The organism is Ignavibacteriota bacterium, from assembly GCA_016707525.1.
In the GTDB taxonomy this organism is placed as follows: domain Bacteria; phylum Bacteroidota; class Ignavibacteria; order UBA10030; family UBA6906; genus JAGDMK01.
Genome location: JADJHP010000009.1, coordinates 1 through 57,671 on the forward strand (window position 1 = coordinate 1; position 57,671 = coordinate 57,671).

Genomic DNA, 57,671 nt, shown 5'->3' on the forward strand with positions numbered 1-57,671 from the left:
TCCACCGTCATCCTGCCTGTTCAGGACGACCGGTCCGGCGACTCCTGGTTCACACGTCTGCATCAGCCGGTGGGCTATCCACCGGGCACTTCACCTCCGCTCACCATCCTGAACAGCTGTTTCCTGATCTGAGAGACTGTTGTACGTCCCCCACCGCACGGTCATGCCGTGACGGCACCGGTACGTTCACAGCTCACTATTACTTTGATCAGGAGGTTCATCATGCACCGTCTGCTGCTTTCATTCCTGCTTATCATTGCTTCATGCGTCGTCGTGTCCGCCCAGGATATCACCGAAACAGAGTTCCGCGTTGCGGGTAACTGCGGACAATGCAAGACCCGCATCGAGAAGGCGGTCACCATCAAGGGCGTGAAGTTCGCCCGGTGGAACAAGTCCACGAAGATGCTCAAGGTCGCATTCGTAACGACCGCGGTCACCCAGGATTCCCTCCAGCGGCGCATTGCCGCTGTCGGGCACGACACCGACACCTACAAGGCTTCCAACGCGGTCTATGAAACGCTTCCGGAATGCTGCCTGTACCGGGACAACACGCATACTCACTGACCAGACCACCGAGGAGGGATCCATGAGAGCAAGGATGCTTGTCTTCTTGCTGCTCCTCACTGTCTGTACGACAGCGGCACAGGAGCATGTGCGGGGGGTGGTACGTTCACGCGAAACGAACGGGGTACCCGGTCCGATCGCCGGTGCCAATGTCTTCTGGCTCGGGACGGCTCGCGGGACATCCACGGACGCCGACGGTGCATTCACGCTGCCCGTCGTGGCTTCCACACGCCTGCTGGTCGTCCGCCATGCAGCGTATGCTGCCGATACGATCACCGTGGGGAATGAGACCGATCTGCAGATCACGCTGCAACCGCTCGTACGCGAAGTGGAGGGAGTACAGACAACCGGAGAGCGGTCGGGGATCGCCATCGACTACCTGAGCGCTGCTCCGGTACAGCGGATCACGAGCAAGGAACTTGCGAAGGCCGCCTGCTGCAATCTGTCGGAGAGCTTTGAGACCAACCCGTCCGTCGATGTCTCGTTCACGGATGCGATCACCGGAACGAAACAGATCGAGATGCTCGGGCTGTCGGGTATCTACACGCAGACCTCGCTGGAAAATATGCCGTATATCCGCGGACTCACATCCAATGTCGGACTGAGTTTCATCCCCGGCCCGTGGATCCGCGGGATCAATGTGTCGAAGGGGGTGGGTGCGGTGGCGAACGGGTACGAGTCCATCACGGGACAGATCGATGTGGACCTCCGCAGGCCGGACGACGAGGAGGAGAAGCGCTTCTTCCTGAACATGTACGGGAACAATGATCAGCGTTTCGAAGGGAATCTGAATTTCCGTCAGGCGCTCGGCGAACACTGGTCGATGATGACCCTGCTGCATGCAAGCACACAGAAGATGGAGATAGACCGGAACAGCGACCGGTTCGTGGACATGCCGTTGTTCTCGACATTCAACGCTATCCAACGGTGGGGATTCCACACGGACACAGGATGGGAAGGCCAGTTCGTGCTCCAGTACGTCAGGGATGAGAAAGAAGGAGGGACGGGGAGAGCTGGCGCGAGTGCCGTCGATCGCAGCTTCCACTACGACACCCGCACACAGTACCTTCGTGTCAGTGGTAAGACCGGACATGTATTCGAAGGCAGACCCTACCAGAGCGTCGGGGTCCAGTGGTCACTCGGGCGTTATACCGCATCGTCCGTCTATGGCCCACGCTCCTACGATGGCACCGAAGAGACCGGTTATCTCAATATCATCTATCAATCGATGATCGGCTCCACGGACCACACCTTCCGTACCGGAGCAAGCTTCCTCTTCGACAGGTTCAACGAACAGTTCGCGCGGACGCCGTATGAACGCACGGAACGGGTCCCCGGGGTCTTCTTTGAATACACCTACAAGCCACTGGACGAACTCACGGTCGTTGCCGGCCTCCGGGCCGATCAGCACAACGCCTACGGGACGATGATCACTCCCCGGTTTCACGTGCGATATGCTCCGGATGAGGACTGGGTCTTTCGCGTGAGTGGCGGGCGCGGATACCGTACGGCGAGCATCTTCGCGGAGAATGCAACGGTCTTCGCCAGCTCACGCACGGTTTCGATCGACGCGACCCGCAGCTTCGGGTACGGATTGGACCAGGAGGTCGCCTGGAATACCGGCGGAAACATCACCCACTACTTCCTGGTGGACTACCGGCAGGCAACGGTGAGCCTGGATGTCTACCATACGTTCTTCGAACGACAGGTCGTCGCGGACCTGGACTCCCGTCCGCGGGAGGTCCGGTTCACGAGCATTGCCAATGGATCATACGCCAACAGTGTACAGTTGGAACTGAACCTTCAACCCGTCGAACGCCTGGAGACCCGGCTGGCGTACAGATTTCTGGATGTCCGGCAGAACCTCGGAGGTGTCTGGCTCCAACGTCCCCTGAATGCGCAACACCGTGCACTCGTGAACATCGCGTACAGCACGGAGCAGGAAGCCGCGGATGACCCGCGCACGGCATATGATCTCACCGTGCAATGGTTCGGTCCGAAACGGATCCCATCCACGACAGCGAACCCCGCAGGCATGCAGGCGCGACCGGAATCTCCGGCCTTTGCAATGGTGAACGCCCAGGTCGCACGCACATTGATCGCCGGACTCGAATTGTACATCGGCGTGGAGAACATGTTCGATTTCCGGCAGGATGATCCCATCCTGGATGCACGAACGCCTTCGTCGCCATACTTTGATGCGTCGCTGATCTGGGGTCCCCTTGGCGGGAGGATGGCATATGCGGGACTTCGGTGGGGCCTGTAGGCGTATGCAGGGTTATGGTGGAGCTTGTGAGCGTATACGGGACTGCGGTGGAGCTGTGAGTGTATGCAGGACTGCAGTGGAGCTGCGAGTGTATGCAGGACTGCGGTGGGGCCTGTGAGTGGAACAGCAGTGTGAGGGAATGGCTCCACGCACAAGGGGCAGACCGTACGGTCTGCCCCTTGCCATTTACTACCGATAGAGTCAGGTGCTCATTTCTTCCGTATGACGATCTCTCCCATCCGGGTCTCCAACTGGATCTTGTGCAACCCGGAGCCGATCTTCACTTCGACATTCTCGCCCTTCTTGCGGACGACCGGAAAATCAGACCGGACACCCCCTTCTTCGTCGCTCCCCGGGAGGCCGGGGGTCCTGGCTTCGATGGTGGCATTCGCATTCGACGGGATGGAGAACACGATGTTGCCCGCGCCCGTCATGATCGAACTCGACTCGCCAACGGACGGGTCGAGGACAACATCGATATCCCCTGCCGACGACCGGGCCCTGACGGAACCCTGAACGCTGTGCAGGTTCACGGTCCCCCCTGCGGTCGCAACGGACAACGTCCCTTTGCCGGAGCGGAGGTCGATATCACCTCCGGCAGATTGGAGGGAGGTCCTTCCGCTGCACGAACCAACAATGATGCTGCCCCCCGCCGTTGCAACTTCGCAGTCGCTTCCTACCGATTCCAGACGCACATCTCCCCCTGCTGTGGATGCGCGCAAGGTCTTGCCTATCGCGCCAATGATCATATCACCACCGGCGGTCCTGATGTCAGCCTCGCCGGTCACACCTCTGACGCTCACGCCGCCCCCCGCTGTGATGAGCCGGATGTCCCCCGTCACTTCTTCCGAGGCGATATCCCCGCCCGAGGTCTGCAAATCCACGGTTCCCGTGGTTTTCCCCACCGACACATCGCCACCCCCCGTGGCGGCGTGGATCTCCCCGACGAGCGTTCCTTTGACGCCGATATCGCCGGCACCTGTCCGCAGATTGAGACTGAACGTTACGGGCACGCGGGCGACCACGGACAGGTCTCCGCTTCCATTGTCTTCCACCAAGACCTTGCCCCCGCCCTGTACTGCGGAGACCTCATTCACCTGGTCGGTATCGGTCGAGTGGATCCGGAGGGAGACCTCATCCTTGTCCCAGGTCTGGACCGAGACGGACCCCTGCATGATCCGCACGTCCAGTATGTCCCCCTTCTTCACCTTGAACGTGAACTGTTTTTCCCCGGCGTCCCCCTGCGAAGCCCATGCGATCGCCAGAAGAGCCATCACCGCGTATGATCTGAGAGGGTTCATTGTATCCTTCCTTCAAGAAGTGACCGTGCTTTTACCTGCACATACATATTGTCTTCACCCGCAACAAGTTTGCGCAGCGAGGAGCGTGTGGTTTCATCCGTCAGTGCAACATTGGTTTGCAGCGAATCCAGGGCATTGATCGCGGCGATCCGGAGTCCGGGATTGTTGTCGTGCAGAAGGACCTGAAGAAGGACGTCCCGGACCCCGGTATCCTGCGGCATGCGCCTGAGTGCATCCAGGGCCTGCCGGCGCACGCCAACGTTCGGGTCAGAAGTGAGGGCAAGCATCAGGGCCGCACGTATTTCCCGCTGCGGTGATGGTTGATCGGTCGCAGCAACAGCTTCCAGTGCGCGCAAACGCACCCCGGCATTCTCGCCACTGATGAGGGCCCGGGCAAGCACATGCGATATTTGTGGATCGTCCAGCGCTCCGTGCAGCCGCACCGTGCGCACCTGCTCGTACGTGATCATGACCGAATCCCCGTCCTGCGACGGAGCGACGACCTGTATGACGCGGATCTCGGGATCACCCGCCGCCAGCTGGTCCGCTGCGTTCATCCGCTGCCCGGCCAGCTTCCCGCCGAAGAACCCTGTCACCAGCAACGCAAGTCCAATACCCGCATAGGCGACGCCTGACGGCACGAGGCCCGTCCGCGGGAAGCGGTCGCGCGTCCGGCGGCCATGGGCGTACCCGCCGTCACGGAACGCGTTGGCAGCATGTGTACGCGTCGCGGCAAGTGCCGGATCCGCGGAACGATCGTCCGCAACAGCCGCCATGATCGCCTGCAAATGCCGGATCTCGTCAAGTTCCTTCCTGCACTGTGCGCAGGATCCCAGGTGCCTGTCGAGTTTCGCGGCATCACCTGCCGACAGCCGGCCGGCAGCACGCAGGGGGAGCAATTCCCGGTAGTGTCTGTGGAACATCATCATAGGCTTCTTCTCCTCAGAGCAGATCGCTCAGTTCCTGCCGCATCGCGCGGGTGGCATCATACAGATACCTCTTGACCGTACCCTCTCCGCACTGCAGGCTCGCAGCGATCTCCTTCAATGTAAACTCCTGGTCATGGTACAACGTGAACACCATTCGCTGGCGGGGCGACAACACCTGCAACGCCCGCGTGATCCGTTCCCTGATCTCGATGTCCATCGTCCGGCGGTCCGGTGCGATCGCATCCGAGACCAGTTCCTCCAGCGCCGTCTGTTCCCCCTCCGGATCATCCTGCGCTCGATCCCTCTCGGAAGGGCCGATGCGCTTCTTTTGACGCACAAAGGAAAGACAGACGTTCACCGTGATCCGGTGCAACCACGTCGCGAACTGGCTGTCGCCGCGGAATGACGGCAGTCCGCGGTACACCCGGATGAGGACCTCCTGATAGACGTCCTTTGCATCGTCCGCGTTGTGCACGAACCGGGCCGCCAGCGAAAGGACGGCCGCGTCGTGGCGGCGGATCAGTTCGCCAAAGGCGGACCAATCCCCTCCCTGAGCCTTTTCTATGAGTTCGGAGTCGTGCATGCAGATCTGTCGTATCTCTTGGACGCCGGCGGTCGTAAAAAGGTTGTGGCAGGATCCCGCGAAACGTGCCGTGATACCCTTCCGGCATGGGCGAAACATCACGACCCCGGCACGGTGATCTCCGGCCGGGGTCGTTGCGTTACGTTGCTACCACGCACATCCGACTCAGAACGGATGCTCGGTCGGATACATCATGCCCTTCGGCTGGTTGAAGCCGATGTCATGCACCCCGATGAGCCGCATCGCGTCGTACAGCGCACGGCCCGCGTGGTTGAACGCCACCGCCGTATGATGCGGGAACCTCTTCTCCAGAAGGACGTGGCGATAGAAGCGTGCCATCTCCCGCACGGCGAAGACCGCGATCGATCCGAAGGACTTCGGGTCGATGTCCAGGATCTCGCCTTCCGCCACGTACGCGCGGAGCAGCGTATCGGAAGTGGACTGCAGCCGGAAGATCGTCGCGGATCCCGGCTTGATCCGTCCTTCCAGCGTCCCGCGCGTGATGTTCGGCTCCTTGTCCGGTTCCATCATCCGGTGCATGAGCAACTGGTATTTCATCATCGACGATGCCATGCACGAGGTGGATGTGTTGCCGCAGTGGAAACCCATCCAGAGGTCATGCGGCGCATAGTCCCTGATCTGGCTCTTCGCCTCTTCGATCATGTCATAGGGCACCGTGTTGTTGATGTCCAGGATGGCCGGCGGCAGCATGGTGGCACAGGTGACGATGTATTCGCTCAGCGCGCCGTAGATGTCCGATTCGCACGAGATCGGGATACCCTGCTGCGCGAGGTGGCCATTGATGTAGCACGGCGTGAAGCCGAAGTACTTCTCGAACGCCGGCCAGCATTTGTTCGAGAACACGGCATAGGATGAAGCGCCGAGGTTCTTCTCCATGTAGTCCAGCAACGCCAGCTCGAACTGCGCGAGAGGCTCGAGCAGCTCGGGATAGGTATTCCCCCGCCCGAGATCCTTCGCCATATCCGCCGCCAGCGCTTTGATGCGCGGATCGCCCTTCTTCTGCTGGAACAGATCGTACATATCCAGCTCACTGTTCTCCATCACCTCCACGCCGAGGTCGAACAACGGCTGGATCGGCGCATGGCACGTCAGGAAGTCGTGCGGACGGGGACCGAACGAGAAGATCTTCAGGTTCTTGAGGCCAAGGGAGACCCGCGCGACGGGAATGAAATCGCGGATCATGCCGGCAACCTCGGCCGGGGTCCCTACGGGATACGACGGCAGATGCACCTTGAGACGGCGGAGGCCGACGTTGTACGATGCGCTCAACATGCCGCAGTAGGCGTCACCACGCCCCGCGAAAAGGTCCTTGCCCGAATCCTCGGCCGCTGCTGCCAGCATCACCGGCCCGCCGAACTTCTGCGCGAGCAGCGTCGTCGGCCCTTCCGGACCGAAGTTGCCGAGATACAGGCAGAGCGCGTTGATCTTCTTTTCCGCGATCTCCTTCAATGCTTTCACAACATCATGCTCATTTTCAACGATCGTTTCGAGTTCCACGACCGGCATGCCGGCCTTTGCGCATTCGGCCGCCACCATCAGGCGGCGCTTGCGCGACAACTCTGCGGGGAAGCAATCACGGCTCACGGCGATCAGGCCGGCCTTGACTTCGGGGAGGTTCTTCATCGGGAGGTGTCCTTGCTCGTGGGAGAGGCCTGCCCGTAGTATGCGCCAGGCCCGTGTTTGCGTTCAAAGTGCTTCTTCAACAACGATTCCTTCAGGCGCGGCGTGGCCGGAGCGATCTGGATCGTGTGCAACGCCATCTGCGCGATCAATTCCAGTGCGATGCTGTTGTCCACGGCCTTCTCCGGGGTCTTCCCCCAGGTGAAGGGGCCATGGCACGCCACCAGGATCATGGTCACATCCGCATGCGATACCCCCGCGAGCGTATCCAGGATCTGACGCCCCGTCTCCACTTCATAGTCGCCCGCGATCCGCTCATCGGCCATCGGTGCCGTGCACGGGATATCACCGTCACAGTGGTCCGCGTGCGTGGTCCCGAAGACGGGAATGGGCCGCATCGCCTGCGCCCATGCAACGGCGTACGGTGAATGTGTGTGCACTACACCGCCGATATCCGGCCATGCCTCATACAAGAGCGCATGGGTCGGCATGTCCGAGGACGGCCGCAACGATCCATACACCACCTTGCCGGCCACGTCCAGCACGGGCAGATCGTCCGCCTTCAGGTCGGTGAACGGCACACCGCTCGGCTTGATCGCGAACACGCCGCGCTGGCGGTCGAATGCACTGGCGTTGCCGAAGGTACCGGTGACCAACCCTGACGCGGGAAGGCGGAGGTTGCAGGCGAGCGCCCGCGCTTGAAGCTCGGCGTACGGGTTCATGGTGTGCCCTGTTCCTTCATGATCTCGGTTTCGATGAATGCACCCAGGCGCTGGTAGCGCTCATAGAGCGTTGCATAGAGGGCGGTGCGCGCCGGGTCCGGACGATATTCGCGTTCGACACCGCTTCCCATGGCATTCTTGGCTGCATCCAGCGTGGGATGGATGCCGGCCGCGGCCGCAGCACACATGGCTGCGCCCAGCGCACACGTCTGGTCAGACTTCGGGACCGCGATGGGCATCCCCATCACATCGGCAACGGTCTGCATGATGAACGGTGATTTCTTGGCGACACCCCCGAGCGCGATGACGCCGTCGATGCGGACACCCTCGGAGCGGAACCGGTCCACGATCTGCCGTGCGCCGAATGCGGTCGCTTCGACGAGTGCACGGAAGATGCGCGGCGCATCGCTGCCCAGATTCAATCCCGCGATCGCCCCCTTCAGCAACTGATTCGCATCGGGCGTGCGCCGGCCGTTCATCCAGTCGAGCGCAAGGACCCCGGATGTCTCCGGAGCAATGGTGGACGCCGCATCCGACAGCGCACGAATGGTCTTCTCTTCCGCTTCTTCAATGAGCTTCGCCCGCGTCGCGGCATCCACAAGGCCGGAGGTCCCGATCACATGATGGACGGGCCAGAGCAGCACGTCGATGAACCATGCGTAGACGTCGCCAAAGGCCGACTGTCCCGCTTCGAGGCCGACCATGCCTGGAAGGATCGAACCGTCCACCTGACCGCAGATCCCACGCACCGGCTTGTTGCCGAGGTCGCCGGTCGGGGCCACCAGCATATCGCAGGTGGACGTACCCATGATCTTCGTCAGCACATAGGGACGGATCTCACCGCCTACCGCTCCCATATGGGCATCGAACGCGCCCACCCCGACGGTGACCGCCGCCGGCAGCCCGAGCTTCGCAGCCCACCCCGGTGCGAGTTGCCCCGCCGCCACGTCATTGGTAGAGGTATCACGGAACAAGCGGGCACGCAATCCGGCGAGCAATGGATCGAGGCGCACCAGGAATTCCTCCGACGGCAGGCCGTCATACGACGCATGCCACATCGCTTTGTGGCCCGCGGCACAGCGCGAACGCTTCAGCGTCAGGGGATCGGTATTCCCCGTGAGAACCGCAGGGATCCAGTCGCAATGCTCCACCCAGGAATACGCGGCCTCGCGGATACGGGGGTTCACGCGGAGGACGTGCAGGAGTTTCGCCCAGAACCATTCCGAGGAGTAGATGCCGCCTTCAAACTCCGTGTAATCGATGCCGCCCCAGGTCTTCGCTACGGTGTTGATCTCCGCCGCTTCACGGACCGCCGTATGGTCCTTCCAGAGGATGAACATGGCATCGGGTTCTTCTTCAAATCCCGCCGTCAACGCGAGTGGTGTCCCATTCCTGTCCACCGCCACGGGCGTGGAGCCGGTCGTATCGATCGAGATCCCCTTCACACGGGAGGCGGTCCCCGCCGGGGCGGCCGCAAGCGCGGCCTTCACGGTGTACTCCAGCCCCTCCAGATAGTCCCGTGGATGCTGGCGGAAACGATTGGTGGGTGGATCGCAGTACTTCCCTTTCTCCCAGCGAGGATAATAGAAGACCGCCGAGGCCATCTCGCGGCCGTTGGCCGCATCAACGATCACGGTGCGCACGGAATCCGTGCCGTAGTCTACGCCAATGACAACTGCTCCCGCTTCCATAGGTACCTTTCAGTATTCTTCAGTGTGTGGTCGGTGCCCGTTCGTCCCTGACCGCCCTGCGGAGCCGGAGTGCATTCGTCAGCACACTCACGGAACTGAACGCCATTGCCGCGGCCGCGATCATGGGGTCAAGCAGGCCGAACGCGGCGAGAGGGATGCCAAGAACATTATACAAGAATGCCCAGAAGAGGTTCTGACGGATCGTTCTGATCGTCCGCCGGGAGAGATGAATGGCTCGCACAACACCTGCAAGGTCGCCCTTCACAATGGTCAGGTCCGCCGTTTCCATGGCAACATCGGTGCCTGTCCCCATCGCCACCCCGACATCGGCAACCGCGAGCGCGGGTGCGTCATTGATGCCATCGCCGACCATCGCCACTTTTTCGCCCTGCGCCTGAAGCGCCTTGATCCGCTCCACTTTGTCCTCCGGCAGGAGGCCAGCGTACACCTCGGCGATGCCCGCCTGGCGCGCGATCGGCCGTGCAGCCCCGGGGTGATCACCCGTGAGCATCACCGATCTCACATGGAGATCCGCGAGCGCCCGAACAGCGTGCGCTGAACCGGTCTTGATCGTGTCGGCGAGCGCGATCGCACCGATCGCTCCCCCCCCGGCATGCACGAGAACCACGGTGCGGCCGTCCTGCATATCGGCCGCCACCTGTGCACGCAGATCGTCCGGCAGAGCGGTGAGTGCGTGCTCGCCCACCGGACGCCCGACATGAACATCCACGCCGTCGACGATGCCCGAAACGCCGACCCCGGTGAGAGCCTTGAAGGACGTAGCTGATGGCAGTGACAGCCCGTCCGCCTCTGCTGCCCGTACGATCGCTTGTGCAAGCGGATGCTCCGACCGGATCTCCAGCGACGATGCCAGCGCCAGGACCCGTTCGCGCGCGGTCCCGGCGACAGCGGTCACGCGTACGACGGTCACGTGACCTGTGGTCAGGGTCCCGGTCTTGTCGAAGAGCACCGCCGTGATCGCACCGATGCGCTCCAGTGCCTCCGCATTCCTGATCAGCACCCCCATACGCGCACCGGCACCGGTCCCGACCATGATCGCCGCCGGTGTCGCGAGGCCAAGAGCACACGGACAGGCGATGATGAGCACGGCGATGGCATGGACGAGCGCCTGAACGAACGGCACCTGGGCGGCAACGAGCCACAGGATGAACGTGATGGCGGCGATGCTGATGACGACGGGAACGAAGACCGAGGCGATGCGGTCGGCGAGTTGCTGGATCGGCGCTTTGGAGCCCTGCGCTTCTTCAACGAGTTTCACGATACGCTGGAGGACGGTCGCAGACCCCACCGCGGTCGCCCGGAAGTCGATGGCACCATTCACATTCATGGTCCCACCGATCACGGCATCCCCTGCCGCCTTGTCAACGGGAACACTTTCGCCGGTGACCATCGATTCGTCGATCGCGGTCGCGCCGTAGACAACAACACCATCCACCGGAATGCGCTCGCCCGGCCTGACCGTAACGATGTCGCCGACAACGACATCGGATTGCGGGATGGCAACGATCGCATCGTCACGGACGACCCGGGCGGTTGTCGGTTGCAGGGTGAGGAGCATCTTCAGGGCATCGGATGCCCGCCGCTTCGCGCGCAGTTCGAGGAACTTGCCCAGCAGGATCAGGGTGATGATCGTGACGGTCGTATCGAAGTAGACATCGGGCATCCCATCGGCAAGGCCGAGCCAGGTGGGAAACAGCGTGGCAACCGTACTGTAGGCAAATGCTGCTCCGGTGCCAAGAGCCACCAGCGTGTTCATGTCCGCCGTCCGCTGCCGTGCCGCTGCCCACATCCCGGTGAAGAACCGTTTGCCGGGAAGGAAGATGACCGGCACCGTGAGCAGGAAGAGGATCCTGTTCAGCGTATCATGATCGAACCAGTCCCGCGCCATGACCCAGGGCGACATGGCGAGCATACTGAGGATCATGACCGGTAATGAAAGGGCGACACTGAGAACAAGATCTGAACGCAGGGTTGTGAGTGCCGCATCGCGGAGGGGCGCCTGGCCGGTCGGATCGCTCGCTGCCGGCAGGCTGAGCTTGTAACCGGCGTCTTCCACCGCCGACCTGATCTTTTGGAGGTCGGCCTGCCCCGGTTCTATGGTCAATGTCAGTTTTTCGCTGGCGAGGTTGGCAACAGCGGAGTGGACACCGGGAAGTGATGCGGCGGCTTTCTCAACGCGCCCGACGCAGCTGGCACACGTCATGCCTTCTACGGGAAGAGAAATGGTCTGGATGCGTTCCGGGGCAACTGGGGGCACTGCGAGCGCTCGCACGGCTATTGAACTATTTCAATATCCATATTCCACCCGAGCGAAGCAAGAGAAGAGTTCGACCCGTCCCGCCTGATACGCAAGCGGGACCGGGTCGATCAGGATAGAGCTAGAAGCCGAGCGCGTACTTCAGGATCAGAAGGAGGACGATGGTGCCGACGATGAAACCAAAGATCGTGATGAAGACGCGGATACCGGACTGGTGCTCGTTCTGCTGCTCCATGGGAGGAACTCCATATGGTCGTTCAGGTGTAGGGATTAGAAGTAGACGCAAGAACCTGGACGGAGAAGCGCTAAAGGAACGAGGATGAGTGGATGGTGATCAAAAAGGCACGGGTGGGATGTGGCAGTGCCGCGCGCCCCTGTTCCCATTCGGGGAGCCGGACCGGCGGTTCGGCGATCTCGCCGGCCGCCACGCATGATGCCGCTTCGTCCGGGCGGACGTCCGTGGGGCGCGACGTCGCGATAGCATGCGCCTCTTCAAGAGCACATGCCGAGATCCGGGTCTCACCGGCATGGATCGGAGAGGCATGGGTCTCCCCAGGCCGGCCCCAGCCAGGGCCCGGCAGCAACAAGCGCTATGCAAATCATCTTCAACACATGGTAATATACGAACGCCGGGGGGATTCTTCAACCGGAAACGAGGTCAGCGGAGAGGCAGAAGAGCCCGGGAGGGCGGCCGGCGCCCTCCCGGGGAAAACCGTCAGGCCGTTGCTACGACGGGCTGCACCGCCGGCGGATCCAGGACTGCGATCACATCCGGCCGGAGCATGACATAGATCGTATAGGCTCCGAGCGCGGTCCCGACAGGAACATCCATAAGTTTGAATGCGCTCAAAACGATCATAAAGACGCGGGACCACCCTGCGCGCTGGAGCAGCGCGATCCCCCCGATGATGCCGGGAATGGACAGGAGGAGAAGGAACCCGCCCAACACCGTTCCGATGATCCCGAGGACCAGGAACGCATCCTCATCACCACTCACGGCTCCGATGCCCGTGAGGACCCCGAATGCGAGTATGGCGACAGCTACCACCAGCCCGCTATGCACAAGAGTGAGAATACCAACGAGAGTGATATGTTTCTGCGCTTCCATTGCCGCCTCCGAGTGGTCGAGTGTACACTTCATTGTACGTCGGCAGGCACGGACAGTTGCACGCCCCCGCGCCATGCGGCCACCCGGCGGCGGGTCTGCCGCATCCCGCCGCCAAAGGCGGCGGGATACGGCGCCCCGGGATCACTCGATGACGGATTTCCGGTTGAAAAAGAGGAACAGTGCACCGGCGACGGTCATAATGGCACCCCACCACACACGCGGGTGGAGTGATCCGAGCACGGTGTGCGACACTTCACCGGACGCCAGCCCGACGAGGCCCGCACCCAGGACCAGAACGCCGATGATCAGCAGGAGAATGCCAACGAAATACCAGATGGGTTTCATGGTGGTGTCCTCCTACCAGTACATGATATTGAGAATGACAAGGACGATCAGCGAGATGATCGCGTAGAACACGGGACGCTTCAGGAAGGGGATCCCTTCGTCGCCAGAGGTCGGCGTCAGCCCCTTGACCAGACCGACGAGCTCTTCACGCGGCTTCTTCTCCGTGAAGAAACTGATCACGATCGTGGATACGAAACAGAGCAACCAGGCCCACCATGCACGCCAGAAGTTGATGGCCATTTCGCTGGCATTCGGCGACAACGTGAAGACGCTGCCGTCCACCCACTGGAATTTCGCCGCGAGGAACATGAGGAACGATGAACCCATGCCTATCACAAGGCCCCAGAACGCGCCCGCGGGGGTGATCCACACAACGAACATGCCGAGGAGCATCGTGGCGAACAGCGGTGCATTCACCCAGGAGAAGATCGCCTGCATGTAATCCATGATGCTCGGGAAGCTCTTCGCCCAGTAGGCCGTACCAACGCTGATGATGATCCCGACGATGGTGGTCACCCGGCCCATCCACAGCAGATGCTCGTCGCTCGCATCCTTCTTGATCAGCGCCCGGTAGATATCGTAGGTCCAGACGGTGTTGAATGCGCTCACGTTGCCGGCCTGTCCCGCCATGAACCCGGCGAGCAGTGCCGTCACGCCGAGGCCTATCAAACCTTCGGGGTAATAGCGGACGATCAGGAGGGGCAGCGCGGAATCATAATTCACCTGCCCGCCATCGCTGATCAGCGCGAAGCCCGACTTCGGATCGTTGGCCAGGATGAGGGCCACGAGGCCTGCGGCGATGACGATGAACGGGACAGCCATTTTGAAGAACGATGCGATGATAGGCGTCATCCGTGCCGCGCGCAGGTCCTTCGCCGAGAAGGCACGCTGCACGACCAGGAAGTCGGTCGTCCAGTAGCCGAAGGACAAGACGAAACCGAGCCCGAGCACGATGCCTCCCCAGGTCACGGCCATCCCGTTGTCCGCGGCATTGGCGGACGTGGACCACAGCGTGTTGTAGGAGTCCTGAACGCGTGCGAAGACCTCATTGATCCCGCCGATCTCGATGACCCCGAGGATCGCCACAAGGAAGAGCCCGAACCAGATCAGGAAGAACTGGACGATCTCGGTGAAGATCGCGGAGAGCAATCCGCTCATCGTCACGTAGACCGCAACGGTCGCCGCCGAGACCCACATGCTGATGTCCCAGTTCCAGCCGAGGAAGGTGTGCAGCACGAGCGCCATGGCATACAGGTTGATGCCGGACACGAGAACGGTCATGATGGCAAAGGAGATGGCATTCAGCACCCGCGTACGTTCATCGAACCGGAGCTTGAGATAGCCGGGGACGGAGTGGATGCGGCTGCTGTAGTAGAACGGCATCATATACACGCCGAGGAACAACATGGCGGGGATGGCCCCGATCCAGTAGAAATGGGCGACGTACATGCCATACTTGAACGTGTTGCCGGTCATCCCGAGAAGCTCGAGCGCTCCCAGGTTCGCCGAGAGGAAAGCGATGCCCGCCACCCAGGCACTGTTCTTCCGTCCGGCCATGAAGAAATCTTCCTGACTCTTCGTGAACCGCTTCAGGTAGTAACCCAACCCGAGGATGAAGGCGAAGTAGATGGCGATGATCAGCCAATCCAGGACGCTGAGACCAATCGAAGGCATATGGTGTCCTTTCTGTGAATGTGGACCTCGACCGCCGGGTCCGGGTACCGGGTGGACCGGAACGCATCCGGATGTGGTGGAACGGAGACCCGGGAACGCAGGCCGGGCATACGTCAGCGCCGGCTCCCTGATGCTCGCTGCGAGGTGATACTAAAGGAGCGTGAAGTATGAAAACAGTGCGGTCGTTCAATATAGAGAATCGCATCGCAAACCACAAGAATCCGCGCCCGTGAGCGGGGGGAGCGGCGTTCCCCCGTTCCGATTGGTTCTGTCCTGCAATTTCCTTATATTTAAAGGATATATGTCTGTCGGCATCGGTTGGGCGGGATGGGATCCTGCCACTGCGGCAGGCTCTCCCTCATCACCAGAAAGGAACCCCCCATGCGATACCTCTTGGCCGTGTTGGTCCTGGCCGGAATCACTGGTTGCCAATCACAACAGGGTGCGAACGTGAAGCTCGAGACACGTCAGGACAAGATCAGCTATAGCATCGGCATGAGTGTCGGGAAGAACCTGCACCGTGATTCCATCGCCATCTCCCCCGAAGCATTCCTCCGCGGCGTGATGGATGCGAAGCTGGACTCCTCGAAGCACCTGATGAAGGAAGCAGAGATCCAGGACACGATGCGTTCGTTCAGCCAGGACATGCAGATCAAGCAGGAAGAGCGTGCCCGGGCACAGGCGATCAAGAACGCCACAGATGGGGCAGCCTATCTGACCGAGAACGCGAAGAAACCCGGGGTCATCACACTGCCGAGCGGACTCCAGTACCGTGTGATCACCGAAGGCAAGGGCAAGAAACCCCTCGCCGCATCGACGGTGAAGACGAACTATATCGGTCGGCTCATCAATGGTGAGGAGTTTGACAGCTCCTTCAAGCACGGACAGCCCGCGGTGTTCCCGTGCAATGGCGTGATCCCCGGCTGGACCGAGGCGCTGTTGCTCATGAAGGAAGGCTCGAAGTGGGAACTGGTCATCCCGTCCGATCTGGCGTACGGTGAACAGGGTGCCGGCAATGTCATCCCACCGAACGCAACGCTGATCTTCGAGATCGAGTTGCTGGAAGTGCAGTAGGGCCCGCAGAACGAACGTAGGGGCCCGCACGCGGCGCCCCTACCCGACGGGATGTGATATTCCCGTTCTCTGCACGATATCATACCCGCATAATGAACGAAGGGGCGTCCCGCTGACGGGACGCCCCTTCGTCATTGTACCACACCTCCATTACCTCACAAGCAGCATTCGTTTCGTCTGTGTCATCGATCCCGCCTGCAACTTGTACAGATACATCCCCGTCGCCAACCCCTTTGCGTTGAACTCCACCACGTGCTCACCCGCACCAAGGGTCTCGTTCACGATCGTCGCAACTTCCTCACCGAGCAGGTTGAACACGCGCAGCGTGACGGCCTGGCGCTCGGGAAGCGCGAAACGGATCATCGTTGACGGATTGAAGGGGTTCGGATAATTCTGCGCAAGGCTGAACACCGACGGCGCTTCGTTCACCTGACGCACGGAGGTCGGCGTAGCGCTCGTCCACTGAAGGCCCGACACCGAAGCCGTACCGGCAACCGCGTTGGTGTCACCGACGGTGAACTGCACCGAGGCCCCGTTCTTAGCCAGGATCATGTATCCCACACGCACGCCCGAACTCGTCGTGGTCGAGAACCGGTCCACTTTCCGGATGCGCAGTGCTTCCTGCGTGCTGCCACCGGGGATCTTCAGCGATCCGTAGGCATCCACGGTGTACGTGATCGTGTGATTGGTCAGCGTCGGACCGACATTCACCGTACCGCCCAGGATCACCGCGCTCCCGGAGAGCGTCTCAACGAACGTGGTGGTCCAGGTCTTGCTGAGGTACAACGGAAGACTGTAATAGACCGCTGCCGGCGACTTGGTCCAAGCACCCTGGGCCGGGAAAGGATTGCCCACGATGTACGCATTCCCCGTCCCCTTGAAACCCCAGTCCAGCAGGTTCCCACCCGACAGCGTCATGTAGTTGTATCCGGCCCCCTTCAGGGTCACCTGTCCGAAGGTTCCATCAACGAACGAATATGTGAATGCCGTATCGCTCAGAGCATGCGTCGCGGCCGGAAAATTCGAAGCGAAGTACGGGGTCGTGGACGGCACAACGCTCCGCAGGTTCATCCGGGAATGCGTCAGCAGCGCGCTGAAATCCCACGACGCCGCTCCACTGGTCCCGATGTTCACCTGATTGGTGAGCGTATCAGCCCGGAACGACGTGGTCGTCCCGACGGCATACATGAGCTTCACATCATTCGTGTCGATGGTGATGCCCTGTGCACTGGCACCGGCCACACCCGCACAGAGCAGGGTAGCACTCAACATCACGCGGGCGATCATCTTCATACATCCTCCTTGATTGTTCTGGTACCTGAAATCGTTCTGCAGGGATCGTACAGCAACGCATCACATACGGGCTTCGAGTACCAGTCCATACGTACGCGGCGGCATGATGTTGCCGATCAACTCGACATAGTTATACTGGAACGCATTGTTCACGCTCGCGGTGGCCGTGAGCGGTATGCTGAACAACGTGAAATCCGCACCCAACCGGAAATCCGCGACCAGGATCTCCACACGCTCATCCCCGTCGGGGACAATGCCGTTCTTCCCCAGGATATCATCCACGCGGTCCGATTTGCTGATGTACCGGAAATCCGCGGAGGCGTGCAGTGGGCCCACCGCGCTGCTCAGCGAGGTGTAGAACAGGTGGCGGGGACGATACCTCAGGATATCGTGGTTCGTCAGATCTTCCGGCCACACGTAGGTATAGCCAAAACTATATTGCAGCGCACCTTCAAAAAGGCCGAGCTTCAGCGAGGTCTCCACGCCCTGCACCCTCGCATTGGCCACGTTGCGCCACTGGAAGAGCAGCGAACCCGCGGACGTGTCCACGACATCAACCTCGATCAGATTATCGTAATCCGTCCGGAAGGCAGCGATGTCGAATGTCCCGATCTCGCCCAACCGCTGCGAGGCCCCGATCTCGAACGACCAGCTCTTCTCGGGCTTCAGGTCCTCGTTCGGCCGCGCCAGGATGTTGTTGAACCCGGCCATGAGGAACGCTTCGGCAACCGCAGGCACACGGAACCCGCGCGCGATCGACGTGCGCACCGACGTCCCTTCGAAGGGATTGTAGGCAAAGGCCAGCTTGGGATTGATCTGCCCGCCGGGCGCAGTGATGCCGACGGAGGAGAAGTCGTAGCGGGCGCCGAACGTCATCGTCAGCGGCGCGGCGAGCTTCATCTCATCCTGTCCGAAGAGCGCGAATCCCCAGATCGTCCTCCCTCCCACCACATCACCCCCGATCATATCCAGGTTGGCATCCACACCCGCAGTGAGGGTATGTACATCCGACGGCATGATCGTTGCCACGGATTCATAGCGGATGTCATCCGCCACGGATTCCGCCCGGCCGATGCCGGAACGCGTTTCGAAGCCCCAGTCGTTGTGGAACCACATCACCCGGTGCGTCAACTGGGCGTTCTCACCGATGAGCGAGGTATACTGGGCCGTCGTGAAATACCTGATCGACTTGACGTTGTCGTCCGCCTGCGCCACAGGCGGATACGTCGCCGAATCCAGGCTGCGCCAGTACAGGAACTGTCCGCCGTACTGATACAACAACCCGAAGGTCATCGTCAGCGAACTCTGCTTCTCGTAATCCTCTTTGATCTTCGCGTAGATGTTGTACCGCCTGCGATAGTCGTTCCGGCGGTAGCCGTCATCGAACTGGCGCGACACGAAGAGGCCCACACCGAGATCGCCCGACCGGTACGCATGGCTCACCGACTGCCCATTGTAGAAACGCTGCTTGTCGGTCCACTTCCACGCCGCATGCGACGGCTGGTCGTACGTCCCTGCAAAGAACCGCACCTGCGTACTCGGGCGGTCCGGGATCTCCTTGGTGATGACGTTGATGACGCCGCCCAGGGCGTTTGATCCGTAGAGCGCGGAACTCGCCCCCTTCACCACTTCGATCCGGTCCACCTGCCCGACCGGGATCGTCTCGAAATTCAATTCACCGGTATCACCGGTGATGAACGGAATGCCGTCCAGCAGGAGCAAGACTCTGCTCCCCGCTCCGCGATTGTAGCCTGATGAACCGCGGATGTTCACCTGAAAGCCGGTCATGTTCACGCCCGGTATATAGCGGAGGGCGTCATCGAGAACCAGCGCATTGCGCGCGCGGATCTCCTGGGCATCGAGGACCGAGATGCTGACGGGAACCTCTTCAAGGGATTGTGCGCGGCGGCTGGCCGTAACGACCACCTGGTCGATCTGCACCGGAACGGAGCGCAGGTCGGCATCGACGGTCACGTCCTTCCCGGCCTCAACGGTCACGCCCGGACGGGTAAGCCGCTGGTATCCGACCATCGAGAACACGAGCGTATGGACGCCGGGGGGAAGATCGGCGATGCGGTACTCGCCTTTCAGGTTTGTTGTCGTGCCTCGAACGGTCCCCTGCACCAGCACCACGGCACCCACGAGTGGTTCCCTGATGCCGTCGGTCGTGGCTGTGACCTTGCCTGCAACACTTCCACCGTCTGCGAAGGCGGGGAGCGCCACACAGGCGAGCAACATGAGAGTCTGGATACGCCTGATCATTTCCATGGTTTCGGTGGAGGGTTGTGGAAGTCAACACTGATATTGATATCCTCACGCATACGTCGGTCCTGCACGAACAGCGGTGCAGGCTCGAACGTGCCTGGTTTCTGAGTGTAGACGCCGACCGGTGCCCAATCCGCGAATACATTCGGCCCATACTGCCACGCCAGGACGATGTAGTTATACGTCCCTTCCTTCAGGACGGTACCTTCCTTCGTGAAGACATACTGCACCGTATCGGCATGCACCGTGTCCGACGCCCTGAAGCCAAGGATCGCGAGGGAGCCGATCACACCGGTCGTCAGGTGAGGATAGACCGCTGCGTGGCCACCGAGGAGCGACAACATCAGCCCGGTGCTGTCCGTGGGAAATTGTTCGAGAGCGACCAGGCGCAGGCCGAACATACTGTCTGCAGGCGGCCAGTTCTTGTAGGTGATGGTACCACGGAAGCCGGTGTCTTCGGTGATCGGCCCCAATCCACGGTCACATCCCGAGGAAAGGGCCAGCAAAGCAAGAACGCCGGCTGCGAGTGCCAAAAAGCGAAAGTTCATGATGTGCCTCCACAACAAAAAACACGGTGACGGGGCAAAAGGTTCGACCGCCGATGACTTTTGTTGCACAAATGGAATAAGCACTTGAAAAAGAGGGGAGAACACCATAGATTCAACAAGAGCATTCCTGAAGAGACGATCACTCGCGCCTCTATCCAACTCGCACACACAACCTACGTGGAGGATGTATGAAACGTTTTGTCCTGTTGTTCGGGGCTCTGCTCCTGGCCGCTTCGGCCTCGGCGCAGTCGATCGGCTTCGGTGTTCATGGTAATATGTTCAATTCCGACATCAATGCAAAGGCAAAACAACTCGCCGGCATCCCCAACTCGACCGGCACCGCACAGGTCGCCATCGAAGAGGTGTACGGCCTCGGGCTCGGCGGTGGCGTCCATTTCGATATCGGCCTCGGCATCCTGAAGATCCGCGTCTCGGGCGATTACCTCACCCTCTCGCCGGACAAGGACAAGTTCAAGAGCTATGTCCAGAGTGTGCTCCCCGGATTCCCGGTGGCATTCGAAGAGGGCGGCAAAGTGGACATGATCTCGGGTTCCGCCAATCTGAAGCTGACCATTCTCCCGCTTCCGGTATTCAAGCCCTACATCACCGGTGGCGGCGGCGTCACACACGTCACGGCAACCGATGTGATCATCTCCGTGAACAGTGTGAAACTGTCCCCGATCACGATCCTCAAGACCCAGACCGTGGGATCCTTCAATGCGGGCGCCGGCCTGGACATCGATCTCAGTGCCTTCGCGATCTTCGCAGAAGCGCGTGTGAATTGGATCATGCTCGAGGAAGGGACCAGCACCTACGTCCCGATCTTCACGGCAGGTATCACGTTCTAACCGGCTTCCACCGCCGGAAACACGAACGGGGTTCCGCATGCGGAACCCCGTTCTGTTTCTGCCCTCTGTCCACCCCGCTTACGCTTCCGCGTCGGCTTCCGTCACCTTCTTGCTCGCCCGTTTCCGGACATCCGCGTTGAGATGGCGTTTGCGCAGACGGATACTGTGCGGCGTCACTTCCACGAGTTCGTCGTCACCGATCCACTCGATGGCCTGCTCCAGCGTGAGGAGGCGCGCAGGTTCCAATCGTACGGCTTCATCCGACCCCGAGGCGCGCATGTTCGTGAGCTGCTTGGTCTTGCAGACGTTCACCGTCATGTCGTGCTCGCGTGAATTCTCGCCAACGATCATCCCTTCATAGACCTTCGTTCCGGGATCGATGAAGAACACGGAGCGCTCCGACAGTTTCCACATCCCGTAGGCCACGGAATCGCCGGTCTCCATGGAGACCAGAGCACCTTTGGTACGCTGGGTGATGTCGCCCTTGTAGGGATCGTATCCGTGGAAATTATGATGCAGGATCCCGGTCCCCTTGGTCTGCGTCATGAACTCACCGCGGAATCCGATGAGGCCACGTGCAGGTACGATGAACTCGAGGCGGGTATTGCCCGGCGACGCGATCATGTTCTTCATTTCGCCGCGCCGGCGGCCGATGTTCTCGATCACCACGCCGACGAACTCCTCCGGCACGTCGATGATCACATGCTCCATGGGCTCCGACAGCACATCGTCGATGCGCTTGTAGATCACTTCGGGGCGCGACACCTGGAACTCGTACCCTTCACGGCGCATGGTCTCGATGAGGATCGCCAGGTGCAACTCCCCGCGCCCGCTCACCTTGAAGGTGTCGGGCGAGTCGGTAAGCTCGATGCGCAGACTGACGTTCGACCGTAATTCGCGGATCAGCCGCTCGCTGAGATGCCGGGTGGTGACGTACTTGCCATCCCGACCGGCGAACGGGCTGTTGTTCACGATGAAATTCATGGACAACGTCGGCTCTTCGATCGCCACGAACGGGAGCTGCGTCGGGTCGCCCGCATCAGCGATGGTCTCGCCGATATCCACATCCTCCATACCGGCGATCGCGATGATGTCTCCGACTCCGGCTTCCTCCACTTCGAGCCTCTTCAGGCCGTCGAAGGTGTAGATCTTGGTCACGCGGGCATCCTCCACGAGGCCATCCCGGTGCACGATGTGCATCGGCGAACCCATGCGGATCGCTCCGCGGTGGATCCGGCCGATCCCCAGGCGCCCGAGGTAGTCATTGTAATCGATCGTCGTGACGAGCATCTGGAACATGCCGTGCGGATCGCCGGGAGGCGGCGGGACGTGCTTGACGATCGCATCCAGCAGCGGTTCAAGGTTCACACCCTCGTCTTCCAGCTCGTTCTTCGCGATCCCCTGCTTGGCGATGCAGTAGATCGTCGGAAAATCCAACTGTTCTTCGTTCGCACCCAGCGAGAGGAAGAGGTCGAACACCTCATCCAGCACCTCGTGGGCACGGGCGTCCTTCCGGTCGATCTTATTGATCACGACGATCGGTTTCCGGTTCAGGTCGAGCGACTTCTTCAACACGAACTTCGTCCCGGGCAGCGGCCCTTCCGCGGCATCCACCAGAAGCAACACCCCGTCCACCATCGTGAGCGTACGCTCCACTTCCCCGCCGAAATCGGCGTGGCCGGGAGTGTCCACGATGTTGATCTTCGTGTCCTTGTAATTGATGGCGGTGTTCTTGGCCAGGATCGTGATGCCGCGCTCCCGCTCGAGGTCATTCGAGTCCATGACTCTCGTCACCAACGTCTGGTTCGAACGGAACGTGCCCGTTTGACGCAGCATATGGTCCACGAGCGTCGTCTTCCCATGATCCACGTGGGCGATGATGGCGATGTTGCGGATCGTTTCTTTGCTGTGCATATGCATCCGAGAGTGTCAGTGTCAGTGATTGGACCAGCCGGAACCGCCGGTGTGTGACGAGTAGGCATCGAGCTTCTTGGGCGGGGACTTCTTCCGCGCTGCAAGAAGCGGAGTGCGGCGCTTCTTCTTTCCCGCGGTCTTGTCCCACGGCTTGCCGGCACCACCGGCCTTTTTCTTCGGCGCGCCGGACTGTCCATCCGGACGGTACACACGGTCCACCGCGGCTTTCGGTGCGGAGCCCGGACGCGGCGAGAACCGGCGCTGAGGCGCCTGCGCCGAGGTGATCTGCTGCGTCGATGCGTTCGTTACCGGCTGATGCGACGTTGCCTGCGGCGGGGCCGATGGGTGCGCTCCATGCCGCGGAGATGACGCATGATGGCCTGAGGTTCTCGGTGCCGATGCATGATGCCCTGACGTCCTCGGGGCGGACGCATGATGCCCGGGCGTCTTGGGAGACGGCGGAGGCGCCACGAATCCGGGATACGACCGGATCGCAATATGCTTCCCGGTGTACTTCTCGATCCTGCGGAGGAACTGCTGGTCCTCACGGGTCACGAACGTGATCGCATCGCCTTCGGCACCCGCACGGCCCGTACGGCCGATACGATGGATGTAATCCTCCGCCTGCTGCGGAATATCGAGGTTCACGACATGCGAGATGCCGTTCACATCGATGCCGCGCGCGGCGATATCCGTCGCCACAAGGACGCGGATCGACCCGCGCTTGAACGATTCGAGCGCACGGTCGCGCTGACCCTGCGTCCGGTTGGAATGGATCGCCGCGGTACTGATCCCCGCGCGGTCGAGCCGGTGCGCGATCTTGTCGGCACCGTGCTTCGTTCGCGTGAACACCAGCACGCTTTCCATGTTCTCCTGCTCGATGGCGTGCATCAACAGCGCGCTCTTGCCATCGGGCTGGACGGAATAGAAGTGCTGCTCGATGGTCTCGACCGGGTTCCGGCGTTCGCCGGCTTCAACGGTCTCGGGATCGCGCAGGACCTCCGCGGCAAGCGACTCGATCTCTTCCGGCATCGTCGCCGAGAACAGCATGGTCTGCCGCACCTTCGGGACACCGGCAATGATCGTCCGGACATCCTTGATGAAGCCCATATCCAGCATGCGGTCCGCTTCGTCGAGCACCAGGATCTTCACGGATCCCAGGCTGACGGATTTGCGCTGCATGTGATCGAGCAACCTGCCCGGAGTGGCGATGACGATATCCACGCCGCGGGCCATGAGCTTGAGCTGCTTGTTCATGTCCACACCGCCGTAGACGGCGATGGAACGGAGCGACAGGAACTTGCCGTAGGTGTCCACGGCCTTATGGATCTGCTGTGCCAGTTCGCGGGTCGGCGTAAGGACCAGCGCACGGGGAGGAGCATGACGCCCGCGGTCCCCGGTATCGGTCGACAACTGGTTGAGGAGCGGCAGTACGAATGCGGCCGTCTTCCCCGTGCCCGTCTGGGCAAGACCGATGATATCACGGCCTGCAAGAGCAGGACGGATAGCAAGTGATTGAATGGGTGTGGGGACCGTATAGCCGGCCGCCTGGACACCCTGCATGACAGGGCCTGAAAGGCCCAGTGAGGAAAATCCCATGAGGGAAACCTGATATGGTTAAAGACAATATCCTGCACGCCCAGTATACATACTGGTGCGAAGTTCTGCTGGCGCTACGCCAATAGGGAAGTGATCGTTACGTGAACGATATCCGGAGGGATCCGCTTGTCGCGGTCAACAGCATCCGTCCCGACAAAACCTTGCGCATCATGATCGGAGAGCGACACTCTCACGTCCGCTCCCGATACGATGACCGGTTACGGAATGCTGCTGGTTTGCAGTACATAATGATACCATTTTCCCTGGTCAGTTCCAAGGGTTTTGTTTCTTTCGAACTTTTTGCTATCCTTTTCCATGCATTTTGACCAGAGATACCTCCGCCCCCTCCTCCGGCAGGGTGACAGCCGCCGCCCTTTGGTTTCAGGCTTGCTTGTCCTCTGCCTGTGCCTCCTCACAGCCCCGAACGTGGGCACCGCCGCCGGCACCGTACCCCCGCTGCGCTCGGAGGTCCGTATGCTCAACGGCCGTCCGACGATACATCTCAACGGTGAACCGGTCAGCCCGATGGTTTACGCCCTGACGGACGTCCCCGGAGGGCGCTGGTCGTGGGAAGAGCTCCCCGCACGCAACATCGGACTCTTCGCCGCTCGCGGGTTCCGTCTGTTCCAGGTGGACCTGTTCTTCGACCATTGCTGGCGCGAAGACGGCACGATGGACATCTCCCTCGCCCGCCGCCAGATCGCCGGCGTGTTGCAGGCCCGGCGCGATGCCGCTGTCATCATCCGCTTTCACGTGACCGCTCCAAAATGGTGGATGCGCCGCCACCCCGAGGAATGGGTCCGCTATGCGGACATCCATCCCCGCAACGAAAGCACGGAAGGACTCCCGCGCATCATCGAAGAAGATAACGGCCCGGTGGAACGCGTGAGCATGGCATCCGCTCTCTGGAAGACCGAAGCGACCGCACGGCTCCGCGAATTCCTCCGCCTGCTGGCGAAGTCGCCCGAAGGCCGCGCACTCGCCGGGATCCAGGTCGCCAACGGCGTGTATGGCGAATGGCACAACTGGGGATTCTACCGGAACGAACCGGACGTCAGCGAACCGATGAACCACACGTTCGCGGTGTGGTTGCGGAAACGCTATGGAACCGATGAGGGACTCCGCCGCGCATGGAATGATCCTGCCGTGACCTTCGCGTCGGCACGCGTGCCGGGCCTGGATGCACGAACCACGACACACGGGGTCTTCCGCGACCCGGCCGCCGAACGGCGCGCGTCCGATTACTACCGGTGCGTCCATGAACTGGTCGCCGACAACATCATTCACTTCGCCCGTACAGCGAAAGAATCGTGGCCGCGCCCGCTCATCGCCGGGACATTCTACGGGTACTACTTCTCCACCTTCGACCGTCAGGCCGCCGGCGGACACCTCGAACTCCAGCGTGTCCTCAATGCACCGTCCATCGATTATCTCTCCGGCCCGCAGGCGTATGAACCGGAAGCCCTGAAGCCAGGCGACGCCTACCGCTCGCGTAGCCTCGTCATGTCCGTCCGCCTCCACGGCAAGCTCTGGCTGGATGAGATGGATGCCGAACCGACGATACCGATCCCGCAGGCGGGCGATCACGACCTCATCCTCCGCAACGGCGTTGCCGCCGTGCGGCGCAACACGCTGTTCAGCGCCACCAAGGGCATGGGACTCTGGTTCTATGATTTCGGTGTGGCGGGCGTCGATCTCGACAACATCCGGTACAACCAGCGGGGGAGCCGGGGCACTTGGGATCATTCGGTGATCATGCAGGACATCGCCGCAATGAAGGTGATCGTGGACGCACGCATGCGGTCGCCGTATACCAGTGCTGCGGATGTCCTCTTCGTCTATGACACCGGGAGCTTCTATCAGACGGCCAGCCTGCGTGGTACCGATCCCTTCAGCACGCTCACGATCGATAACGCTACCCTCGCGGCATTCAAAAGCGGTGTCGTGTTCGATCCGGTCCATATCGACGATCTCCCACGCGTCGATCTGCAGCAGTACAAGACGGTCGTCTTCGGCAATGTCTGGGCCCTGACCCCGGAACAGCGGTCCCTTCTGCGGACGAAGGTTGCCACCGGCGGCCGGACCGTGGTCTGGTACTACGCACCGGGCTACAGTGATGGAACGGCATTGGACGCCGGACACTGCACAGCCCTCACCGGGTTCACCCTGGTCCCCGAAACGACCGCGACCGCTCCTTCGGTGGTGCTCACGATGCCCGGCGACACGGCAAGGACGTACACGACCGGAACGACGGCTGTCACTCCCCTCTTCGCCGTGGATGATCCTGCGGCAGAGGTGTTCGGGAAGTACGCGTCGAGTGGCCATGCCGCCGTCGCACGCAAAGTATTTCATGATCACACGGCATGGTACATTGCCGTTCCTCATGCCGGAGACCAGCCGCTGCGCTCCATCCTCCGTTCGAGCGGCGCACATGTGTACGCCACGCACGGCGAGATCGTCTATGCGGGGAACGGACTCCTCGTGGTCCATATGAAGAACGGGGGCACCCATCCGATCACGTTACGCTCCGGGAAGACGGTGCGGTTCGATCTCCCCGCCGGAAACCATACACTCGTCCTCGACCCCGGCAATGGAGCGCCATTGCTGCCGGTCTCCCCTGAAATACCCGACCGGTGAACGCACCCACCGGAAGGCTGACGATCCGCACGAACGTGTGATACTGAGGAACAGGAACCCCATGAAAGCACTTCTTCTCGAGAACATCCATCCGCGTGCCTACGATGCATTCCATCGCGGCAGCGCCACCATAGCGTCCGCCGTGGGGGCCATGGACGACGATGAACTCATCGAAGCACTGCAGGGCGTTGAACTGCTCGGTATACGGTCGCGCACCCAGATCACCCGGCGGGTCCTCGCGAATGCGCCGGACCTGCTGGCGATCGGCGCGTTCTGTATCGGGACGAACCAGATCGACATGCAGGCGGCATCCTTGAAGGGTGTTGCCGTGTTCAATGCACCCTACAGCAACACCCGGAGCGTCGCGGAACTCGTCATCGCCGAGATCATTTTCCTGGTCCGGCGGGTCTACCCCAAGGTCGTGCGTGCGCATGCAGGCGGGTGGGAGAAATCCGCGGACCACGCCCGGGAAGTGCGCGGGAAGAAGCTCGGGATCATCGGTTTCGGCAACATCGGCTCACAGGTCTCCACCCTTGCGGAAGCGATGGGGATGGACGTCTACTACTACGACACCATCGACAAACTGTCGATCGGCAACGCGACGCGACTGGGATCGGTGGACGAAGTATTGCAGATCGCGGATATTGTGACGGTCCACGTGGATGGCAACCCCTCCAATAAGAACATCATCTCCGAACGGGCGTTGAGCCTGATGAAACCCGGGGCATGCCTGCTGAACCTCAGCCGGGGACACGTGGTGGATATCGATGCGCTCGCAGCGGCGCTACGGTCGGGGCACCTCGCGGGCGCAGCCGTCGACGTCTTCCCGACGGAACCGCGGGACGGCAACGAGACATTCACCACGCCGTTGCACGGACTCCCGAATGTTCTGCTCACACCGCACATCGGCGGGAGCACCGAAGAGGCACAGGAGAATATCGCGGAGTTCGTATCGGGCAAACTGGTGGAATATGTGGCCACGGGTGCAACGGCAGCGAGCGTGAACTTTCCGCGCATCACGGCGCCACGGACCGATGGGCACCCTGCACACCGCCTGTTGCATATCCATGAGAACGTGCCGGGCGTGCTCTCGGCGATCAATGGGATCTTCGGCAAGAACAACGTGAACGTCATCACCCAGTACCTCCGCACGAACGAACACATCGGCTACGTGCTTGCGGATGTGGATGCGCATTACAAGGACGCGTTGTTCGACGACCTGCAGAGGGTGGCGCACACGATCCGCGTGCGGATCATCTGATGGGATCAGGAGGTGTGTGAGACAGCACCTTCGATGAAGGAGGTGATCTCGGGAAGGGTCGGCACAGAACCCTGGGCCCCGGGACGGGTCACGCAGAGCGCGCCGGCCGCATTGGCCGCACGCACGGCATCATGGAGGGAGTGATCCTTGCTCAGGAACGCCGCCAGGACGCCATTAAAGACATCCCCTGCCGCGGTGGTATCGATGGGAAGGACCGGGAACGACGGGACGACCTCACGCCCCGCCGGTGATGCAATGTAGACACCGCGTGCACCGAGCGTCACAAGGACCGTACCCACACCGCGTTCCAGCAGCACTCCCGCCGCCGCATCGAGCTGTTGGCCATCATCCACGGCGATGCCTGTCAGCATTTCCGCTTCGACCTCATTGGGCGTAAGGAACGCTATGCGACGAAGAAGGTCCGACTCCAGAGCACAGGCGGGGGCGGGGTTCAGTATCACGCGGACACCCGACGCGGAGGCAACATCGACGGCTGCACGCACGGCCTGCAACGGACACTCCAGCTGCAGCAGAAGGACGTCCGCGGCAGCGATCGCACCACGGGCACGTTCCACATCGGCCGCCGTCAGGTTTGCATTGGCACCCGATGCAACGACGATGGAGTTCTCACCGCGGTCATCCACGATGATCCATGCCGTGCCCGTCGGATGCTCCGTATCGCGGATGATGTACGAGGTATCGATGCCCTCCGACCGCAGGCTGTTGACCGCTTCTTCGCCGAGAGTGTCGGCGCCGACCTTACCGATGAACGTCACCTGGGCGCCGGCACGCGCGGCCGCAACCGCCTGATTCGCACCCTTGCCGCCGTGCCCGCGTGTGAACGAACCATTGATGACGGTCTCGCCGGGACGGGGGATACGAGAGGTCCGGACGACCATGTCGGTATTGTAGCTGCCAACGACAACGACCCGGTTCGACATGCGTTACCTGTGGGGTTCGGGCGGTGCAACGGATTCCCGCACATTCAACCGCGGCTCAAGCAGAACGCGGCGCGGGCTGGAGGATGGATCCCGCAGGCGCCGCAACAGCAACGTCACCCCCTTCTCACCCATCTGCTCGATCGGCTGCTCCACGGCACTCAACGCGGGGTAGAGATGCTGGGCGAAACTGGGATCATCGAATTGGATCAGGGAGACATCACGCGGGATCGTCTTGCGCTCCACCCGCATGGCATCCAGTGCGCCGAGTGCAATGAGATCGCCGGCGGCGAACACCGCCGTGGGCGGTTCCGGAAGATGCAGGAGCTGCTTCATGCCGACGGCACCATTGAGCGTTCCGAAGTCATCACCGACGATGTACTCTTCACGCACCGGGATCCCTGCATCGATCAGTGCCTGCTTGTAACCGTTCAACCGCCCGGTGTTCGCGTAGGTCCCGGGGAGGCCCTGCAGCATGGCGATACGCGTATGCCCATGGTCGATCAAGTGGCGCGTTGCCGCATATGCCCCCTTGATATTATCGACGCTTACCGCATCGACGGGCATGTCGTCATAGAGACGGTCAAGAAGAACAAGCGGGATCGAACCACTTGCGAATTGTTCCAGATGTGCGCGCTCCAGGCCGACAGCCGCGATCAGAAGTCCATCCACCCTGTTTTCGAGGAGCGTCTTGAGTGCTTCCTGCTCGAGGTGGGTATTCTCATCGGAGTCGCACACGACAATGCTGTAGCCGGACTTTCGGGCTTCCTTGGTGATGCTTTTCACCATCGTCGCAAAGAACGGGTTGGCGAGGTCCGCCACAATGATCCCGAGCTGATGGGTCTGGTTCAGCCGCAGTCCGCGCGCAATCTTGTTGGGCGTGTACCCGAGTTCCTTCGCCACCCTGCGGATGCTCTCCTTGGTTTCATCACGGATCTTGTACCGATTGGAGTTGTCGTGAAGGACGCGGGAGACGGTGGAGACGGAGAAGCCGGTTTTCTGGGCTATATCACTGAGTGTGCAGGCCATGTGCCTAGGCAATCGTTTGCATCAAATATACGTTTCGGTGATGGCATTGTCAAGACCATTCCCAAAAACGAACATCCTCTTCGCAAATTCGCGATTCCGACCCGCTGAAGCCAGAAACAAATCTACTAATCACCGCTATCCGATATTGGTACGACTGTTGCATAGTGACACATGTCCGAAGGAGCAGAACGGCTCTCAGCACCTCGGCCACGCGACCACCACCAACGTTCCATCATTCGAGGAGACCACCATGTCCGATGCACTTACAAGGAAGCAGTTCCTTCAGAACGGATCGAAGGCCGTAGCCGCAATGGCTGTCGGCGCGGGAGCCCTCAGTCTGGTTTCACGTTCTCCGCTCTCCGCGGGCCCGTCCATGGCCGCATGGCCCTACCCCTACCAGGCGCTCGATGTGGAGGTCGTCCGAAACTACGGACATCAGGCGTACTACGCAAAGGGGTGCTGCTATGGCGCGTTCTACGGCCTCGTGAAAGCACTCGCGGAAAAGATCGGCGAACCCTGGAGTTCCTTCCCGGCAGAGATCATGGTCTATGGTTCCGGCGGCGGCGCGGGCTGGGGTGCCACCTGCGGGGCGCCCAATGGCGCAGCGGCGGTGATCTCCCTCGTCTCTGCCCAGGCGCGTATCAGCGTACTCGCCAGCGAACTCTTCGGCTGGTATGCCCAGTCCAAATTCCCGACAGACCAGTCCAATGACCGCGCCGTTGCGCACACGTTCACAGAGAATAGATACGACCAAACCCTGGTACAAACCATCAGCGGGTCAGTCCTGTGTCATACATCGAACGCGCTCTGGGTGAAGGCCTCCGGATTCAGGAACTCGAGCACCGAGCGGAAAGAACGCTGCGCCCGCCTCACCGGCGACATCGCCGCGTATGCTGCGAAGATCCTCAACGATGAACTCGCCGGAACTTTTACCCCGCTGTACGTCGCCCCGGCATCGGTCGGCACCTGCATGACCTGCCACGGCGCGTCTGCGACGGACACGGTCGCGGCGAAAATGGAGTGCAAACAGTGCCACGGAGATCCACACTCCTCCTCCGGCGTCGCCGAACGCATCGGTGAACCGGCGACCTATCACCTCGATCAGAATTTCCCGAACCCCTTCAACCCGGAGACACGCATCCAGTTCTCGCTCCCGAAGGCGGAACGGGTCGACCTCGCGGTGTATGACGTCCACGGGCGATTGGTCAGAGAACTCACGGACTTCCAGGAGTTCGCGGCCGGGACCTATACCGTTGCATGGGATGGCAAGGACGCCGATGGCAAGCGCGTCGCCTCCGGCGTCTATTTCACCCGTATGCAGGCCGGTACATTCTCCACCACAAAGAAGATGTCGCTGATAAAATAGTGGGAGAGGCGGTCCCGCCTGCATTCGCTCAGCGATCGTCCTCCAGGTCCTCCATCGCTGCACCCGTATCCTCACGCGGGCCGGTGCATGCACCGCCCTGGTCCCTCTCCTGCCCCCCCCAACCCATCGATCCTGCGAATGAAATGCGTTTGAGAAACCCATCCCGATTGCGTATCTTGCCATACCATTCTGAAAGGTCTCCCATGCGCCCGTCTCTCCTCCTCCACACGTTCGTGGCACTCCTGGTCATCGTCCTGGCTGCGCCCCTCGCCCCACTCCGGGCTCAATCACCCTCCCCGAAAACCAACATGGCCTGGTGGCGCGACGCACGCTTCGGCTTGTTCATCCACTGGGGACTCTATGCGGTCCCGGCAGGATCCTGGAACGGCAGGACGGACTACGGTGAATGGATCCGGTTCTCCGCTCAGATCCCCCTGAAGACGTACGATGGCTTCGTCCCCCGGTTCAATCCCACAAAGTTCGATCCCGCATCGTGGGTGCGCATGGCGAAGGCGGCAGGGATGAAATACATCGTCATCACCAGCAAGCACCACGACGGCTTCGCGCTGTTCGATGCGCCGGGGACGGACTTTGATGTGATGTCCACGCCTTTCAAACGCGACATCATGAGAGAACTCTCTGACGAATGCCACAAGCAAGGCATGCGCATCTGCTGGTATTACTCCATCATGGATTGGCACCATCCGGATTATCTCCCGCGCCGGACATGGGAGACCGACCGCGATACCGTGGGCGCACGCTTCGACCGCTACGTCGCCTATATGAAAGAGCATCTCCGCACGCTCGTCACGAAATACGGCGACATCGGGATCCTCTGGTTCGACGGCGAATGGGAGTCCACCTGGAACATGACCCGCGGTGCTGACCTCGCGAAGTTCGTCCGTTCGGTGGCGCCGCACATCATCATCAACAACCGCGTGGATGGCGGCCGCGCGGGCATGCAGGGATTCTCGGCAGGCGGCGTGTCGGCGGGTGACTACGGCACTCCCGAACAGGAGATCCCTGCGACGGGCCTGCCCGGCGTGGACTGGGAAACATGCATGACGATGAACGACCACTGGGGATACAACGACCATGACACCGCATGGAAGTCATCGAAGGATCTCCTCCGCATGCTGGCCGATATCGCCTCCAAAGGCGGCAACTATCTCCTGAACATCGGGCCGCGGGCGGACGGCACATTCCCGCCCGAGAGTATCGAGCGACTCGCGGCGATCGGTGCCTGGATGAAGATCAACGGCGAAGCGATCCACAGGACCACCGCGAGCCCCTTCTCCACACTTCCCTTCGGACGCTGCACCCAGAAGACCGTCAAGGGCGGCACCCGGCTCTACTTCCACATCTTCGATTGGCCGGCCACGGGCCAGATCCTTCTCCCCGGTTTGACGAACAAGGTGCGCAAGGCCTCCCTGCTCGCAAACCCCGCACACACGGCGCTTCCCGTTCGCGCAACGGATGAAGGTATCATGGTCACACTCCCGGCGGCCTCACCCGATGCCATCAATGCCGTGCTCGCCGTCGACATCACCGGCGCCCCTGCCATTGTCACCGCACCTCAGATCCTGGCCTCCGCGGACATCTTCTGCGATACCCTGCATGTCTCGCTTGCACCACAACCGGCCGGTGTGACGACCCGTTACACGCTCGACGGCACCTCCCCGGTCCTCTCTTCCGCGGCGGCAACATCACCGATGATCGTAACGGCCACCACGACACTCACTGCCCGGAACTTCAGGAAAGGTGGACCCGTTGGCATCGGGTCATCGCGCACATTCCGCAAAGTCGAACCCTCTGCGGCGGTGGCGGTCAAAGACCCCGCTCCGGGTTTGACCTATGCACACTACGAAGGACGGTGGAAGATGCTGCCGGATTTCCGGACGCTCACCCCGGCGAAGACGGGGGTCATTCCGGATTTTACTCTCGTGCGTCCGGCCGGTGCGGAGTGGTACGGCATGCGCTATGATGGTTTGCTCCGCATCGATGCCACAGGCGTGTACGCGTTCACGCTCGCATCAGATGATGGAAGCCGGCTGACCATCGATGGGCAGGTGATCGTGGACCATGATGGTCCCCATTCGCTGTCGGACCGCTCGGGCATCATCCCCCTGGCAGCAGGGTATCACCGCATCGCTGTCGACTTCTTCCAGGGCGAAGGGGGCGATGGCCTGGTGGTCACATGGGCCCGCGCCGGTGCTGCCCCTGGAGCGATCCCGGCAGATCGTCTGTTCCACGAATAGCGCTCACAATACCACACAGGTGGATACCATGGACATCCAGCGACGCATTGCCATGATGGAATTGGCGCTCACGCGCCAGCTAAAGACGAACGTGGCTGCCGACACGAAGGTCTCCACGCTGATCGGGATCAACACGACCATGCTTGCCGTCCTCGCCGCCCTCATCACCCGCATCGGTGATGCCTCGGTCTGGATGGTGCTGCTGGTCGTCCTCTCTGCAACAGGCCTCCTGATCGGGATCCTCTTCCTCTCCCTCAGCTCGGGACCACGCACGTCGCGGACCACATCCTCGATCATCTTCTTCGGGAGCATCGCCCGCATGACCGATACCGCCTATAGCGAGACCGTGAAGAATATCACCGCGGAAGAGTACCTGGACGATCTGATCGAACAGACCCACCGTACAGCAGAGATCGCCACCGCCAAATACCGGTGGATCCAGCGCGCGCAGCTCGCGTGGTACATCTCCATCGTCCCGTGGCTCATCGCGGTCTACAACCTCGCACAATGAATGCACTCAACCCCTCCACGAACACAACGACCGATCCAGCCCGCATGACCCACCGCGAACGCTTCATCGCAGCCCTCGAACGCCGCCCTCTCACCGGCCGGGTGCCACACTTTGAACTTGTCTTCTTCCTGACCATGGAGGCCTTCGGACGTGTGCATCCGATCCATCGCCACTATGCGCAGTGGGACCAGATGGAAGAGCGGGAGCGGGAACTGCATCGGCGGGACATGGCGGACCTCTACATCCGGACGGCCGAGCGTTTCGAGCACGACGCGATCTTCATCCACCAGAACCCCGATACGGTGGAGGAGACGTGCCGGCTCATCGACATCATCCGGGAGCGGACGGGCGACAGATACTTCCTCATGATGCACGGGGACCCGACATTCGCGATCCCCGACGGCGAACGGCTTTCCCAGTTCTGCTATCGCATTGCCGATGATGCCGATGCTGTGCATGCAGAAGCGCAGGCCCTCGTGGAACAATGGGCCGCAAGGGCAGAAGCACTCAAGGCGCATGGCGGATTGGATGGCTTCGCTCTCTGCTCGGACTACTGTTTCAATGAAGGTCCCTTCCTCAGCCCGGGGATGTTCGCCGAGTTCATCACGCCCTACCTGAAAGATGCCATTGCACGCTACCGTGCCATGGGCTTCTACACGATCAAGCATACCGATGGGGATATCCGTCCGATCCTGGACCAACTCATCGAAACGAATCCGCACGCATTACACTCGATCGATCCGCAGGCAGGAGTGGATATCGCGGAAGTGAAGAAACGCTATGGCGGGCAGGTGTGCCTGATCGGGAATGTGAACTGCGGCCTGCTGCAATCAGGAACCGAGGATGAGATCCGGGAGAACGTGCGGTACGCTTTGCGGCATGGCATGCCTGGCGGCGGGTACATCTTCTCGACGAGCAACTGCGTCTACACCGGCCTCCCCCTGGAACGATATGAAATGATGCTCGAGACCTGGCGCGCCGAAGGGAACTACTGATCGTGGGGACAGCGGGCGTGGGTCAGACCCACGCCTCGTACACCGCTTCAACGTTCTCCCGCGCATTGTCCTTCCCCCATTCACATTGCGCGATCACGCCGCCCGTACCGTCATCCAGGGCGGTGCGGACCCTCTTCACCGCGGCGCGCACGTCCTCCGGTGTCCCATACGGAAGCACTCGCTGCCTGTCGATCTCCCCCCAGAACGTGATCTTGCCGCGGTACTTCCTTCCCAGCTCCTCGATGTTCATGCAGAAGAGCTGTGAATTGAGCGCATCCACACCCACCTCGATCAGGTCCGGATAGATCGCTTCGATGTTCCCATCGGAGTGGAAGAACACGCGCTTCCCGGCGCGATGAATGATCTCACAGAATTCTTTGTAGATCGGTTTGAAGACGGCGCGCCACATCTCCGGACTGATCAGGAGGGAGATGTTCGACCCCCAGTCATCCATGAGGATGACCCCATCCACCGAGGAGCGGGACCAGAGCATGACATCCTCGCGGTAGAAGTCGCGCACCATCCCGATAAGGGTTCGCACCTCCGCGGAATCATACGCCAGGTCCATGTACAGGTTCTCCGTCCCCCGCAGGAACTGCAGCCGTTCGAACGGGCGGGCGCACACACTGGAGAGCACGAACTTATCGGACCCCTCGCACATCCTGTTGATGTAGTCCCAATCGCGCGTCTTGAGGAAATCCCACGGCGGCTGGAAATGCGGCAGCGCACCCCAGTCGGCAAGGACCGGCCCTTTCACTTCACCCACAACGCCGGGCTCGGCAACATGCCAGATGCTCCCCCACTCGTCGGTATAGGTACCGGCATGTGCGAGCTTCGCCAGGTCCCTGTCGTCGGAACCCGGACTGATCTCAGGGCTTGCGAAGTCGGACGGAAAGCGGCGGAGGAGAGCATCACGCTCCTCACGACGGAAGAGGGTCACATAGGGTAACACCCACAGATCGCGCGGAGCGCGGTCCGGCGTGCGATGGTCCAGGGTTGCGAGGACTCGTTCACGGGAGGTCATTGTCGCTGCTTCTGCTGGTGGATCCGGTAGAGCGGAATGGTGAGAACGAACGCAGCCAATATACGGAAGAATTTCGAAAGAGGACAGCAGGTATCAGTCATGCTTCTTCTGATCGAGAGCGGCACGGAGGGCGTTCACCTGCTCATCCCCCGCAAGTGCAAGAAGCGTATCGCCTTCTTCGAGGACCGTGGCCCCCGTCGGAACAAGGTAGGTGTCGTTCCGGCCGACAAGCACGATGAGTGTATCCCGCGGCAATCCGAGTTCCACGATCGACTTCCCCGCCGCCCCGGAACCGGCGGGCAGGACGAGGTCCACCAGGTCGGTGTTGATGCCATCGGACGAGATCATCTCGAGCGGATACTTCTTCCGGCGTTCGGCGGGGGCATCCACCTTGAAGAACCGCGCGACCGGAGGGATGGACCATCCTTGCAGCAACGCCGACGTGAGCACCACGAAGAAGACGAGGTTGAAGATGCGGTCCGCGTGCGCGATGCCGGCGATCAACGGGAATGTTGCGAGCACCACAGGGACGGCACCCCGGAGGCCTGTCCAGGCAATGAAAAGCCGTTCGCCCCAGGAACGTGACGTCAGGCCGGGCGAAAGGAGGACACCGGCCGGCCGCGCCACGAACATGAGGAAGACCGAGAGGAGGAGGCCGGCACCCAGGTCGCCCAGCGCCCGCGACGGCGTCACGAGCAGTCCCAGGGCAAGGAACATGCTGATCTGCGCGAGCCACGCCACGCCGTCGAAGAACCGGATCATGCTCTTCTGATGCAGGTACCCACCCGCTCCGGCGACGATGCCGATGAGATAGACCGCAAGGAATCCGCTCCCACCGATCTGTGCCGTGATGGCATAGGAGAACGCGGCGAACGCAAGGCCGAACACCGGATACATCGCCTCGTGCGAGAACCGTATCCGGTTGAAGATGAACTGCATCGCCTTCCCGAGGCCTATGCCCGCCACCGCACCGAATCCCATCTGTTTGATGAACAGGACCACGAAGTCCAGGATCCCGGTCGTTGGATCCTGGATGTACGCGATGATCCCGATCGTGAGAAGGACCGCCATCGGATCGTTGCTGCCCGATTCGAGTTCAAGCAACGGGCGGAGCGTCCCGCGCAGGTTCACATTCTTCGTGCGGAGCACCGAAAAGACCGCAGCGGCATCGGTGGACGAGATGACCGCCCCGAGCAAGAGGCCGTACTCCAGCGGGAAGCCGAGCGCAAGGTGGGCGAACAGTCCGGCAACGAGGGCCGTCACCAATACCCCGACGGTGGCCAGACTGAACGCATGGAAGGCAACGGGCCGGGTGTCCGACCAGTGCGTATCCAGGCCGCCAGCGAACAGGATGAAGACCAGACAGATGATGCCTACGGACTGCGTGAGGCCGGTATTATCGTAGACGATCCCGCCGGGGCCATCCACCCCCGCCAGCATGCCGATGCCCAGGAACAGCACAAGGACCGGCACGCCGGCATTGTCCGACAACCGGGCGATCGCGATGCTCAGGAGGATCAGAGAGGACCCTATCAACAGCAGGAGTTCCAGGCTCATACCAGAAGATACAAAAATCCCCGCGTCGTTCAAGGGGAACGCGCTCCTCAGATCCCCGTCGCCCCAGCAACGGATCGGGACCAATGCTGATTTTGCAACACCATAAAAAAACTCGTACCTTAGAAGGACGTATCACCGCCACCAGAGAAGGACACAGTGACAATGAAGAAGATCGTACTGCTCCGCCACGGCGAGAGCACATGGAACAAGGAGAACCGGTTCACGGGATGGACCGACGTCGGACTGAGCGAGAAGGGCATGGAGGAAGCGCGTGAGGCGGGCCGGACACTGAAGAAGGATGGGTACGTGTTCGACGTGGCGTACACCTCGGTGCTGTCGCGCGCGATCAAGACGCTCTGGACCGCGCTCGAGGAGCAGGGACAGATGTACCTCCCGATCCATAACACGTGGCGCCTGAACGAGCGTCACTACGGCGGGCTCCAGGGACTGAACAAGGCAGAGACCGCGGAGAAGCACGGGATGGACCAGGTGAAGATCTGGCGCCGCAGCTACGACATCCCGCCGCCGCCGCTCACGCTCTCCGATCCGCGCCATCCGTCGCACGATCCGCGGTATGCCGGGCTCGATCCGAAGGACATGCCGCTGACGGAATCTCTGAAGGATACCGTTGCCCGGTTCCTGCCGTACTGGCACGAGACCATCGCTCCTGCCGTGAAGTCCGGCAAGCGCGTGCTCATCGCCGCCCACGGCAACAGCCTCCGTGCCCTCGTGAAGTATCTGGACAATGTCCCCGAGTCGGAGATCGTGGAACTGAACATCCCCACGGCCGTGCCCCTCGTCTATGAACTCGACGACGACCTGAAGCCGATCCGCCACTACTACCTCGGCGATACTGCAGCGATCGAAGCAGCAGCCAAAGCGGTCGCCGACCAGTTGAAGAAAAAGTAGCGCAGCCTGCGCCGTGTGATACAAGACAGTCCGTCCCGATGTTCGGGACGGACTGTTCGTGTTTCTAGCCTTCGGTCCGTTCCCCCTCGACGATCACGTCGAAGTTCAAACGTTTCTCCACGATCAGGAAGTACGGGATGGCACATCCGGCGAGGGCCGCGGTCGCAAGGAACGCCGTCTGGTACCCGAACTGGCCGATCAAGAGCCCTGTGACAATGGAACCAGTCCCGATCCCCGTATCGAACGCCGCAAGCACACTCCCGAATGCGGCCCCCCGCCTGTTCGCCGGTACACGCTGGATGATATAGGCCGAGAACACGGGAAACACGTTCCCGATCCCGAGTCCATACACGATCGCGGCCGCGATGAACATGGCCTTGGTCGTCCCGAAGGCAAGCAGGACCAAACCGAGGAAGATCAGCGCAAGGCTGGGGATCATGATCTTGTGATGGCCGAGCCGGTCTGCAAGTGGTCCGGCCAGCGGGCGTGTCAGGAGGATCATGATGGCATTCACCGTGAAGAAGAGACCTGGCGGTTCGATCCCGTGCGCACGGGCGAAGACGGCGGAGAACGCCGTAGCGCCTCCATGCCCTACCGCATACATGAAGAGCGCGGTCGAGAGGGCCAGGACCCGCCATTCCACGAGATCGCGCAGGCCGGGGAGCGGGCCGGGGGGCACTTCGTGCCGCGCAGTCTCCGGGAGTCTCCAGGCAATGAGAAGCATCATCAGGTTCATCACCCCGATAGAGACACAGAGCCAGACCCATCCGAAGGAATAGATCCAGAGGCCCAGGGACGGGGCGGTGGCGACCGCCAGGATGCTCGCCATCCCCCAGTAGCTGATCCCTTCCGCGCGGCGATGGGCGGGTATGATGTCCGTGATGTACGCGGATGAAGCGGAAAGGAGCCCCGACCAGAAGATCCCATGGAAGATCACGATGACCAGCGGGATGTGATAATTCGGACTCACCGCATACCCGACAGAGAACACCGTCAGCGCACCACTTCCGATCATCAACACCTTCCGCCGCCCCCAGCGATCCGCCAGAGCACCGGTCAGCGGGGCCGACAAGGCCGACGCGTAGGTCAGAAATCCGAGAAAGAGCCCGGCCGTGAATGTTGTCCCACCGAGGTCGATGATCCGGAACGGTGCCGTCGGGAAGAGTTGAAATGCTGAGAGGAAGACGGTGAAGGAGTAGAGGCACATCAGAAAGAACTGCGGCGTAAAAAGCCGGTCTTCCGGTGCGACGGGCTCACGCTTCAGCACGACGGCCTGCCTCCCGGCCCCGCCGCGAAGAGGTCGCGCAGGACCGCGATATCGCGCACACCTGTCAGGTCCGGAACGTGCTCCGCAAGGGGGATGGCACGCACGGCGTGCGGATCTGCCGACAGCAATGCCACCACCGCGGCAGGGAGTTCTTTCTCACCGCGCACCGGATGCAGCGGGAGACGCTCGAGCACAGGAAGGATCGCGTCGTAGGTGAACCGGAAGATGTTCATGCTCACCCCGATGCGGCCGCTCGTCTCACGTGCGCGGGCGAGTTCCGACGCACCGGGCTTCTCGATGATCGCCTGGAGATACCCGGCCGCATCCTTCACGAGCACCGCGAAGTTGCGGATGCGTTCTTCGTCGAACTGCAATGCCTCACGGTCATAGTCGATGAGCGCATGCGGTGATGCGCATTCCGCAAGGAGCCGGAACGCACGCGGGGAATACAGGTTGTCGCCGTTACAGACCGTGAACGCCTGCCCCGACCATTCCGGAGCCGCGTGCAGCGCATGTTCGAGCGCATCGGCCGTGCCGAGGGGTTTCGTTCTTCCATCGGGAATGGGCTGGGTGGCGAAGGTCCAGCGGATGCCGGGGAATTCGCCGGCCGCCGAACGCTCCTCGATATACTCTCTGAGGGCTGCATTGCGGGCACCAAGAAGAAGCACAACATGCGTGTACCCGGTGGATGCCGCATTCCATGTCAGGTAGGAGATCAGCGGGCGCCCGGCGGGATCAACGCCCACCATGGTCTTTCCGCCACGGGCGATCTGTGCCGATGTTTCGGCATCAGGTGCTCCGAATTGCGATGCGGTGGCCGCCATGCGCGATGAGAGGCCGCCGGCAAGGATCACGAGACGGTGGCCGGTGGCCGGAGAGCGATCAGTCTGCACGGACGCCCTCCGCCATGCTGACCACCCAGGCTTCACCGCCGGCATCGCGCACGGCCTGCGCGACCCGCTCCGGATCTTCGGGGGCGTAGGCGAACATGCACCCACCGCCGCCCGAACCGTTGATCTTGGCTCCATACGCGCCCGCGGCATTCGCCGCCGCGATCATCCGGTCGATCTTGGGCGTAGAGATCCGAAGCACCTCGCGAAGAACTGCCTGATGCTCGGTCAGCAGTCCGCCAATATGCCGGTGGTCCGGTGATGGCGACATCAAGACCTGTCTCGCATCATGCGTCAATTGCCGGTTCCTGATCGTGCCCTGCAGAAGCGTCGCCTGCTCCTCGTTCAGTTCAGGAGCAAGGTCCGCAATGGTGCCGGCCGTTGCGGTCTGCAAGGAGAAGCCGGGATGCCGGCGCTCGAGTACGTGGGAAAGCGCCACGACCTGGTTCTTCACGCGCGCAAGAATGCCCTTGGTGTCTTTCGGCTCACGCGAATTGCCGAGCACGAATGTCCCGAGGGGGACCGACAACTTCTCGATCCGTAGCGCCGGAGCGAAGTCGATGGTCAGGATGCCACCCAATGCCGTGGAGTAATGGTCCATCTGTCCGCCGGGTTCGCCGAACTCGATGACCTCAGCTTCGTGCGCAAGCCGGGCACATTCTTCGGGAGAGAGCAGTTGTTCCTGATCGCTCAGGCGCCCGAGGACGGCTATCCAGGTCACCAGCATGGCGGAGGAACTCGATGTCCCCGCATTGATGGGGATCTTCCCTTCCATCCATGCACGCAGACCTTTGCTGAAGGTGAACCCGTGGCGGCGGATGACATTCACGCCGCTCCGCAGATAATCCCGGTCGTTCCGGTACTCCAACGGACCATCCAGCGAGAACCTGTCGCCGGACTGCAGATCGGGAAGATCGATGTGGACCGTCCGCTCGTCCGTGTGCCGTGCATCGATGGCGATACGAAGGGAAATTGCGCAGGGGATGACAGGGAGATGGAGGTAGTCCTGGTGTTCGCCGAAGAGACACACCCGGCCAGGAGTGGAAAATCGTACGTTCGACATTGCCTGCAAGGATAGTGGAGACGATAATATACGTCATTCTATTCTGAATTGCAGGAAAGGAGAGAGTGTGGTCCGCAGGGAAGGCCGGAGAAGCCGGGCATAAAAGCACAGATGGTGACGGCGTTTCCCCTCGCGCCGTCACCATCTCTCCCCGGTGATAAATACGTGGATCAGCGGTGGTTATACCCCTGTCTCACGGATTCTATCGTATACAGCAATTCCTCATCTGCGCGCTCCTTCAGCACCACCGCGGTAGCGCCCGCCTGAAGTGCGCTTCGGGTGAACTCCGGACCGGGATCATCTGACGTAACGATCACCGGCACAGCAGAGCCCACGTGACCCTGGATGCTCTTCAGGATCTCCAGCCCCGGCCCCCCGGGTAAAGTGAGGTCCACAACCAGCAGATCCGGCGACCCGGAGGAAACCTCCTCCAGGAGCTCCGTCGCATTCTTCGCCTCATGAACGATGCAACGGTCGAAGCCATCCTTCATGATCTGCATCAATCCGCGCCGCACAAGGGGGTGCGGCTCCGCTAAAACGATCTGCATCTGGTCTTGGTGAGTGGTGGTCAACATGATCAATGCTTTGCTCGTCCAACGTACGGCGCAGGAAAGCGTAAATCAATTCCTGAAAATCTGATTCTGAGGGGAAAAAACAGGAGGGAGACCACATGTAAATGTAGGAATCCGAGGATACCGTGTAGGTATTGCAGGAAGTCAATATGGCAGATATATCTTACTTCATGACATAGCCCTGGGCTATGGCATAATGAATGAGGTCAGCGTTGTTCACAGCATTGGTCTTTTCCATGAGACGTGCCCGGTAGGTGCTGACGGTTTTGGTGCTCAATGCCAGCATTTCAGCCATTTCTGACAGTGTCTTTCCCTCGGCGATCAGACAGAGTACCTGGATCTCCCGGTCAGAGAGCTCGATCGGCTCAGGAAGGTCCTTAAGATTGGCCACCGAGTCGAACGCGATCTTCCGGGCAAGGCCCGGACTCATATACCGCTGTCCCTTGAGGCCAAGGTTGATCGCGGTGGTCAGCTCTTCGGAAGCACTTTCTTTCGGGACATACCCTACCCCCCCCGCGCGCAGGACCCGGACAGCGAATTGCTCCTCCGGATGCATGCTCAGCACCACCACCGGCAGGTGCGGCCGCTCCTGCTTGAGGTCCTTCAACACATCCAGCCCGTTCCTGTCAGGCAGGGTGATGTCCAACACCACGGCATCCCAGGTCTCCGCGCGGATAAGCGTCATGAGCTCGGCCGCGTTCTGCGCTTCCGTGACCTCACAGGATTCAAATGCATCAACAAGGATCTGCCTGATCCCCCGTCGGACTACCGTATGATCATCCACGATCAGGAATTTCACGTTCTTTCTCCCTATGAGACAGGAACAACAACGCTCGCGATGGTTCCACCGGACATGCCCGGGCCGATGGACAGCGTACCGCCGATCCGCTTCGCCCGCTCCTCCATCCCGAGGATACCGAGTGATGTGCGCCGTTCCGCATCCGACACACTGATACCGCGGCCGTTGTCAGACACCGCGAGCTCGAGCGAACCGTTGACCTGTCGCATGCGGATCTCGACATGTGTCGCGTGTGCATGGCGCGCGACGTTCGTCAGCATCTCCTGAAAGATGCGGAATAACTCCGTTGCGGCTTCGCGCGTAAGAGGAAGATCCTCCATGCCGAGATCAAGGTCGCACGGGATGCCTGTGCGCTCCGAGAACTCCCTCGTTTGCCACTCCATCGCAGGAACAAGCCCCAGGTCATCAAGGATCGCCGGGCGAAGCTGCCCGGCGATCTTCCGTACGGTATGGATCGCATCCTCGAGCAGACCATTCATCTGCCCCATGCGCTGTGCAACCGCATCAGGAATGCCCTGGCCCAGGTCCAGCACACGGCGTCGGATCCATGCAAGGTCCATCTTCAACCCCGTCATGATCTGCCCGAGCTCATCATGGATCTCGCGGGAGAGCCGCGTGCGCTCTTCCTCTCTCACCGACTGAAGCCGCACTGCCAGGGCACGCAACTGCTCTCCGGATTCACGCAACTGGCGTTCGCTGCGTTGCCGCTCGGTGACGTCCTCCGTGTGCACCAGAACCAGGTCCGGCGGCACGAATGCAAAACTCACGGTCAAATCTGCTACCCGCGACACCGTCTGATACTCATAGCGGTAGTCGGTACGGATCGTCGTCCGCGACCGATAACACTGGTCCAAGAGGACACGCCCTTCCGGGGCATGAGGCAGGACCTCCTCGTACACCAGCCCGACCCACTTGGCGGCATGGCCAAGGGTGATCGTCAATGCAGCATCGTTGTAGTCCGTCAGCCGGTACCCTGCCTCCTCTCTCCGGAACGTGAACGTCGGGATCGGGTTCCCCTTATACTGCGCCCGGAACCTCGCTTCATTCTCACGTGTGACCCGGTTGTACGCCCGGTTGCGCAGCCAGACCAGGAGGGCCAACGAACAGAGCGCCAACCCCGTGACCGTTGCGGGGATGAAGAAGATCGGACGGAGGTAGAGCGGAGGAGGGACATCGAACCACACAGGATTGACCGGGGCCGCCGTCACCGTCGGGGAACTCTTCGCTTCGACATCGAACTGGTAGGTGCCGGGACTCAGATCGCGGAACACGACGGCGTGATCGATCGACCAGGGAGACCAGCGTCCACCCGAGAGACGATAGCGCGTTTCGATCTGATCGGTCGGGATGTCGCCCCACGCTGCCAGGGGTTTCCACGAGAGGGAGACATCATCGTCCTCCACGAGCGGTTCATCGATGATCACACGGGGGGGCTCCTTGTTCAGCCCGTTGAGGTGAAGAACGGCGACGCCGCGGCCTTCGGTACCGACAAGGACCGTTGAATCCAGCGGCAGGACAGGCCAGAGTCGGTCATTGCGCAACCCACTATGGGTTCCGAAATGAAACCAGTCGAGCCTGTTCCAGCACACCAGCCCGGCCTTCGTTGTGACCCAGATCCAACCACGCTGATCGCTCTCGACCTCCCAGATCTCCATCCCAAGAAGCCCGGCTTCCCGCGTCACATAGCGGACACTGTCCCGATTGTCAATATACCCGAGGTCGGCATGTTGATGCGCAAAATGAACGATGTCCGATGAATCGATGGCCAGAGTGAACACGCGGTCGGACTGCAGCCCATTCCCAGCGTACCAGTATGTCCAGCGGCCATCGCGATACCTGCTCAATCCGGTGTACGTCCCGAACCAGTACCCCCCACGTGAATCTTCAACGAAACTGTAGACACGCCCGTCCAGGAGACCTTCTGCCTGCCCCCAGTGGTCGAAGCCATGTTCGCCGAGCATGAACGCACCCGGCTCATCCGCGAAATTCTCCTGAAGAACGCCGGAACGGTTGATGCACAGAAACCACAACCTCCCCCGCCTGTCCCGCGTGATGCGGTGAATGCGGGGAGCCTTGAGCCCCTCCCGCTCCCCAACATGCGTCCACGTCTTGCCATCGAATCGGAAGGCACCCTCGAAAGAAGCTCCACTCCCGATCCAGATGTTGCCTTCCTTGTCCTCGCCGATCCCCGTGATACGGCCCAGGGGCTGGCCGTCGATCGCGTGGATCCAGGTCAATCTTCCGTCGGGCGTTCTCCGCCCCAATCCATCCCTCGTTCCGATCCAGAACGTTCCATCCCGGCCACGGATGACCTCATTGATCCAATTCGAAAGCTTCGATCCGGGTTCGTCCCACTCCTCCCAACGGGAGAGGCCGAGACGACACATGAACAACCCATCGTTGCCGCCGACCCACAGATCACCGTTCGACATGAACCGCACAACGCGGGCCTGGCACAGGCGATGGAAAAGGCGGAAGCCACTTCCAATGACCGCGTTCCTTCTGCCGCAATTCTCCGGACGCATAAAGGATGAGCACTGTGCCGGTCGCGCCGACCGTGACAGACTGGAACAGGTCACCCGGTTCATCGGTTAGTTCGGCCAGCGGGCCACCGGGAGACCGCTCGAAGCTGCGGATCGTCCCGCCTTCAGTTTCAGGACAACGATAGCGTTGCCTTGCCCGCCTTCACCGATCTGATGAAGCTTCAAATACCCGCTGGGGAACGGAAGACCTGCTTCCATCCTGCAGAATCATACCGGCAGAGGTATTGGTGGAGCGCAACCAGAGCCCGCCATGCGTTGGATAGGATCCCGATCGAGATACATATGGCCGGGCTTGATGATCTCGGGCACCTGGGGATCATTCACTTTGAGCGGACCTCGGTCCTGACATGCCGATAGAGCGCCGATCCCAGGAGGATGATGCTCCCGTCCCTGTCGCGGGCAGCGCCGGCCGGGGCGATCTCCGGCGGCGTCCGCTCTGGATCCGCTGCACGGTGTCGCGTCCTGACCGAATACACCCACTCCTGAAAGGTGACAAGAAGCCCGGACGTATCCGGACAAATACTTACCAACCTGGCACTCACTTCGGAGAGGCCGGGGATGAAACTCTCATGCCAGACATAGCCATCGTACCACGCGAGCCCACGACTGGTGTGGACCCACGTCACACGGTCACCCGCTTCATAGATGCCATGCACAATATCGGAAGGGAGTCCGGATTCGGTCCCGAACCGGACCCAACGCCAGGAATCGCTTAGTCGCGAGAGTTGTCCCGACGCAGATGATCCAAGGAACAACATCAACAGGAGAAGCCGGAAGATGTGGGGGTGTGGGCGCATAAAGGGTGTGATTGAAGAAAATATCGTACTTCGCAGAGGAAGAAGCAAGCTGTGAATGGCCGCGCTCAATACCGGCGGTCGACCAACGCCCCGGAGGCGCTCCCGCGTGACGTGCCGGATGAGGAGTATCCTTCCTCGGCGGATTTTGTCGTCGTTGTCGTTGTCCCGCCCGAGACGTAGGAGCGGCCACATTCAGGGCAGATCGCCGAATGGATCGTGACGCTTTGCGCAACGACACGCTGACCGTTCTCCCTGGCGCGGGCCTGCTCGTGCACCACATGCTGCTGTTCGTGCGCGCGGACCGCGGTGGACGCCTGCTCGGGTTTCAACGATGTCGGGGTTTGAAAACTCACGGTGGGGTCGGAGGAGCGGTCGCTGTACTTCCTCCCTTTGCAGGTCTGGCATTCCGAAGTGCCGTTGATGCCGGATGCAGCATTGCTGCCGCCGGCATCCTCCCGCCTGCCGGTGACACCGGCTGCACGGGCTTCATTCGCGGGGGGCATCCATTGTTGCCCCCATGTCGTGGCTCCGATCTGCATGGTCGCTCCCCCTGAGACGCAGCAAATTTCGAGCCTGGAAAATCGCCGGAAATCGCCCCGATCAGGGCCTGTCTGCCAGTGAGACGTGGGTATATGTGCACACCTGTCCACCGGGCGCGACCCAGGCCACGCATCAGACCGTCCGGGAAAAGATCGGCCTCTCCTTCGCCATCCGTTCCAGATAGGCATCGAAACACATGGCGATGTTCCTCAGCAACAGCCGGCCCGGGCCAACGACCTTGATGCACGAAGGGGTGGACTCGACGAGGCCATCTTCTTCGAGAGGAACGAGTGCGGCGCGTGCCGCCGCAAAGTATTCATCGAACGCGATCCCGAACCTCTTCTCCACTGCCGGGATATCGAGTTCCAGGTCGCACATCAACCGGATGATCACATGCTTGCGGATGTGATCATCATCCGTCATCCTGTACCCGACGTGCGTCGCAAGCATCCCTGCGTCAAGCGCCTTGTAATACTCGGACAGCATCTTCGTGTTCTGGGCGTAGACGTTGGTGAAGTGACTGATCGACGACATGCCGAATCCATAGAGGTCGGCACCCGCTTTCGTCGAATATCCCTGGAAGTTCCTGTAGAGTGTGCGCTCCTCACGTGCCCGCGCAAGTTCATCATCCGGCCGGGCAAAATGATCCATCCCGATGTACTCATAACCGGAAGACGTGAGGAGTTCGATCGTCATCTTGAGGATAGCGAGCTTCTCTTCCGGCAACGGAAGATCGGATTGCTGGATGAGCTTCTGATGCGGCTTGAGCCAGGGGACGTGCGCATAATTGAACACCGCGATGCGGTCGGGCTTGTAGGTGAGCACGCCACGGATGGTCCGCTCGAACGACGCGGGCGTCTGATGCGGCAGGCCGTACATGAGATCGATATTGATGCTGGAGAAGCCCAGTTCACGTGCCCAGTCGTATACCTGGCGGGACACCGATGCGGGCTGGATGCGGTTCACGGCAGCCTGCACCTCGTATTCGAAATCCTGCACGCCCATGCTCATCCGGTTGAACCCCGCGGCGGCAAGTGCCTCAAGATGAGCACGGTCCAGTTCCCGCGGATCGATCTCCACACTGCACTCGGCGTCAGGTGCGAACGGGAACGACGATCGGATCGTGGCTGCAATGTCCCTGATCTGATCAGGCGACAGATGGGTCGGCGTGCCACCGCCCCAGTGCAGTTGGGTCACCCGGCGGCCGGGAGCGATCAATGGCGCTACCAGCGCCATCTCCTTCTTCAGGTACCGCAGGTACTCATCGATACGGGCGCGGTCGCGGGTGACCAGCATGGTGCACCCGCAGAAGTAGCAGAGCGTATCGCAAAAGGGAAAGTGGAAGTACAGCGAGATGTCAGAACTCGTCCCGGGGGCATTCGTCGCCCGTATCTCCCCGGCGAAATCGGACGCGGTGAACGTCGGTTGAAAGAGCGGAGCCGTCGGATAGCTCGTGTAGCGCGGGCCCGGACGGTCATACTTCTTCAGCAAAGCAACATCAACTTGTGAGAACGGTCGTCCCATGATATCCTCCATCACATCTTCAGTATATCGAATTCGGGACGGAATTCCAAGGTCCGGACATCCACGGCGGTCATCCCGGATGAACGATGATCGTGGGATTCACCTCAACGATCGATGCGATCGAGTTCGCCACAAGGCAATGCTTCTCTGCCTCCCGGAGCAACGCATGCACGTCCGTCTCGACCACATCCTTTCCCACGGTGATGGTCGGGAAGATCACGATGCGCGTGAACCGGTAATCCTCGTCGATGTGCTCGAGCACACCGTTCGCGTGACTCCTGTACGACACGATCGTCATCTTCTTCTGCGCGGCGAACGACAGGAAGGTGGTCATATGACAGACCTCCACCGATCCCACGAACAGGTCCTCGGGGGTCCACACCCCGCGCTCCCCCTTGAACTCCGGGGGACTCGAGATCTTCAACGTCGGCTTCCCCTCCGACCCGATGGTCCCGCTCCGCCCTTCCGTCCACGTCGTGCTGGTCTTGTACGTGAAGGACTTTGCGCGGATCACGTGTTCTGTTCCTTCCATACGCTCCCCGTCAACCCCGTCCCGCCGGAGCGGGAGCGGATGGCTGATCCATCAAACGCTTGCGCGTGTACGCGATCAGTCCGCCTGCTTCAACGATGGCCTGGCGGGCCTTCGGGAGCTTTTCGATCGGGAATTTCTTGCCGGTCGTGGTGTTCACGACCACATCGCCTGTCACCTCCACGTCATCACCCGGTGATGCCTCGAAGCCGGGAGCGACGACAAGATTGAGCCCGAGGTTCACGGAATTCTGCATGAAGATGCGGGCGACGCTCCGCGCGATGATCAGCAACTCATGCCCCTTCAGCGTGGACACCGCCTGCTCGCGGGAAGAACCGCAACCGAAATTCTCGCCCGCCACGAGCACGCTTCCCGCAGGGACCTGCTTGGCCTTCAGCATGCCATTGAATGTGGCATCGTCCGCAAATGCGAACGCCGGCGTCTCCGTCGGGAGCACCGTCGCCATGAAGCGGCCCGGATAGATGACATCCGTGCTGATATCGTTACCGATGGTATAGACGACCTTCGCCATGACGCTCAGGCTCCTTTCCGCGGATCAGTGATGACACCATCAACAGCAGAGGCGGCAGCAACCGACGGCGAGCAGAGATAGACCGCTCCGGTGGGGTTGCCCATGCGCCCTTTGAAGTTCCGGTTCGTCGTGGATAACGCCGTCTCGCCGTCTCCCAGCGCACCTTCGTGCACGCCGAGGCACGGGCCGCAGCCCGGATTCATGACGACCGCGCCGGCCTTCACCAGGTCCGTGATGTATCCCGCTTCCAGTGCCCGCTGATAGACCCGCGATGATGCAGGGAACACCAGCATCCGCGTGTTGTCGGAGACCTTCTTACCGCGCAGGATCCCTGCCGCGGCAGCGATGTCGTCCAGCCGGCCATTGGTGCATGACCCGATGACGATCTGATGCACCTTCGTCCCGAGCACTTCCGTGATCGGCTTCACGTTGTCCACGGTATGCGGACAGGCGATCTGTGGCGCAAGCGTCGACACGTCGATCTTGACGACCTGGACATAGGCGGCATCCGGATCCGGGAGGACGGGAGCTGGCGGGTTCTGCACACCGGCTTCTTCGCGGAGGTACCGCAACGTCTCTTCGTCGGCCGGCACGATACCGGCTGTTGCCCCGGCTTCCACCGACATGTTGCAGATGACCAGGCGCCCGGAGGTCTCCATGCGGCGGATGGTCTCGCCGTGGAATTCGATCACGCGGAAGTTCGCTCCGTTGGCAGAGATCTTGCCGATCAGGTGCAGGATGAGGTCCTTCGGGCCCACCATCGGCGCGAAGGCACCGGTCACCTCCACTTTGATCGTCGCGGGCACTTCAACGTTCACCGCACACCCGAGCGTCCATACCGACGCCATCTCCGTTGCACCAATGCCGAAGGCGAATGCTCCGAGGGCTCCGTGGCTCGTCGTGTGCGAGTCCGTTCCGACCACCACCGCCCCGGGCAGCACGTAGCCGCTCTCGGGAAGCACCTGGTGGCAGATACCACCGCGGTCGCCACGGATATCATGGAACTTGCTGATCATGTGGCGCGCAACGAACTCGCGGACCTTCTTCTGGTTCGTGGCGGTCTTCGCGGATTCGGCCGGCACACGATGGTCGAACACAATGGCGACGCGCGACGGGTCCCACACACGCGCATCCTTCCCCGTGTCCTTGTAGATCTCCAGGAACTGATTGATGACCAATGCGGCATTCTCATGCGACATGGCGAGATCCACGCGCGGTTCAAGGACGTCGCCGGCCTTCACCGACGTCTGTCCGCTTGCCCGGGCAAGGATCTTCTCGGCTACTGTCATACCCATACAGGACCTCTCCGAATGAGTGGTGGTACGTTATATCACTTTCTTTTCTCTCAGCGCGGCGATCTGCGCGTCGTCCAACCCGATGCCGCGCAGGACCTCTGCGGTGTGCTCGCCGAGCCGGGGCGGCGGGGCCGTGACCATCCCCGGGGTCTTCTCGAACTTCGCCGTCATATTGAAGAGCGGGATCGCACCGATCCCCTCTACTTCTAACGTCGTGAAGGTGCTCCTGTGTTCCACCTGGGGCTGGTGCACCGCCTGGTCGAGGGTCAAAATGGCCCCCGAAGGAACGTCGTGCTTGTTCAGCACCTCGACCCAGTACGCCGTATCGTTCTCTTTCAGCCTGGCTTCGAGAAGGGGCGTCAGGGCTTTGCGGTTCTTCTTGCGCGTATCCCTCTCCTGAAAGCGCGGATCGGCCTTCAGCTCCGGCACGCCCAGGACGTCCGTCACGGCCTCCCACTGCTCCTGCTTGTTCGCCGCGATGTTGATGTACCCATCCCGGGTCACGAACACTCCCGAGGGCGCAGCCGTGAAATTGTCGTTCCCCATCAATACGGGGGTCTGCTTCCCTATCATGAGGTTCGCCACAACCCACCCCATGAGCGGCATGATGGAATCCAGAAGGGCGACATCGATGCTCTGGCCTTCACCGGTGTGCTCGCGGTGATAGAGGGCTGCCATGATGGCGAATGCGGCATTCAACCCACCGACCGTATCGCACACGGGGAATCCGGCACGGAGCGGGCTGAGCCGGTCATCACCGTTGATGGCCATCTCACCACTCAGCCCCTGGATGATCTGGTCGTACGCGGGTTTGAGCGCATCAGGACCGGATTGCCCGAATCCCGAGATCCCGCAGTAAATAAGGCGCGGATTGATCGCGCGGAGGACGTCGTAGGAAAGGCCGAGCCTGCCCATCACATCCGGCCGGAAGTTCTCCACAAGCACATCTGCTGTCCCGATGAGCTTCTTGAAGATCTCCTTCCCTTCCGGAGCCTTCAGGTTGAGCGTGAGGGAGCGCTTATTCGCATTCTGGGCCAGGAAACTCGTGCCCATCAGCATCTGATTGTATTTCGGCACCGACCCCAGCTTCCGGGCCAGATCGCCGTCCGTGGGATTCTCGATCTTGATCACCTCCGCCCCGAGGAGGGCAAGGTGGAGTGTAGCGAATGGGCCGGAGAGGACATTCGTCATGTCCAGTACCCGGATACCGCCAAGCAACTGCGCTTTCTGTGTCATCCCTGTGTCGATCGAATGGGTCCTGTTTTGTAGATCATCCCCGGCATGTCGCGGTGAAAGTACTCCGCCACCTCACGTGCCACGGCGATGATCCCGTCGAGTTGTATATCGGTACGCTCGCCCATCCTCTGGAACATGTGCACGAGGTCCTCGGTGCACACATTGCCGCCGGCGACCTTCGTGAACGGACAGCCGCCGAGTCCGGCCACGGACGATTCAAAAGCTGTCACGCCCGCCCGCAGCGCGGCGATGCAATTCGCGACCGCCATACCATAGGTGTTATGAAAATGGCAGGTGAGTTCTGCCCGGGCGTCCATTGCGCGGACCGCCGCGAACAATCGCTCCACCGCATCGGGGGCGGCGTGGCCCGCAGTATCCGCAAGGCTGATATTCGTCAACCCGGCATCCAGGTACCGGCGAACGATGCCGAGCACACGGTCTTCCGGCACAGCGCCCTCAAAGCCGCAGCCGAACGCCGACTGCACCGAGACTTGCACAGCACACTGCGCGGCGATGGCTTGCTGCGCCGTGGCAATGATGCGCGTGGTCGCCTCGGCAACGGACATTCCGGTGTTCTTCTGGCTGTGCGTCTCGCTCGCAGATACGCCCATGCAGAACATCCGCACGCCGCACGCCAATCCCCGCTCCAATCCTTTCTCGTTGAGGACGAGACCGGAGAGGACCACGCCGGACGGCAGGCCGCCCGGCGCCATGAGGTCACGGAACAGCGCATCCGTATCCGCCATCTGGGGGACACGCGTCGGATGAACGAAGGAGCCTGCCTGGATGATATCGACCCCCGTGGCAGCGAGTGCTTTCAGCCAACGGAGCTTTGTTGCGGTAGGGACGGTCTCGTGCTCCATCTGGAGCCCATCACGCAACCCGACCTCGTGGATCACCAACCGGGGAGTGCTCATAGATGTGCCGCAATAGCCTCCGCCAGCTGGGTCGTCGTGCTCGAACCGCCCATATCATATGTGCGGACCTTGCCTTCCTTGATGACCGCCGCGGTGGCACGCTCAAGCTGCGCACCCTTCTCGGTCTCACCCAGCCAGTCCAGCATCATCTTCGCGGCAAGGATCGTCGCAATCGGATTCACTTTGTTCTGTCCGGCATACTTCGGTGCACTGCCATGCGACGGCTCGAACACGGCGAGCTTCTGCCCGATGTTTCCGGAACAGCCGAAGCCGAGGCCACCGACCATCTGGGCAGCAAGATCGGAGATGATGTCGCCGTACAAATTCGGCGCAACCAGGACATCATAGTTGAACGGATTCTTGAGGAGCCACATGCAAATGGCATCCACATTCGCTTCATCGAACTGGATCTCGGGGAAGTCCGCAGCCACCTTCTTCGCTTCATCGAGGAACATCCCATCCGTAGCGCGGACGACATTCGCCTTGTGCACGACGGTCACTTTCTTGCGGCCATGCGCGCGGGCGAATTCGAAGGCGGCGCGGACGATACGCGACGAGCCCTTCTTCGTGTTCACTTTGCACGAGATCGCGTATTGGTCAAGTGCGTTGTCCTTTGAACGCGCCGAACGGCTTCGACACCTTCGCAAGGACGTCAGCAAGCTCCTGCGGCACAGGATTGAACTCCACGCCGGCATACAGGTCCTCGGTATTCTCGCGGAACACCGTGAGATCGATGCCCTCTTTCAGATTGAGCGGATTGCCCGCGTACGCTTTGCAGGGGCGGAGGCAGATATACAGATCGAACAACTGGCGCATCCGGACGATCGGAGAACGGTAGATGAGCCCCTTGCCCCGGAGTTCGGGAACAAGTTCGGTTTCCGCGGCTTTGACCGGCTTCGACGTGATCGCACCGAACATGGCAGCATTCACGCGCTTCAGGAGGTCGACGGTCCGCTGCGGGAAGGCGTCCCCTTCCTTGCACCAGAATTCCCACCCGATATCACCATGCACGTATTCCGCATCGAGTTTCATTGCATCGAGGACGATGCGGGTGGCATCCATGACATCGTTGCCGATGCCGTCTCCGGGCAGCCAGGCGATCGTATATGTGCTCATGACGTTCGGTCATCTCCAGCGAATGTGGTATGGTGGTCTACGGTTCGATCGTACATTCATTGCCCCCCCGGCTGCACACCGGGTGGCACGGCGTTTCCCGGGCGTCGGTCAGTCCGCCAACCCGGTCTCCATATCCTGCTGCAGCCGCACCTCTTCCAACTCCTTGCGCAGGGCATCGGCATGCCCCTGCTCCATCACCGCGAGGGCCTCGAGCATCCGTCGCGTACCGGTGTTCCCCGCATGCCCTGCCGCGGTGCGGTAATAGTCGCGCGCTTCGATCTCATCCTCGATCGCAAACGCAAGGATATCCTGCAGCGACAACTCGCTCCAGTCCAACTGATCGTGCGTGGGATGGGCCATGGCGTCAGGCGAACGTGTCGTTGATACGGTCGATGACATCGAACTTCTCCGCCAGCTCCTGCCGCTTGTCGCGTAACACGCGCAGGGCGCGTTCGCGATCGGCAACCAGCCCCTGGAGGATCTCCGCCACGTCGGGGTAGTCGCACTCGGAAGCGAACCGGCGGTATTCTTTCAACGCTTCCTCTTCCCGGTGCTCCGCCACGGACAGCGCCGAGCAAAGCCCTTTGCACGAATGCACACACTCCTGTGCCATATTGTCTCCCTCGCTGATCGATGGAACGGCGACGCGCAATGCGCCGTGGATTCCTATGCCACCACTGTTTCCCCCGCCAGGGCCCTGCCGCGTGTCAACGCCTGCTCATTGACCGGCAACAGGTGATGATACCGTTCGGGAAGCACTTTGCGGAGCGCTTTCAGGATCGCCGGCATCTCCAGAACGCGTGTACGTTCCAGGAAGGCACCGAGGACGATCATATTCAATACTTTCGTGTTCTTCAGTTTCACGGCCTCATCACTGGCCCGGATACCGAGCACCGTGCAGTCGGTTCGCTTCGGGGGGATGATGATGCTGGTCGCATCGTACAGCAGCAACCCTCCCGGACGGACCGCGTGTTCGAACTTGTCCATGGACGGCTGGTTCAACGCGATCACCGTATCGAACGTCGTCACCACCGGGGAATCAATCGGGTCATCGGAGACGATCACGATGCAGTTCGCCGTGCCGCCACGCATCTCGGGTCCGTACGACGGCATCCAGGTCACTTCTTTGCCTTCGATCATGCCGGCGTACGCGAGAGTCATACCCATGGAGAGCACACCCTGCCCGCCGAAGCCAGCGATCAAGAGTTCATGTGCCATAACGATTCTTTCTATCCTGGTCTACAGGGTCCGTGTTACGCCGGCACTTTGATGTCGCCGGGAGGATACATCGGGAACATACTGTCCACAAGCCACTTGTTCGCCTGGATCGGGGTCATCTTCCATCCCGACGGACAGTTGGAGACGACCTCAACGAAGCACGTGCCGGAGCCTTGCTTCTGCCAGCCGAACGACTTCGTCAGCGCCTTCTTCAACTGCCGCACGGCGTTCGGGGTATGCACCGACTGCCGGGTCACATACGAGACACCCGGAAGGAGGGCGACCATGTCCGCGATCTTCAGCGGGAATCCGGCTGTTTCCCGGGTGCGCCCCGCAGGCGATGTCGAGGTCTTCATGCCCATCAGGGAGGTGGGGGCCATCTGCCCGCCGGTCATCCCGTAAATGGCATTGTTGATGAACACCATCAGGATATTCTCGCCACGATTGCAGGTGTGGATCGTTTCGGCGGTGCCGATCGCCGCAAGATCACCGTCGCCCTGGTAGGAGAAGACATACTTGTCGGGATGGATGCGCTTCACCGCCGTCGCCACGGCACTGGCGCGACCATGCGCCGCTTCCTGCATGTCGATATTCATATAGTGATAGGCGAACACCGAGCACCCGACCGGTGCAACACCGATGGTGTTCTCCGCGATCCCCATCTCTTCGATCACTTCCATCAGCACGCGGTGGACCACACTGTGGCCGCACCCCGGGCAATAGTGGAACCGCGCCTCGGACAGGGTGCCGGGCCGTTCATACACGCACTCCATCCCTTCGAGGGATGCCGCATCGAGTTCCTGCACGATCTCCTGGACCATATCAGCGTGCCTCCATGGTTACACCGGATGTCTGACTTACCATGTTCTCCACCGCCTGGGCAACTTCATCGGGCGACGGAATGACGCCGCCCATCCTGCCATAGAACCGGACCGGAACACGGCCTTCCACCGCAAGGCGCACATCCTCGACCATCTGTCCGGCATTCATCTCCACGACCAGCACACCTTTCATTCGCTCCGACAACGAACGGATGATCGCCGTGGGATACGGGAAGAGGGTGATCGGACGGATCAGGCCGACGCGGTGGCCGTTCGCACGCGCAACCTGTACCGCACGGTGCGCGATGCGCGCCGCAAGTCCGAAGGCAACGATCAGATACTCCGCATCGTCCGTCCCGAGAAGCTCATACCGTACCTCCTGCTCTTCGATCAAACGATACTTGGCCTGCAGCTTATGATTCACTTCTTCCATTTGCTCGGCCAGCATATGCAGCGATGTGATCACGTTGGCGGGACGCGTGGCCGGCTTGCCCGTGGTCGCCCACGGCTTCGGCACGACATGGGCCGCAGGATCGTAGTCGGGGAACTCCACCTTCTCCATCATCTGTCCGAGTGCACCATCGGCAAGGATCATCACGGGATTCCGGTAGCGGTCGGCCAGATCGAATGCATCGTACACGAACCCTGCCATTTCCTGGACGCTGGACGGCGCAAGGACGATCAGCCGGTAGTCGCCGTGCCCGCCGCCTTTGACGGACTGGAAGTAATCGCCCTGCGACGGCTGGATGGTGCCGAGGCCCGGCCCGCCACGGCTCACGTTCACGATGAGGCACGGGAGCTCCGCGCACGCAATGTACGAGATCCCTTCCATCATCAGGCTCACACCCGGACTGGAGGAGGATGTCATGACCCGTGCACCCGCC

At 61.1% G+C, this 57,671-nt stretch carries 49 protein-coding genes and 1 pseudogene (1 of these 50 running past the window's edge); 11 read left to right on the forward strand and 39 right to left on the reverse strand.

What is annotated here, in order from left to right:
- Window positions 1-222: 222 nt before the first annotated feature.
- Both IPI01_14545 and IPI01_14550 read left to right on the forward strand, forming a co-directional pair.
- Window positions 223-564 carry an ATPase gene (locus IPI01_14545; GenBank protein ID MBK7258985.1) on the forward strand — a complete coding sequence of 114 codons (342 nt, stop codon included), beginning with the start codon at window positions 223-225 and terminating at the stop codon, window positions 562-564.
- A 22-nt stretch (window positions 565-586) separates the two neighbouring features.
- Window positions 587-2,830, forward strand: coding sequence for a TonB-dependent receptor (locus IPI01_14550; GenBank protein MBK7258986.1), 2,244 nt, complete (start codon window positions 587-589; stop codon window positions 2,828-2,830).
- A 209-nt stretch (window positions 2,831-3,039) separates the two neighbouring features.
- On the opposite strand, the gene IPI01_14555 is transcribed toward IPI01_14550, so the two are convergent.
- The 10 genes from IPI01_14555 to IPI01_14600 form a co-directional block, all read right to left on the reverse strand.
- A complete protein-coding gene (locus tag IPI01_14555; GenBank protein ID MBK7258987.1) occupies window positions 3,040-4,131 on the reverse strand; it encodes a hypothetical protein in 1,092 nt (363 codons plus the stop codon).
- Window positions 4,128-5,060: a HEAT repeat domain-containing protein gene (locus IPI01_14560; GenBank protein MBK7258988.1), complete on the reverse strand. Its 933-nt coding sequence runs from the start codon at window positions 5,058-5,060 to the stop codon at window positions 4,128-4,130. The genes IPI01_14555 and IPI01_14560 overlap by 4 nt, the downstream gene beginning before the upstream one ends.
- A 13-nt stretch (window positions 5,061-5,073) precedes the next feature.
- Window positions 5,074-5,643 carry a sigma-70 family RNA polymerase sigma factor gene (locus tag IPI01_14565; protein MBK7258989.1) on the reverse strand — a complete coding sequence of 190 codons (570 nt, stop codon included), beginning with the start codon at window positions 5,641-5,643 and terminating at the stop codon, window positions 5,074-5,076.
- Window positions 5,644-5,808: 165 nt separating this feature from the next.
- A complete protein-coding gene (locus IPI01_14570; GenBank protein MBK7258990.1) occupies window positions 5,809-7,287 on the reverse strand; it encodes a fucose isomerase in 1,479 nt (492 codons plus the stop codon).
- Complete coding sequence (gene araD, locus IPI01_14575; protein ID MBK7258991.1) at window positions 7,284-8,006, reverse strand: L-ribulose-5-phosphate 4-epimerase AraD; 723 nt, start codon at window positions 8,004-8,006, stop codon at window positions 7,284-7,286. The genes IPI01_14570 and araD overlap by 4 nt, the downstream gene beginning before the upstream one ends.
- Window positions 8,003-9,697: a ribulokinase gene (locus tag IPI01_14580; GenBank protein ID MBK7258992.1), complete on the reverse strand. Its 1,695-nt coding sequence runs from the start codon at window positions 9,695-9,697 to the stop codon at window positions 8,003-8,005. Before IPI01_14580 ends, araD begins: the two co-directional genes overlap by 4 nt.
- A 19-nt stretch (window positions 9,698-9,716) precedes the next feature.
- Window positions 9,717-11,921 (reverse strand): heavy metal translocating P-type ATPase, encoded by a 2,205-nt coding sequence (locus tag IPI01_14585; GenBank protein MBK7258993.1) that lies wholly within the window; start codon window positions 11,919-11,921, stop codon window positions 9,717-9,719.
- A 769-nt stretch (window positions 11,922-12,690) separates the two neighbouring features.
- Window positions 12,691-13,083: a hypothetical protein gene (locus tag IPI01_14590; protein ID MBK7258994.1), complete on the reverse strand. Its 393-nt coding sequence runs from the start codon at window positions 13,081-13,083 to the stop codon at window positions 12,691-12,693.
- A 141-nt stretch (window positions 13,084-13,224) separates the two neighbouring features.
- The gene (locus tag IPI01_14595; GenBank protein ID MBK7258995.1) at window positions 13,225-13,428 is read right to left on the reverse strand and encodes a hypothetical protein; all 204 of its coding nucleotides are present in this window, start codon (window positions 13,426-13,428) and stop codon (window positions 13,225-13,227) included.
- Between the two features lie 12 nt (window positions 13,429-13,440).
- Window positions 13,441-15,102 carry a sodium:solute symporter family protein gene (locus tag IPI01_14600; GenBank protein ID MBK7258996.1) on the reverse strand — a complete coding sequence of 554 codons (1,662 nt, stop codon included), beginning with the start codon at window positions 15,100-15,102 and terminating at the stop codon, window positions 13,441-13,443.
- Between the two features lie 381 nt (window positions 15,103-15,483).
- Between IPI01_14600 and IPI01_14605 the strand changes: the two genes are divergently transcribed.
- Window positions 15,484-16,176, forward strand: coding sequence for an FKBP-type peptidyl-prolyl cis-trans isomerase (locus IPI01_14605; GenBank protein MBK7258997.1), 693 nt, complete (start codon window positions 15,484-15,486; stop codon window positions 16,174-16,176).
- Between the two features lie 150 nt (window positions 16,177-16,326).
- Here IPI01_14605 and IPI01_14610 read toward each other — a convergent pair whose 3' ends face one another.
- From IPI01_14610 to IPI01_14620, 3 genes are read right to left on the reverse strand one after another with little or no spacing between them, the layout of a single operon-like run.
- On the reverse strand, window positions 16,327-17,469 hold the full coding sequence (locus tag IPI01_14610) for a T9SS type A sorting domain-containing protein (GenBank protein MBK7258998.1): 1,143 nt from the start codon (window positions 17,467-17,469) through the stop codon (window positions 16,327-16,329).
- Between the two features lie 60 nt (window positions 17,470-17,529).
- Window positions 17,530-19,731, reverse strand: coding sequence for a TonB-dependent receptor (locus IPI01_14615; protein ID MBK7258999.1), 2,202 nt, complete (start codon window positions 19,729-19,731; stop codon window positions 17,530-17,532).
- The gene (locus IPI01_14620; GenBank protein MBK7259000.1) at window positions 19,728-20,282 is read right to left on the reverse strand and encodes a hypothetical protein; all 555 of its coding nucleotides are present in this window, start codon (window positions 20,280-20,282) and stop codon (window positions 19,728-19,730) included. Before IPI01_14620 ends, IPI01_14615 begins: the two co-directional genes overlap by 4 nt.
- 188 nt (window positions 20,283-20,470) lie before the next feature.
- Here IPI01_14620 and IPI01_14625 point away from each other — a divergent pair, with 188 nt between their 5' ends.
- A complete protein-coding gene (locus IPI01_14625; GenBank protein ID MBK7259001.1) occupies window positions 20,471-21,130 on the forward strand; it encodes an outer membrane beta-barrel protein in 660 nt (219 codons plus the stop codon).
- 78 nt (window positions 21,131-21,208) lie between these two features.
- Here IPI01_14625 and typA read toward each other — a convergent pair whose 3' ends face one another.
- On the reverse strand, window positions 21,209-23,044 hold the full coding sequence (gene typA, locus IPI01_14630) for a translational GTPase TypA (GenBank protein MBK7259002.1): 1,836 nt from the start codon (window positions 23,042-23,044) through the stop codon (window positions 21,209-21,211).
- Between the two features lie 21 nt (window positions 23,045-23,065).
- Entirely contained in the window at window positions 23,066-24,643 is a 1,578-nt protein-coding gene (locus IPI01_14635) for a DEAD/DEAH box helicase (GenBank protein MBK7259003.1), read from the reverse strand.
- A 474-nt stretch (window positions 24,644-25,117) separates the two neighbouring features.
- Here IPI01_14635 and IPI01_14640 point away from each other — a divergent pair, with 474 nt between their 5' ends.
- Both IPI01_14640 and serA read left to right on the forward strand, forming a co-directional pair.
- Window positions 25,118-27,280, forward strand: a complete 2,163-nt coding sequence (locus IPI01_14640) for a hypothetical protein (GenBank protein ID MBK7259004.1) — start codon at window positions 25,118-25,120, stop codon at window positions 27,278-27,280.
- Window positions 27,281-27,341: 61 nt separating this feature from the next.
- Window positions 27,342-28,541 carry a phosphoglycerate dehydrogenase gene (serA, locus tag IPI01_14645; GenBank protein ID MBK7259005.1) on the forward strand — a complete coding sequence of 400 codons (1,200 nt, stop codon included), beginning with the start codon at window positions 27,342-27,344 and terminating at the stop codon, window positions 28,539-28,541.
- A gap of 5 nt (window positions 28,542-28,546) precedes the next feature.
- Here the strand turns inward: serA and rbsK are convergent, their stop codons facing one another.
- Together rbsK and IPI01_14655 are read right to left on the reverse strand one after the other, a co-directional pair.
- Window positions 28,547-29,482, reverse strand: coding sequence for a ribokinase (rbsK, locus tag IPI01_14650; GenBank protein ID MBK7259006.1), 936 nt, complete (start codon window positions 29,480-29,482; stop codon window positions 28,547-28,549).
- Window positions 29,483-29,485: 3 nt separating this feature from the next.
- A complete protein-coding gene (locus IPI01_14655) occupies window positions 29,486-30,508 on the reverse strand; it encodes a LacI family DNA-binding transcriptional regulator (GenBank protein ID MBK7259007.1) in 1,023 nt (340 codons plus the stop codon).
- Between the two features lie 250 nt (window positions 30,509-30,758).
- On the opposite strand from IPI01_14655, the gene IPI01_14660 reads away from it, so the two are divergent.
- The 4 genes from IPI01_14660 (at window position 30,759) to IPI01_14675 (ending at window position 35,638) form a co-directional block, all read left to right on the forward strand.
- Window positions 30,759-31,874: a C-GCAxxG-C-C family protein gene (locus IPI01_14660; GenBank protein ID MBK7259008.1), complete on the forward strand. Its 1,116-nt coding sequence runs from the start codon at window positions 30,759-30,761 to the stop codon at window positions 31,872-31,874.
- A gap of 203 nt (window positions 31,875-32,077) precedes the next feature.
- The gene (locus IPI01_14665) at window positions 32,078-34,132 is read left to right on the forward strand and encodes an alpha-L-fucosidase (protein ID MBK7259009.1); all 2,055 of its coding nucleotides are present in this window, start codon (window positions 32,078-32,080) and stop codon (window positions 34,130-34,132) included.
- 28 nt (window positions 34,133-34,160) lie between these two features.
- A complete protein-coding gene (locus tag IPI01_14670; GenBank protein ID MBK7259010.1) occupies window positions 34,161-34,643 on the forward strand; it encodes a hypothetical protein in 483 nt (160 codons plus the stop codon).
- Window positions 34,640-35,638: a hypothetical protein gene (locus tag IPI01_14675; GenBank protein ID MBK7259011.1), complete on the forward strand. Its 999-nt coding sequence runs from the start codon at window positions 34,640-34,642 to the stop codon at window positions 35,636-35,638. Before IPI01_14670 ends, IPI01_14675 begins: the two co-directional genes overlap by 4 nt.
- A 22-nt stretch (window positions 35,639-35,660) precedes the next feature.
- On the opposite strand, the gene IPI01_14680 is transcribed toward IPI01_14675, so the two are convergent.
- Together IPI01_14680 and IPI01_14685 are read right to left on the reverse strand one after the other, a co-directional pair.
- Window positions 35,661-36,662 (reverse strand): methyltransferase, encoded by a 1,002-nt coding sequence (locus tag IPI01_14680; protein ID MBK7259012.1) that lies wholly within the window; start codon window positions 36,660-36,662, stop codon window positions 35,661-35,663.
- Between the two features lie 93 nt (window positions 36,663-36,755).
- A complete protein-coding gene (locus IPI01_14685) occupies window positions 36,756-38,219 on the reverse strand; it encodes a potassium/proton antiporter (GenBank protein ID MBK7259013.1) in 1,464 nt (487 codons plus the stop codon).
- A 162-nt stretch (window positions 38,220-38,381) separates the two neighbouring features.
- Here IPI01_14685 and gpmA point away from each other — a divergent pair, with 162 nt between their 5' ends.
- Entirely contained in the window at window positions 38,382-39,128 is a 747-nt protein-coding gene (gpmA, locus tag IPI01_14690) for a 2,3-diphosphoglycerate-dependent phosphoglycerate mutase (protein MBK7259014.1), read from the forward strand.
- 64 nt (window positions 39,129-39,192) lie between these two features.
- Here the strand turns inward: gpmA and IPI01_14695 are convergent, their stop codons facing one another.
- From IPI01_14695 to IPI01_14790, 20 genes and pseudogenes are all read right to left on the reverse strand, one after another.
- Window positions 39,193-40,395, reverse strand: coding sequence for an MFS transporter (locus IPI01_14695; protein MBK7259015.1), 1,203 nt, complete (start codon window positions 40,393-40,395; stop codon window positions 39,193-39,195).
- On the reverse strand, window positions 40,389-41,288 hold the full coding sequence (locus IPI01_14700) for an NTP transferase domain-containing protein (GenBank protein MBK7259016.1): 900 nt from the start codon (window positions 41,286-41,288) through the stop codon (window positions 40,389-40,391). The genes IPI01_14695 and IPI01_14700 overlap by 7 nt, the downstream gene beginning before the upstream one ends.
- On the reverse strand, window positions 41,278-42,348 hold the full coding sequence (locus IPI01_14705) for a GHMP kinase (protein ID MBK7259017.1): 1,071 nt from the start codon (window positions 42,346-42,348) through the stop codon (window positions 41,278-41,280). The genes IPI01_14700 and IPI01_14705 overlap by 11 nt, the downstream gene beginning before the upstream one ends.
- 170 nt (window positions 42,349-42,518) lie before the next feature.
- Window positions 42,519-42,896, reverse strand: a complete 378-nt coding sequence (locus IPI01_14710; GenBank protein ID MBK7259018.1) for a response regulator transcription factor — start codon at window positions 42,894-42,896, stop codon at window positions 42,519-42,521.
- 187 nt (window positions 42,897-43,083) lie between these two features.
- Window positions 43,084-43,719: a response regulator transcription factor gene (locus tag IPI01_14715; protein MBK7259019.1), complete on the reverse strand. Its 636-nt coding sequence runs from the start codon at window positions 43,717-43,719 to the stop codon at window positions 43,084-43,086.
- An 11-nt stretch (window positions 43,720-43,730) separates the two neighbouring features.
- Window positions 43,731-46,151, reverse strand: a complete 2,421-nt coding sequence (locus IPI01_14720; GenBank protein ID MBK7259020.1) for a hypothetical protein — start codon at window positions 46,149-46,151, stop codon at window positions 43,731-43,733.
- Between the two features lie 431 nt (window positions 46,152-46,582).
- Window positions 46,583-47,059, reverse strand: a complete 477-nt coding sequence (locus tag IPI01_14725; GenBank protein ID MBK7259021.1) for a hypothetical protein — start codon at window positions 47,057-47,059, stop codon at window positions 46,583-46,585.
- Between the two features lie 65 nt (window positions 47,060-47,124).
- The gene (locus IPI01_14730) at window positions 47,125-47,598 is read right to left on the reverse strand and encodes a hypothetical protein (protein MBK7259022.1); all 474 of its coding nucleotides are present in this window, start codon (window positions 47,596-47,598) and stop codon (window positions 47,125-47,127) included.
- 133 nt (window positions 47,599-47,731) lie between these two features.
- A complete protein-coding gene (gene hemN, locus IPI01_14735; protein ID MBK7259023.1) occupies window positions 47,732-49,123 on the reverse strand; it encodes an oxygen-independent coproporphyrinogen III oxidase in 1,392 nt (463 codons plus the stop codon).
- Between the two features lie 70 nt (window positions 49,124-49,193).
- Window positions 49,194-49,655 carry an OsmC family protein gene (locus IPI01_14740; GenBank protein ID MBK7259024.1) on the reverse strand — a complete coding sequence of 154 codons (462 nt, stop codon included), beginning with the start codon at window positions 49,653-49,655 and terminating at the stop codon, window positions 49,194-49,196.
- Between the two features lie 10 nt (window positions 49,656-49,665).
- A complete protein-coding gene (gene leuD / locus IPI01_14745; GenBank protein ID MBK7259025.1) occupies window positions 49,666-50,184 on the reverse strand; it encodes a 3-isopropylmalate dehydratase small subunit in 519 nt (172 codons plus the stop codon).
- 5 nt (window positions 50,185-50,189) lie between these two features.
- Window positions 50,190-51,479, reverse strand: coding sequence for a 3-isopropylmalate dehydratase large subunit (locus tag IPI01_14750; protein MBK7259026.1), 1,290 nt, complete (start codon window positions 51,477-51,479; stop codon window positions 50,190-50,192).
- 30 nt (window positions 51,480-51,509) lie between these two features.
- Entirely contained in the window at window positions 51,510-52,715 is a 1,206-nt protein-coding gene (locus tag IPI01_14755) for a CoA transferase (GenBank protein ID MBK7259027.1), read from the reverse strand.
- Window positions 52,712-53,632, reverse strand: a complete 921-nt coding sequence (locus IPI01_14760) for a hydroxymethylglutaryl-CoA lyase (protein ID MBK7259028.1) — start codon at window positions 53,630-53,632, stop codon at window positions 52,712-52,714. Before IPI01_14760 ends, IPI01_14755 begins: the two co-directional genes overlap by 4 nt.
- Window positions 53,629-54,748 (reverse strand): annotated as a pseudogene (locus IPI01_14765) (isocitrate/isopropylmalate dehydrogenase family protein). Before IPI01_14765 ends, IPI01_14760 begins: the two are co-directional and overlap by 4 nt.
- 108 nt (window positions 54,749-54,856) lie before the next feature.
- Window positions 54,857-55,147, reverse strand: a complete 291-nt coding sequence (locus IPI01_14770) for a hypothetical protein (protein MBK7259029.1) — start codon at window positions 55,145-55,147, stop codon at window positions 54,857-54,859.
- Window positions 55,113-55,361: a hypothetical protein gene (locus IPI01_14775; GenBank protein MBK7259030.1), complete on the reverse strand. Its 249-nt coding sequence runs from the start codon at window positions 55,359-55,361 to the stop codon at window positions 55,113-55,115. The genes IPI01_14770 and IPI01_14775 overlap by 35 nt, the downstream gene beginning before the upstream one ends.
- Before the next feature lie 53 nt (window positions 55,362-55,414).
- Window positions 55,415-55,966 (reverse strand): 2-oxoacid:acceptor oxidoreductase family protein, encoded by a 552-nt coding sequence (locus tag IPI01_14780; GenBank protein MBK7259031.1) that lies wholly within the window; start codon window positions 55,964-55,966, stop codon window positions 55,415-55,417.
- A 35-nt stretch (window positions 55,967-56,001) separates the two neighbouring features.
- A complete protein-coding gene (locus IPI01_14785; GenBank protein ID MBK7259032.1) occupies window positions 56,002-56,787 on the reverse strand; it encodes a 2-oxoglutarate oxidoreductase in 786 nt (261 codons plus the stop codon).
- A gap of 1 nt (window position 56,788) precedes the next feature.
- On the reverse strand, window positions 56,789-57,671 hold the 3' portion of the coding sequence (locus IPI01_14790) for a 3-methyl-2-oxobutanoate dehydrogenase subunit VorB (protein MBK7259033.1). It continues 188 nt past the right edge of the window; 883 of the gene's 1,071 nt are visible here — the last part of the coding sequence; the start codon falls outside the window, past its right edge; the stop codon is at window positions 56,789-56,791.

Bases quoted from the DNA above. Each gene is read 5' to 3' on its own strand.
- IPI01_14620 (MBK7259000.1), bottom strand. From the start codon at position 20,282: ATGAACTTTCGCTTTTTGGCACTCGCAGCCGGCGTTCTTGCTTTGCTG.
- araD (MBK7258991.1), bottom strand. From the start codon at position 8,006: ATGAACCCGTACGCCGAGCTTCAAGCGCGGGCGCTCGCCTGCAACCTC.
- IPI01_14750 (MBK7259026.1), bottom strand. From the start codon at position 51,479: ATGGGTATGACAGTAGCCGAGAAGATCCTTGCCCGGGCAAGCGGACAG.
- IPI01_14585 (MBK7258993.1), bottom strand. From the start codon at position 11,921: ATGACGTGTGCCAGCTGCGTCGGGCGCGTTGAGAAAGCCGCCGCATCA.
- IPI01_14685 (MBK7259013.1), bottom strand. From the start codon at position 38,219: ATGAGCCTGGAACTCCTGCTGTTGATAGGGTCCTCTCTGATCCTCCTG.
- IPI01_14610 (MBK7258998.1), bottom strand. From the start codon at position 17,469: ATGAAGATGATCGCCCGCGTGATGTTGAGTGCTACCCTGCTCTGTGCG.
- IPI01_14655 (MBK7259007.1), bottom strand. From the start codon at position 30,508: ATGGCCTGCACACTCAGTGATATAGCCCAGAAAACCGGCTTCTCCGTC.
- IPI01_14675 (MBK7259011.1), top strand. From the start codon at position 34,640: ATGAATGCACTCAACCCCTCCACGAACACAACGACCGATCCAGCCCGC.
- IPI01_14560 (MBK7258988.1), bottom strand. From the start codon at position 5,060: ATGATGATGTTCCACAGACACTACCGGGAATTGCTCCCCCTGCGTGCT.
- IPI01_14555 (MBK7258987.1), bottom strand. From the start codon at position 4,131: ATGAACCCTCTCAGATCATACGCGGTGATGGCTCTTCTGGCGATCGCA.
- leuD (MBK7259025.1), bottom strand. From the start codon at position 50,184: ATGGCGAAGGTCGTCTATACCATCGGTAACGATATCAGCACGGATGTC.
- rbsK (MBK7259006.1), bottom strand. From the start codon at position 29,482: ATGTCGAACCGGGTCGTTGTCGTTGGCAGCTACAATACCGACATGGTC.
- IPI01_14550 (MBK7258986.1), top strand. From the start codon at position 587: ATGAGAGCAAGGATGCTTGTCTTCTTGCTGCTCCTCACTGTCTGTACG.
- IPI01_14600 (MBK7258996.1), bottom strand. From the start codon at position 15,102: ATGCCTTCGATTGGTCTCAGCGTCCTGGATTGGCTGATCATCGCCATC.
- IPI01_14680 (MBK7259012.1), bottom strand. From the start codon at position 36,662: ATGACCTCCCGTGAACGAGTCCTCGCAACCCTGGACCATCGCACGCCG.
- IPI01_14670 (MBK7259010.1), top strand. From the start codon at position 34,161: ATGGACATCCAGCGACGCATTGCCATGATGGAATTGGCGCTCACGCGC.
- IPI01_14725 (MBK7259021.1), bottom strand. From the start codon at position 47,059: ATGCGCCCACACCCCCACATCTTCCGGCTTCTCCTGTTGATGTTGTTC.
- IPI01_14730 (MBK7259022.1), bottom strand. From the start codon at position 47,598: ATGCAGATCGGAGCCACGACATGGGGGCAACAATGGATGCCCCCCGCG.
- IPI01_14590 (MBK7258994.1), bottom strand. From the start codon at position 13,083: ATGGAAGCGCAGAAACATATCACTCTCGTTGGTATTCTCACTCTTGTG.
- typA (MBK7259002.1), bottom strand. From the start codon at position 23,044: ATGCACAGCAAAGAAACGATCCGCAACATCGCCATCATCGCCCACGTG.
- IPI01_14775 (MBK7259030.1), bottom strand. From the start codon at position 55,361: ATGGCACAGGAGTGTGTGCATTCGTGCAAAGGGCTTTGCTCGGCGCTG.
- IPI01_14570 (MBK7258990.1), bottom strand. From the start codon at position 7,287: ATGAAGAACCTCCCCGAAGTCAAGGCCGGCCTGATCGCCGTGAGCCGT.
- IPI01_14545 (MBK7258985.1), top strand. From the start codon at position 223: ATGCACCGTCTGCTGCTTTCATTCCTGCTTATCATTGCTTCATGCGTC.
- IPI01_14595 (MBK7258995.1), bottom strand. From the start codon at position 13,428: ATGAAACCCATCTGGTATTTCGTTGGCATTCTCCTGCTGATCATCGGC.
- IPI01_14615 (MBK7258999.1), bottom strand. From the start codon at position 19,731: ATGATCAGGCGTATCCAGACTCTCATGTTGCTCGCCTGTGTGGCGCTC.
- IPI01_14770 (MBK7259029.1), bottom strand. From the start codon at position 55,147: ATGTCATCGACCGTATCAACGACACGTTCGCCTGACGCCATGGCCCAT.
- IPI01_14705 (MBK7259017.1), bottom strand. From the start codon at position 42,348: ATGTCGAACGTACGATTTTCCACTCCTGGCCGGGTGTGTCTCTTCGGC.
- gpmA (MBK7259014.1), top strand. From the start codon at position 38,382: ATGAAGAAGATCGTACTGCTCCGCCACGGCGAGAGCACATGGAACAAG.
- IPI01_14710 (MBK7259018.1), bottom strand. From the start codon at position 42,896: ATGCAGATCGTTTTAGCGGAGCCGCACCCCCTTGTGCGGCGCGGATTG.
- hemN (MBK7259023.1), bottom strand. From the start codon at position 49,123: ATGGGACGACCGTTCTCACAAGTTGATGTTGCTTTGCTGAAGAAGTAT.
- IPI01_14785 (MBK7259032.1), bottom strand. From the start codon at position 56,787: ATGGTCCAGGAGATCGTGCAGGAACTCGATGCGGCATCCCTCGAAGGG.
- serA (MBK7259005.1), top strand. From the start codon at position 27,342: ATGAAAGCACTTCTTCTCGAGAACATCCATCCGCGTGCCTACGATGCA.
- IPI01_14760 (MBK7259028.1), bottom strand. From the start codon at position 53,632: ATGAGCACTCCCCGGTTGGTGATCCACGAGGTCGGGTTGCGTGATGGG.
- IPI01_14660 (MBK7259008.1), top strand. From the start codon at position 30,759: ATGTCCGATGCACTTACAAGGAAGCAGTTCCTTCAGAACGGATCGAAG.
- IPI01_14720 (MBK7259020.1), bottom strand. From the start codon at position 46,151: ATGTCGAACGGTGATCTGTGGGTCGGCGGCAACGATGGGTTGTTCATG.
- IPI01_14635 (MBK7259003.1), bottom strand. From the start codon at position 24,643: ATGGGATTTTCCTCACTGGGCCTTTCAGGCCCTGTCATGCAGGGTGTC.
- IPI01_14565 (MBK7258989.1), bottom strand. From the start codon at position 5,643: ATGCACGACTCCGAACTCATAGAAAAGGCTCAGGGAGGGGATTGGTCC.
- IPI01_14755 (MBK7259027.1), bottom strand. From the start codon at position 52,715: ATGACACAGAAAGCGCAGTTGCTTGGCGGTATCCGGGTACTGGACATG.
- IPI01_14625 (MBK7259001.1), top strand. From the start codon at position 20,471: ATGAAACGTTTTGTCCTGTTGTTCGGGGCTCTGCTCCTGGCCGCTTCG.
- IPI01_14640 (MBK7259004.1), top strand. From the start codon at position 25,118: ATGCTCAACGGCCGTCCGACGATACATCTCAACGGTGAACCGGTCAGC.
- IPI01_14580 (MBK7258992.1), bottom strand. From the start codon at position 9,697: ATGGAAGCGGGAGCAGTTGTCATTGGCGTAGACTACGGCACGGATTCC.
- IPI01_14740 (MBK7259024.1), bottom strand. From the start codon at position 49,655: ATGGAAGGAACAGAACACGTGATCCGCGCAAAGTCCTTCACGTACAAG.
- IPI01_14780 (MBK7259031.1), bottom strand. From the start codon at position 55,966: ATGGCACATGAACTCTTGATCGCTGGCTTCGGCGGGCAGGGTGTGCTC.
- IPI01_14665 (MBK7259009.1), top strand. From the start codon at position 32,078: ATGCGCCCGTCTCTCCTCCTCCACACGTTCGTGGCACTCCTGGTCATC.
- IPI01_14605 (MBK7258997.1), top strand. From the start codon at position 15,484: ATGCGATACCTCTTGGCCGTGTTGGTCCTGGCCGGAATCACTGGTTGC.